The sequence below is a fragment of the Acetitomaculum ruminis DSM 5522 genome (genome assembly GCF_900112085.1).
GTDB lineage: Bacteria > Bacillota > Clostridia > Lachnospirales > Lachnospiraceae > Acetitomaculum > Acetitomaculum ruminis.
The window spans coordinates 1-57,671 of the sequence record NZ_FOJY01000003.1 but is presented as its reverse complement, the minus strand read 5'-3'; the positions used below and the strand labels follow the sequence as shown (position 1 = coordinate 57,671).

The window sequence follows — 57,671 nt, the reverse complement described above, 5'->3', positions numbered from 1 at the left end:
TTCACATATCCCAGATGTCGGAAAAATTTATAAAACATCCTTTGGAGGCTGTTAGTATAGGAGATATTGTGGAAGTAAAAATCTTAGGTGTTGATGTTAAAAAACACAGAATTCAGCTTACCATGAAGATGTAAAAAAGTATAAAAACTAATAAATAACAGGAGAAAACAATGAAAATAGTAATAATTCACGGACAAAATCACAAAGGTTCCACCTGCCATATTGCAAGAATGCTTGCAGACAAGGTTGGAGGGGAGATTTCGGAGTTTTTTCTTCCGAAGGATTTTCATGAATTTTGTAAAGGCTGTACCGTTTGCTTTGAAAAAGATGAGAAAAAATGTCCTGATTATGAAAAACTATTACCTATTACAAGGGCTTTAAAGGAGGCTGATTTAATAATTCTTGCAAGTCCGGTATATGTATTTCATGCTACCGGAGCCATGAAGGCGTTTTTAGACCATTATGGTTATATGTGGATGGTTCACAGACCTTTGGAGTGTATGTTTAAAAAGCAGGCGGTTTGCATTACCACGGCAGCAGGTGCTGGCATGAAATCCACCTTAAAAGATATGGAAGACAGTCTGTTTTTCTGGGGAGTGGCAAAAATTTATAAATTTGGTCTGGCTGTAAGGGCTGTTTCCTGGGAGCAAATCAGCCACAAGAACAAAAAAATAATTGATAAAAAAACTCAAAAAATTGCAGCTAAAATTCTTAAAAATCAAGGAAAAGCAAAGCCGGGATTAAAGACTAAAGGATTTTTTAATATTATGCGTCTTTTACAAAAAAACGGTTGGAATAAGGCAGATGTTGCTTATTGGAAAGAAAAGGGCTGGATTGGAAAGAAGCGTCCCTGGAAGAAATAGCTTAACTAATGAGATTATTTTTAAACGAAGTGATAATAGGAGATTATAGAAGAAAATGACTAATTTTGATAATCGAATCAAGGCGAAAATCCCATTTTTGATTCTTACCTTGATAATGTGCTTTTTAGCTTGTTTTACCCTTGGAAATAAGGTGGAGGCAGCTAATAAAAAGGGACTAGATAAAACCCTGGTTACCATGTATGTGGGGGAAAGTCTTACTTTAAAAATATCTGGAACCAAGGCTGTAAGCTGGACAAGTTCTGATAGCAAAATCGTTCTGGTAAAAAAAGGAAAGCTTACGGCAAAAAAGGCCGGAAAAGCTGTTATAAGTTGTAAGGCAAAGGATAAAAAAGTATATAAATGCAAGGTTACAGTTAAAAATCCCTGCTTAAATGTCAAAAGCAAAAAAATTCATCAGGGAAAAAGCTTTACCCTAAAACTAACAGGGGCAAAGGCAAAAAGCTTTAAAGTAAATAATAACAATGTAACTGTGGATAAAAATGGAAAGGTTAGTTCAAAAAAATCCGGCAGCAGCATTATTACTGTTTTAGATACAAAAAAGCGAAAATATACCTGCAAAATCACCGTGGAAGGACATAAAAGCATAACTGTTGGAAAATATTTTGCAACCTGTCAAATGGAAGGTTTTACAGGTGATGAATATTGCACAATCTGTAATAAACTTATAAAAAAGGGAAGTAAAATTCCAAGAACCGACCATCAATTAGGAAAAACTCCCTGGTTTGTAAATGAAGCAACTTGCGAATCTGCCAGACTAGAGGGCTATAATTGTACATATTGTGGCATGAATGTGACAAAAACAGTGGGAAAGCCCCTGGGACATCTTATGGAGGCTACTCCATCTGAACATGAAAATCCTACCTGCACGGATGAAGGATATAATTTTTACTATTGTACAAGAGAAGGCTGCTATCATGGTAAAAAGGAAGAAATACCGGCTTTGGGTCATGATTTAAACTTGAAGGAAACCATCCCGGCAACCTGTAAATATGGAAAAACAGATATATATGTTTGCAATAGATGTCATGAAGAAATAAGAAAAGATGACACTAAATTGGGAAATCATGTCCTGGAGGACGAATCTATCCCGGCAACTTGCATTAATGATGGAAGAAATGCAAAATACTGTACTGTATGTAGGGAGTTTATTACAGATGAAGTCATTTTGGCAAAGGGGCATCATTCAACTTTAAAAACAGATGCCAAGGGAGAAAAATACATTACCTGTGAGGATTGCGGAATTATATTCAGTTATTCTACACAGTTAGGAAGTGAAGATACCTGGAGAGCCTTAAATAAAAATCATGAATTATTCTTAAAACAGGGGCATGGAGGTAAAGGAGGCTTTGGAAGTATAAAACTTTCCTTGGCAAACAAGTCCTGGCAGCAGTTGTATGAGGAAGATTACAATCAATATGAAAAAGTTCAGGCGGACTTTTGGAAACGCGTGAAATTTGAGATTTCAGATGAAAATGTTGTAAAACGCCTTATTGATAATGGTGCATTTACCTATGATGGCAAAAATGAGACCTATAACAAATCGGCAATGGCCATCGGTTTAAAACATGGTACATCACAGGTTAAGGTTTATTGGGATGATGTTTTATACGACTCATTTACCGTAAATGTAGGCGGTTCCCTTATGGAAATGATAAAAGAACTTTTAAAGGACAATCCGGATGAAACCATGTTATATGGCTGTGATAATGAGATTACCGAAGAAACCATACGGGATATTGCCAAATTGCTAAAAACAATAATCACAGATGACATGACAGACTACCAAAAAGTTTTGGCAATAAAAAACTGGTATGATAAAAACATTACTTATGAGGACCCGGGAAATGATGCCATTTCTTTTATTGAAATATTTGGAAATCACAGAGGAAAATGCCATGACTATGCTATTTCATTTTCCCTTTTAATGAGCGTTCTTGATATAGACTGCTACTATGTAAGAGGCCCTTCAGATAATGGAGATGGAAATTTGGAATATCATGCCTGGAATATGGTTTATCTTGATGCCGGAAACGGAAAAGGAAAGCAATGGTATTACGCAGATACTACCTGGCATGAATTTGACACTACCAAAACTGTAAAGGAATTAAATGAAAAAGACGGTTATGGCAGATATAATACTGTTGATGGAAAAAAAGGATATAGAATTTCCGAAGCCTATAAAAAATGTACCGAAGATGATTTTTACGGAAACAGTCAAGAAGTCACAAATGATGGTGAGGCATTTACAGATTTTAAGGACTTTGAGTTTTAGGAACTTAAAAATTCTGATTATTAAAGATTTAAAAAGGGCGGTAGTATATTGATAAAGGAGGGGGACTAATATGAAAAACGATAAGAAAGGAACAAAAATAATTAACTTAATCATGTGCATTCTTGCAATATTTGGCTTTTCTCATAAGCAGATGCTGATTCGAAATCTTCGGAAAAATGCTTCAAAAAAGAAAGAATAGCACATTAACAGCCTGGTATCTAAATCAGGCTGTTTTTTCATGTAAAAAAGGGTAAAATATATTTAAAAAAGAGAAAAAATAAATTGGTAGAAAAGCAGGAATAATATGAAAAAATTATACACAAACAACTTGTAAAATTGCTTTTTCCACTTTTGGTGGAGCAGCTTTTGATGGTTCTTGTGGGGATGGTGGATGTTCTTATGGTGGCTACCCTGGGTGAAACCTCTATTTCCGCAGTATCACTGGTGGACTCACTAAATTACCTTTTTTTAATGATTCTTTCTGCCCTTGCGGCAGGGGGAACGGTAATATGTGCCCGTTTTGTAGGAATGAAGGAGGATGAAAATGCTGCTAAAGCAGGGGGACAGTTTTTTTTTATAACAATTATACTATTGACCCTTATTATGATTTTTATTTTGATTTTTAACAGGTCGATTTTAAGATTTATGTTTGGAAAAGTGGAAAAAGCTGTAATAGATGAGGGTGTGCTATATCTGATAATCACATCTTTTTCCCTCCCTTTTTTAGCTATTTATCATTCCACAGCAGCGGTTTTTCGGGCAAAAGGAAAAACTCGAATATCAATGCTTATGTCAATTTTTATGAATGTTATAAATATAGCAGGAAATGCCTTAGGAGCAGGTTTACTTATAATAATAGGTCAGTGCTATGGAGCAAAAGAATTTGGCCAGGCAAGATATTACTTGAAAAAGCTCCTTATTGTTAATTATGTAATAATAGCAATTATAGGAAGTGCCATGTATGTCTTTTTAGGGAGCCTTATTGGTTGGTATAGTCTGGTGGGAACCTCTGCAGCCCTGGCGAAAGGGCTTATCATCTCACATTCTGGCAATGATAATTTGGCCGTTGGCTTTTTTATATCCTTATTATTTTCGCGCCATAGGAAAAGCCTTGTTTACAACGATTGTGGCAGTTATTACCATGTGGATTTTCAGAATCGGTCTCGCATGGGTCTTTGTTAAAATGGCAAGACTTGGAATCATGGGGGTATGGTATGCCATGTATTGTGACTGGATTTGCAGGGTCATTGTATATTTCACAGCTTTTAACAAAGATAATAGAAGATAAAAAGATTTATATAATAAAGTCAAATAAGTAAAAAGGTAAAAAAATATTTAACAAATACCATGAGTAGATTTTAAAAGGAAGGGGAAATAATTAATGGAATACACATTAGAAAAGCTGACTCCAAAAGATGATTTGGCTTTGGCAACGCTAATCCGGGAAAATTTAAAAAAATTTGAACTGGATATTCCGGGAACAGTTTATTTTGATTCGGGGCTTGATCGGCTTAGTGAATTTTATAATAGTGACAAATGCCAATATTATGTTGCAAAAGTAGATGGAAAGGTAATCGGGGGAATCGGATTTGCTCCTCTTTCTTTTATGGAGGATACTGCAGAACTTCAAAAACTGTACCTGGCAGATGAAGCAAAAGGGGAGGGGAAAGGCTACAAACTGATAAGTTTCATAGAAAAAAAGATGAAAGAATCCGGTTTTAAGAGGTCATATTTAGAAACTCACGATAATTTAAAGGCTGCAATTCACATCTATGAAAAAAGTGGTTATGAAGAGATAGAACGCCCTAAAGAAGTGGTGCATGGCACCATGAACAGATTTTTTATGAAATCACTGGGGGACTAATGTGTTGGAAAAGCTTTTAGAAAATATATGATATGAAAAATGTAAAATATACTTGACAAAACCCTGGATGAGTTGTTCTGGGAAGAATACAAAAGATATTATAGAAAATCCTCCACCAAAATTTACAGGTGGAGGATTTATTAAACTATATTATTTTAGTAATATATTAAAAAAACATGGAAATATGGGAATTTGCCGAGGAAAAATACAGGTAAAGTCATGGAAAAATAAAGAAAATTAAAAAAAATTAAATAAATTATGCTAATATATTTGACTAAAAGCGTAGAAACAAGATATAATAGCAATAAAATAGTTGTAAAATCAAGTATATTTTTGTGGAGATAAAAGGAAATGAAAAAAGTAAAACAAATGGAAGTAGTATTGGAGTATATCCTGGAGCACATTGACGAGGATAGGATTGACTTTGAAAAAATGGCTGCGCAGTTCAAATACAATCCAAGTTATCTTGCCCTGGCATTCAGGGATCATTTTGAAATATCCTTTCACAAGTATGTAAATAAACTGCAGATGAGAAAAGCTGCAAGACTTATTTATAACACAAAACAGACTTCAAGAGCTGTTAAAGAAAGCAGATATGTTTTGTCCATGGGATTTTCCAATGCATTTAAAAACGAAATAGGAGTATCACCAAGAGCCTTCTTAAACAGAAATGTGGAAGTGCCGGATATGCCTTTAAAGAAAGAAATATTAGGCTTGCCTTTAAGTATGGAGTATAAGATTACCGACAGCTTTAATATTGCAGGTTTTTCAATTACACCTAAACAAAAAGACGAGGCCGATTTACTGGATAATACTGCCTATGCATATGGTTATCCAAGAATGACCAAAAGACTTACCAATAAAAAAGAATGGTATGGACTTTGGTGGAACAATGAAAAAGACCATCTGATATATGTTCTGGCTCAAAAAGCAACTGAGGATGAAAATTATGCCAATGGTAAAAAATTCATTCATATACCTCAGGCCAGATATGCCATTTTCTCATTCCCGAAACTGGATGATGTGAGAAAAACGGTTAAAGCGCAAAGATATCTTGCCCATTATATTTTTAAAGAATGGATGGTAATTAATGAAAAAACCGTCGATCCAAAGGGAATAACCTATGAATTCTATAATGAGGACTCATTTGGTATAGCTGTGCCTCTTGCAAAAGGAATGTATGGTTACGATTCTTTGGAAAATTCCGGAAGAGGATGCGAAAACTGGACTAAATATATTGACGAACATTACAAGGAAGAAGATTTTAATGTTTCCATTGCAGCCAGATATTTTGAATATGACAAGGATTTATTTGAAAAAATCTTTTGGCTTAGATACGGTGTATCAGTAGATGAATACCTTAAAAACAAGAGAGTGTTCGGAGAAGGATATAATGCTGTCAACTTATTCGAATTCTACAAAAAAAACAAAGAAAAAATTAAAATAAGCTATATGAGAATCAGAAAATTCTATGTCAGCTCAAAACCTGTAGAAAAATTTGGCGATGGCAAAATTGATGAAAGAAATATAGTGGATCTGGTTAAAGTGGCCTTTGAAGAAGATGCAAAAAAATACATTGGAAAGACTGATAAGGATAATAAAGAATTAACCACTTGCGGTGCTTTGTGGCATGAATATGAAGATGCTGACGGTGAAACTCACTATGATTATGTGGAAGGCCCGACCTTTACCAGAAAAGCTGCCCTTCCTACAGATAAACGCAGGGAGAAAATAGAAGTTAAAGGCGGATATTATGCCGTTATTGAAACACTTAATGAAAATGATACTGATAACTTTAAGGAAAACTATGAGTTACTTGATAAATGCGGTTTTCATGGCTGGGTAAAAGAAAGAAGATATCATTTTGACCAGTCAAGAATTTCTTTTGTAAGTTTTAGAAATAATAAACTGTATTTTTATGTACCGGTAATTGCAAATAAATCAACCGAAAATGCAGCAAAAAAGGATTAACATATGGACAGACGCCAAAAAAAGACCAGAGAGGCTATTTATCTGGCTGTTGCGAAGCTTTTGACAAAAAAACATTTTAACAGCATAACGGTTCAGGAGATAATAGATGTTGCCAACATTGGAAGAAGCACTTTTTATGCCCATTTTGAAACTAAAGAGATGCTTTTAAAAGAAATGTGCAATGACATCTTTGAACATATTTTTAATCTCCATCCCATCTCGGAGGACACCCATGACTTTTCTCTTGAAGGGAGAAATATGCAGGTGGTTTTAACCCATATTCTTTATCATGTAAGGGAGGATAAGAATGGCTGCATCCGGGTTTTGTGCACCGACAGCGGAGAATTATTTATGGGATTTTTTAAAGTTCTTTTGAAGGATATATTTAAAAAATTCATAGATTATTTTCCAGGGGATATTCCGGATGATTTTTTGATAAATTATTTTACGGAAAGTTTTGGGGGTACTGTAGTATGGTGGATTAGGAATGATATGACTGAATCTCCGGAAAAGGTTGTAAAGTATTATCTGGAGCTTTTGGCTGTTGAGTCTGTTTATTAAAAGAAAAAAAGGGGTACATATCAATGATATGTACCCTATTTATATTCTAAGGCATATTTCTTATTTGTTCCCTTAATTTTAAAATTTTATAAGGCTCCACGGAAAGTTCATCTACTCCCATTTCCATAAAGGTCTGGGTAAGGGATGAATCGGCAGCCATTTCACCGCAGATGCCAACTCGACAACCGTTTAAATGTCCATTGTCTATGGTCATCTTAATAAGCTTTAAAATTGCAGGGCTGTGAGCATTTAAATAAGGCATCATTTCCTCATTTTGCCTGTCTGCGGCCAAGGTATACTGAATAAGGTCGTTGGTTCCAATGGATAAAAAGTCAACCTCCTGGGCAATAGCATCACTTATCAAGGCGGCGGCAGGAGTTTCAATCATAACTCCAATCTCCGGTATTCTGAAAGGAAAATTTTCTTCAATAAGCTCATTTGCGGCATTTCTAATCATTTTTTTTGCCCTGCTGATTTCTGATATAGACGAAATCATAGGGAAAAGAATGGCTATATTTCCAAAATAACTGGCCCTAAGGAGTGCTCTTAGCTGGGTATTAAAAATCTCAGGATATTTGAAGGACATTCGAATTCCTCTTATACCTAAAGCCGGGTTTTCTTCCTTGACAGAATGAAAATATTTTTCTGTTTTATCAGCACCTATATCCAAAGTTCTTATAACTACGATTTTTGTATGCATGTTTTCAGCAGCTTCTTTATAGGCGTTAAACTGTTCTTCTTCTCCCGGAAATCTGTCCTTTCCCAAAAACAAAAATTCTGTTCTGAAAAGACCAATACCGCCTGCGTCGTTGTAAATGGCGGAGGAAACATCAGAGGAATCCTTTATATTGGCATAAATTTCTATGCTTTTGCCACTTAAAGTAAGGTTTTTCTTACCACGAAGTTCAATAAGATGAGCATTTTGTTCATCCACTTTACTTTTAAAATCTTTTGCCTTTTTAATCAGCATTTCATCCGGGTTAATGGTCATTGTGGAGTTAAAACCGTCCACTATAGCCATTTTTCCATTGGAATCCTCTGGAAAATTAATACCCAAAACAGCCGGAATGGAAAGACTTCTTGCCAGAATGGCGGTATGGGAAATAATAGACCCCTTTTTGGTAACCAGAGCAAGCACCTTGGATTTATCCAAAAGCATGGTTTGGCTTGGTGTAAGTTTATCTGCCAGTAAAATAACAGGCTCATCAAAGGTAATATTAGTATTTTTATCCCCTGCTAAAATACTTAGCATTCTGTTTGATACATCTTCTATATCAATAGCTTTTTTCTTAAAATAGGCATCATCAATAGCTGAAAAAATATTAAAATAATTATTTCTGGTTTTGACAATGGCATATTCTGCACTGGACCTGGAAGAAATTAAATCTGTAATTGAGGAAATATATTCCTCATCTAAAAGAGTCATCTTCTGATTATTAAAGATTTCAGCCTCGCTGCCGATTTCTTTGGCAACATTTTCGTAAACAGTGTCTAATTGTTCCATGGCCCGGGTTTTGGCATCTTCAAATCTTTTTAATTCAGCATCAATATCTTCAACCTTTTTTGATTTAATATTCTCTTTTGCGGTATTAAAAACAAAGATTTTTCCTATGGCAATGCCACCATTGACGCTGGTACCTTTAAATATGTCGTTCAAGTTACTATCCCCCTGCGTAATAATAGTTTATTTGTTTTCTTTAATGACACAATAAATTTATCGGATTGGAGATTAACCTGACTTTATAGTATTTGGAAACCATTTTTGGAATAAAACCCCACCAATCAGGATAAATTTATATATTAATTTTTTGTAAATCAAGGACAATATTCTGCTTTTTCTCTATGCTAAAAAATATCAGGATTTGATATAAAAATCAGCAAAAATTTAAATAAAAAGTTCAGTTTATAGAAAAATTATACGATACATTTATAGAAAATACTATACAATTATATGTTTTTTTGTCAAAACTTTGTAAATAAGATGACTAGAACTAAATTTTTTATATTAAGGATAGTAGTTAAATTTTATGAAACAATGCAGTTTTGCGTTTTCTTTTAGTGTAGGAGGGATTATTATGGATAAGACAGAGCAGTCCGAAATGGATGAAGCAAAAAAGACAAGAAAACCTAAGAAAAACAAAAAGAGTATAAGAAGAAATCTTATAGTAGTAATTTTACTTATGAGTCTTATACCACTTATAGTGGTAGCTTTAGTAACTGCTGTTATAAGTTTTAACAATGCAATGAATCTTGAAAAAGAAGTTGCCTTGCAAAGACTGGAAACGGTAAAATCAGAGTCTCAAAAACTTATAAATTCCACTAAAGATTGTCTGAAAGTGTTGGCGGAAAATAAATCAGTAATAGAGTGTCTTAAATCTCCAACCAAGGAAAATACTAAAGATGCAGAGGCGGCACTTGTATCAGCTATTGATGGATTTAGTGATGATGCACCAATGTTTATTTTTGATAAAAGCGGAATGCAGCTTGCAAGAAGTGATGGTGGAGAGTTAAATGATATTTCGGAAAGGGCTTATACAAAACCTACTCTTTCAGGTGAAAGTGTTACATCTGATGTTGTTATAAGTAAATCTACCAATTCAAAAGTAACAATTATTACAGCCCCTGTTAAAGATGATAGTGGAAATATTGTGGGTGGTATTGCCAAAAACGCCTACGTGGCAGATTTGGATAACAAAATGCAGGAGCTTGTAAACAGCTATACAAATATTATTGTTCTTGACACATCAGGGGCATTGGTAGCTACATCTTTAGATGTTGATGAGGAAACTTTTGACATTTCTTCAGAAAGTTATGTAAAGGATGCACAAAGCGGAGACTCAGCTGTTAAAACCATGAATTTTATGGGTACTAAGGTTCTTATGGCTTATGAAATGGATGCAGATAGCTCCTGGGTATTTCTTTGTACAACAGATTATGCTACTGCCAGCAGATCCACTATGATAATGGTATATATTTCAGGAGGCATTCTTTTACTAAATACTATACTTATAATTGTTATTGGATACATGTATGCATCTTCAATAGCAAAACCAATTATGCGTATTGCAGATATGACAGATAGAATTGCTTCCGGAGATTTAAATGTTGATAAGATGAATATTAAGCGTCAGGACGAAGTGGGAAGCATGGTAGATTCTGAAAATATCCTCTTAGATGAGCTTGGAAAAGTAATACATCATGCAAAAGAGGTTACGGTTAAACTTAGCGATGAAAGTGATTCGTTAGCTGAGTCAACCCAGGATGCAACAGATGCTTCAGGACAGATTACCAGCGCTGTAGATGATATCTCCAACGGAGCAGTATCACAGGCTGAAAGTGTTTTAACTGCAAAACAGAATACGGAAAATATTGCAGACTGTATAGAAGATATTACTCAGGGTGCAGATTCTCTTGATAGCTATTCCAAGGAAATGCGTACTGCCTGCGACAAGGCTATGGAAACCCTTGATTCTTTAATAAATCAGAGTAAATATGTTAATTCCTCGGCTTCCACAATTTCGGAAACCATAAATCAGACCAATACTTCTGTACAGACAATTAGTGATTTTACTGCGCAGATTTCAAATATTGCTACCCAGACCAATCTTCTTTCTCTTAATGCATCAATAGAGGCGGCAAGAGCCGGTGAGGCAGGAAAGGGATTTGCGGTAGTTGCAGATGAAATATCAAAACTTGCTGCCCAAAGTGGTGACAGTGCAAGTCAGATAGGTGCTATTGTAGATGAGCTCCTTAGAAATTCTGACGAATCAGTAAGAGCTATGAATGAGCTTAACAGTAGCGTTGAGACCCAGGCAGAACAGCTTAAGTCAACCCAGGAAAATATGGAACAAATGGCAGACGATGTTGAAAAAGTTACCCATGGTTCGGTGGATATTCTTGAAAAGACCCAGACTCTTACAGATGCCAAGAATAATCTTCAAGAGGTTATCGAAGATCTTGCGGCAATTTCAGAAGAAAACGCGGCATCTGCTCAGGAAACCAATGCCTCAATGCAGCAGCTTGATACAACATTTGACAATATTTCAAAATCTGCCCATAATCTGCAAAGCATTGCAAAACAGCTTGAAGAAACCATTAGTTACTTCCAGTAAAAGAAAACATAATATAAATAGTAAAACCCTCCGGAATATATTTCAGGAGGGTTTTTAATATCTTAAACCTTTAAAAACAGCTCATTTTCAGGCTTTATGGAAAAACTCATAGTTTTATTTGTAACAGGATGTTTAAAGCTTAAAGAAACAGCGCACAAAGCCGGAAAATGGTAATTATCCTCAGATAAGGTATTATATTTTTTATCTCCCAGTAAGGGGTGGGAAATATTTGCAAACTGTACTCTGATTTGGTGATGTCTTCCTGTTATAAGTTTTATTTTAACAAGACTTGCATCAAATAAATCTTTGTTAAAATTATCAAATTCTTTTAAAACCTCATATTTTAGAAGGGCTTTTTTGGCATTTTTATTGTTTTTATCACTGACAAAGGAAGTGTTGTTTTTTCCATCCTTTACAAGATAGTTTTCCAGTTCTCCTTTTTTATTTTCAAATTTTCCCAAACATAAAGCAAGATATTCCTTGGAAAAGTTTCCTTTTTGAAGCTCATTTGATAGAAAGGAAGCTGCCCTTTTGTTTTTTGCAAATAAAACAATACCCTCCACCGGCTGGTCTAAACGGTTAATTGGAGATAAAAAACAAAGGCTTTTATCCCTGCTTTTTAACATAGATTCCAGATCTATTTGAGTAATTTTTTTAGTGGATACAGCAATACCGGCTTTTTTATGAACAAGAATAATAGAATCGTCTTCAAATAAAATATCAGATATCATTTTTTCTCCTTTAAAACAATAAAATAATACCAGGCAACTCCTTAAAAGAAGAAAATTGCCTGATATAATTCTTAGAAAACACGTAGTATCATTAGAATAAATTTCTTTCAAAAACTTCCCTTATACTTTAAATCTGTATCCTACGCCCCAGATTGTTTCGATATATTGTGGCTTGGAAGTATTGAATTCAATTTTTTCACGAATTTTTTTGATATGAACAGTAACTGTGGCAATGTCACCTACTGATTCCATATCCCAAATTTTGTTGAAAAGTTCTTCTTTGGTAAATACGTGATTTGGGTTTTCTGCCAGGAAAGAAAGAAGGTCGAATTCTTTTGTGGTAAAATTCTTTTCTTCTCCATTAATCCATACTCTACGGGCAGTTTTGTCAATTTTGATTCCTCTGATTTCGATAATGTCATTTTCTTGTTTAGCACTGCCGATAAGACGGTCATAACGAGCCAAATGTGCTTTTACTCTGGCAACTAATTCGCTTGGACTAAAAGGCTTAGTCATGTAGTCGTCAGCTCCAAGACCAAGGCCATGGATTTTATCAATGTCATCTTTTTTAGCAGAAACCATAATAACCGGAGTATTTTTATGTTTTCTGATTTCACGACAAATATCAAATCCGTCTGTGCCCGGGAGCATAAGATCCAGAATAAATAGATCAAAGTCCTCTTTGATTGCACGCTCAAGTCCCACTGTTCCGGAATTTTCAACATCAACTTCAAATCCGCTCAATTCCAGATAGTCTTTTTCCAAATCTGCAATGCTTTCTTCATCTTCAACTATCAATATCTTGCTCATCTGTTGGTACCTCCTGGTATTTTTTTAGGACGAAGCACATAACGGTGCCAATTCCCTCTTTGCTGGTAGCCCATATCTTGCCACCGTGATCTTCAACTATTTTTCGGACAATTGAAAGGCCTATGCCGCTTCCTCCCTGTGTAGAATTACGAGCCTTATCTGTACGGTAAAAGCGATCAAAAATGTATTTAATATCTTTTTGGGCAATGCCCTTTCCGTTGTCTTCAATTTCTACCTGAATAAATTCGCCCACATCTTTAAGGCGTATATTTATATATCCTTTCGGCTTATCTATGTATTTTACTGAGTTTCCAATAATATTATTTATTACACGAGCCAATTGTTCAATATCTGCTACAATAATAGTATCGGTATCTACGTAGTTAAAATAAGCTAAATCGATGTTTTTTGACTCTAAATCTATGGAAGTTTCTTCAACAAAATCCTCGAAATACTGGGCAACATTAATTTTTGTAAAAGTATATGGTATGCGGTTTGTATCGATTTTTGAATAAAAAGTCAATTCATTAATTAATGCATCCATTTCGTTTGCCTTATTATAGACAGTTCTGATATATTTTTCCATTTTTTCAGGAGTATCCGCAACACCGTCCATGATTCCTTCCATATAGCCTTTAACAGCGGTAATGGGAGTTTTTAGATCATGGGAAATATTACTGATAAGCTCCTTACTTTCTTTGTCATAAGTGATTTTTTCTTCGCTGGAGGTTTTTAATCTCTGGCGCATGTCTTCAAAGGAATTAAACAGTTCACCAAATTCATCGTTACTTTTATATTCCACTGAAAAATCCAGATTCCCATCTCGAATATTTCCGGCAGCATCCATAAGCTTTCTAAGAGGATTAAGAATACCTTTGTAAATCCACATAGTAAGAGAGAATGCCGTAACAATAAGTCCTAAAACCGAAACACATACTATATGTATGATTGCAACGGTGGATTCCCTGGAAAAATTACTCATATCCGTAATTATATATACAGCTCCCTCTTTAGAATCAATTGTAAAAGGTATGTTTTTTATGAGAATAAAATATGGATCTCCTATATATGAAGAATAACCGTTGCTGTCAACACTGTTGATTGAAGAAATAGCTTTCTTGGTATTTACTGACAATTCTTCATCTTTTCCGGTATAAACATAATTGCCGTTATGGATAATAAAAAGATAAGAATATCTTTTACTTAATTTAGAATTATATTTAGCCATAACATTTTTATCCAAAAAATCTGCTGGAGATTCTTTGGAAATTTTTTTAAGCTCTTCATACATTTTATCCGTATATTTTTCAGCTAAATTAACGGAATTTCCTACAAGATCGGCAGGTGTACAAGTTATGTCATATTTCCTTGAAAGAGTTGCAGAATGTATTAAAATAAAGCCCCAAAAAGAGGCACTGGTTACAATAATAGGCATTATAATTGTCAAAATAAATGAAATTAAAAGACGCTTTTTTAAATTCATAATAAGTTACCCCTAAATTCGAATATATTGTGTGAATATAAAGAAAAATTGCACTAATAACCTATTCACAACCTGATATGTGAAATTATATCACATACTTTAATTTGATATAATTGAAATAATCTAAAAAAATAGTAAATTTTTGATGAATAAAGATTAAAGAACGCTTAGATAAATTGTAAAAAGCAGAAGCTTCTAAAATGAAGTCTTCTGCTTTTTATGGGTTTAATGATGAATTTATATATTATAGTTTATTGATTATAAGTATTTTTTTAAGTCATCTACTTTATCAAGAGCTTCCCATGGAAGATTTAAATCATTGCGTCCAAAGTGTCCGTAGGAAGAAGTCTGTTTGTAAATAGGGCGTCTAAGGTCAAGCATTTTAATAATACCAGCTGGACGAAGGTCAAAATTCTCACGAATAATCTCAACAAGCTTGCTGTTACTTAACTTACCTGTTCCAAAGGTATCAACCATAATGGAAGTAGGATGTGCAACACCAATGGCATAAGAAAGCTGGATTTCACATTTTTCAGCAAGTCCTGCAGCAACAATGTTTTTAGCAACATAACGGGCAGCATAGCAAGCTGAACGGTCAACCTTTGTGCAGTCCTTTCCTGAGAAAGCTCCACCACCGTGACGGGCATATCCACCGTAGGTATCTACAATGATTTTTCTTCCTGTAAGACCGCTGTCTCCGTTTGGACCTCCGATTACAAAGCGTCCTGTAGGATTAATGAAGAACTTGGTATTTTCATCAACTAACTCTTTTGGAAGCACTTCATCAAATACATATTTTTTGATGTCTTCGTGAATCTGCTCCTGGGTAACGCTATCAGAATGCTGTGTTGAAAGAACTACTGCATCAAGGCGTAACGGTTTTCCATCTTCTCCGTATTCTACAGTAACCTGTGCCTTTCCGTCAGGTCTTAAATAGGATAATGTTCCGTCTTTTCTTACCTTTGTAAGCTGTTTTGTAAGTTTGTGAGCAAGACTTATCGGGTATGGCATATATTCTTCGGTTTCGTTTGTAGCAAAACCAAACATCATACCCTGGTCTCCTGCACCGATGCTGTCTAATTCTTCATCGGTCATGTTGTTTTCTCTGGTTTCAAGGGCTTTATCAACACCCATTGCAATATCTGCTGACTGTTCGTCTAAGGCTACGATAACAGCACATGTGTCGGCATCAAATCCCTGACTTGAATGAGTATAACCGATTTCTCTGATGGTATCTCTTGCGATTTTTTGAATATCAACATAAGCAGATGTAGTAACCTCACCCATAACAAGAACAAGTCCTGTAGTAGTACAGGTTTCGCAGGCTACACGGCTCATTGGATCTTGTTTTAATAATTCATCTAATACGGCATCGGAGATGGCATCGCAGATTTTATCAGGATGTCCCTCTGTAACAGATTCAGAAGTAAATAATCGTTTTTCCATTTTTATAATCCTCCTAAAAAATGAAATTTAAAGAATTTAGCGGAAATTTTCCGCCTGTAAACAAATAAAAAAACCCGCCATAAGCGGATTTGTTAATAAAATGCTACCAAATCCTCTTATTGTTCGAAATATCGCTCAGGTTGGCACCTTCCTATAGAGGGGTTGCCGTGGCTTCATAGATCCTATGTATCTCCACCACTCTGAATAAGAGAAATTTTCATATTTATCTGTAACCAACATGACAAAAACGGTCACGTCCGTATAAATAATACACCCATTTTTATAAATAGTCAATAGTTAAAAAACAGTCTACAAAAGCAAGTTTATAAATGCTATAATTAATTATTACGAATATAATTAAAAAGAATAAATGGGGTATAGTTAATTATGAAGGTTGAATTACCGGAAAATGTCAGCTTTATCATAAAAGAAATTAAAAAAAGAGGCTATGATGCCTATGCTGTAGGCGGATGTGTAAGAGATACTATTTTAAACAAGAAACCGGGAGACTGGGACATTACCACATCTGCCAAACCGGAAAAAATTAAAGAAATCTTTAAAAGAACCATTGATACGGGATTACAGCATGGTACGGTTACTGTCATGATAGGAAAGGAAGGCTACGAAGTCACTACCTACAGGATAGATGGCAGTTATTCTGATGGCAGACATCCTGATTATGTGGATTTTACCACGGATTTAACAGAAGACTTAAAACGCAGGGATTTTACCATTAATGCCATGGCTTATAATGATGAGAGCGGTATTGTGGATTGTTTTGAGGGTGAAAAAGATTTAGAAAAGAAAATTATCAGATGTGTTGGAAATCCTGATGACAGATTTAAAGAAGATGCCCTAAGGATGTTAAGGGCGATTAGATTTGCAGGGGTTTTAGGCTTTGAAATTGATGAGGCAACCAGATTGTCCATTAAAAACAACGCAAAATCACTCTCGGCAGTATCTCCTGAAAGAATCCAGGTGGAATTTGTCAAATTATTATGTTCAGACCATCCTGAAAAAATCAGGCAGGCCTATGAACTGGGGATTACAAAAGTCTTTATTCCTGAGTTTGATATAGCCATGGAATCTGAACAAAACAATATAAACCACATGTATAGCGTTGGTGAACATATAATTCATGTTCTAATGAATGTTTCAAAGGATAAATGTTTAAGGCTTGCGGCACTTTTTCACGATATAGGAAAGCCTGCCATGAAAACCACCGATGAAAATGGCATTGACCACTTTAAAGGACATCCTCAAAAGGGTGAGGAAATTGCAAAAAAGGTTATGAAGCGGTTGAAGTTTGATAATGCCACCATAAAAAAGGTATGCAGACTGGTATTGTGGCATGATGCCCGTCCTAAAGCAACTGACAGGTCTGTCAGAGAATTTTTATACAATACCGGGGAAGATATCTTTGAAGATTTAATGAAATTAAAAGATGCGGATATGCTTTCCCAAAGTACCTATAAGCGTGAAGAAAAACTGGCACTTATAAGGGATTATCGCACTATTCATAAGGGAATCATTGAAAGGGGAGAATGTTTTTCTTTAAAACAGTTGAAAATAAGTGGAAACGACCTTATGGAATGCGGACTAAAACAGGGAGCCCTAATTGGCGATACATTAAAGGAACTGTTAAAAATGGTCATTGATGATCCATCATTAAATGACAGAGCAATACTTTTGGATATAGTTAAAAATAAAAAGTAGGTGAGGGTTATGAAAAGGCATTTTTATGTTAATTTATTATTATTTCTTTTAAGTTTCACACTGTGGGGATGTACTCTGGATGAACCGGCTGTCAATGTAAATAATGAATCTGATATTGCCATTTCTGAAATGGTTTCAAACAAAAACAATGCAGATGTAAAGGATGGCATTGTTACGGACATTGACAAAACAAAGCAAAAAATATCAGTTTACAGTTTGTCCTCAGGCACAGGAAAATCCTATGTTTATAATAATGCAACATTTTTTAAAAATGCTGAAGAAGAAATAATTCCCATTGAAAATATAACCCTGGGGATGGTGGTGGATGTAAGTTATCGGTTAAGGGATTCCACCATTAAGGTTTTACAGATTTCAAAAGATGCCTGGAAGATGGAAAGCAGTGATTCTTTTGAACTGGATACTTCAAAATATGCTGTGAAAATCAATGGAAGTAATTACCGCTATATGGATGAAAGCCAGATATTTTCAGCAGACCAGAAAATTTCCATAGACCAGATAAACAAAATAGACGAACTTTGTATAAGAGGGGTGGGAAAGAGAATCTATTCCATCGTTGTTACAAGGGGACACGGCCTGTTAAAAATTGTAAATCAGGATAAGCTTTTAGGAGGCTGGCTGCAGATAAATGATGATATTATTCAGACAATTACGGCGGATATGTCCTTTGTATTATTAGAGGGAAGCTATACTGTCAACATGAGCAAAGACGGAGTAGGAGGAACCCAGGAGATTAATATTGAAAGGGATAAGGAATTGGATCTTGATGCCTCCACTTTTAATATCGACACCAACGATTATGGAAAAGTAACCTTTGTAATATCGCCTCAGGAAGCCAAAGATGGTGCCAAATTGACTGTAGATGATACAGAATACAAAGTTGATGACATAGTTAAGTTAAAATACGGCTATCATAAGGTTGTTGTGGAATCATCAGGATACAAGAAAAGAGAAATGGTAATCCGTGTGGAAAAGGAAAGTTTATCTCTTGGTATAAACTTAGAATCCGACGGTTCTTCAAATTCCGGAGATAATAATAACAACAATAATAACCAGAATTCCGGAAATAACAACAATAATTCTTCTAACAATACAAATAATAACAATAATAATACAAACAATAATTCAAATAATAATAATAACAATAACAAAAATAATGATTCGGAGCAAAAGGAAAGTAAATACAAGATAACCATAGCTGCACCGGAAGATGCCAAGGTATATCTTGATGGAGTATATAAGGGAATGATACCTGTAAGTTTTGAAAAAGTTACAGGATCTCATACAATTACCTTAAGAAAAGACGGATGTAAGAGTAAGACATATTCTCTTGATGTTAAAGAAGAAGATTCCAACTCCACCTATTCGTTCCCGGAACTTGAAAAGGACTCTTAAATTGTAGACAGTACAGCTATTCGTAAGGACGGGATAGACTGTATTAAAATAATAAATCTGCAGCATGAAAAAAAGCTGCCGGAAAGGAAGGATAAAATGGGCTATAAAGAGGTATATGAAAGCTGGCTCAAAGATGATTATTTCGATGAAAAAACCCGTAAAGAGCTGGAAAGCATAGCAAATGACGAAAATGAGATAAAAGAAAGGTTTTATACCAATTTAAGTTTTGGTACAGCCGGTCTTAGGGGGATAATAGGAGCCGGTACAAACAGAATGAATGTTTATACTGTTAGAAAGGCAACCCAGGGACTTGCCAATTATATAAAAAAAGTAGGCAAAGAAGAAAGAGGAGTGGCAATCGCTTTTGACTCAAGAATAATGTCTATAGAATTTTCCATGGAATCAGCTTTATGTCTTTGCGCCAATGGAATTAAGGCATATCTTTTTGAAAGTTTAAGACCAACTCCTATGCTTTCATTTGCAGTTAGACATCTAAATTGTATTGCCGGAATAAATATTACAGCAAGTCATAACCCAAGCGAATATAATGGATATAAAGTATATTGGGAAGATGGTGCCCAGATCACACCGCCACACGATACAGGAATCATGGAAGAGGTTTTAAAGGTAGAAGATTTTTCAACTGTTAAAACTATGAGCCAGGATGAGGCAAAAGCCAAGGGTCTTTTAACAATTATTGGAAAAGATGTGGATGATGCCTATGACAATGAGATTAGAAAACTTGTTTTAGAACAGGATGCAATTACAAAAAATCAAAAAGATATTAAAATTGTTTATACACCTTTGCATGGTACGGGAAATATACCGGTCAGAAGGGTGTTAAAGGAATTGGGCTTTGAAAATGTATATGTTGTTAAAGAGCAGGAATTACCTGATGGAAAGTTTCCTACTGTAGGATATCCTAATCCTGAGACTCCAAAGGCTTTTGAACTGGGAGAAAAGCTTGGAAAAGAAATAGATGCAGATTTAATTCTTGCCACGGACCCTGATGCAGACAGACTTGGAGTACATGTAAAAGATTCCAAAACCGGAGAATATCATGCCCTCACAGGAAATATGTCAGGTTGTTTGATTTGTGAATACGAATTAAACAGAAGACAGGAAAAATACGGCCTTCCAAAAGATGGAGCTGTTATTAAAAGTATTGTTTCATCAAATCTTTCAAGAGCTATTGCTGATTATTACAAGGTGGACTTTTTCGAGGTGCTCACAGGATTTAAATATATTGGTCAGAAAATTCTGGAATTTGAACACAATAATAAGGGTACATATCTTTTTGGCTTTGAAGAAAGCTATGGTTGTCTTATAGGAGATTATGCAAGAGATAAGGATGCAGTTTCAGCTTCAATGGCACTTTGTGAGGCCGCAGCCTACTATAAGGGACAGGGAAAGACCTTGTGGGATGTAATGCTTGATATCTATAATAAATACGGTTACTACCTTGAGGATGTTAAATCCATTACTCTTTCAGGAATCGAAGGCCTTGAGAAAATTAAGAAAATTATGGAGCATTTAAGAAATAATCCTCCAAAGGAAATTGCCGGAAAAGAAGTAATCGCAGTAAGAGATTATCAATTACAGACAATTGTAAATACAAAAACAGGTCAAAAGACTGAAACGGGACTTCCAACTTCAAATGTTTTGTATTACGATTTACCGGATAATGGCTGGGTATGCGTTCGTCCATCCGGCACCGAACCTAAGATTAAGGTATATGTAGGTGTTAATGAAAAAGATATGGATACAGCTAAAGTAGTACTTGATAAAGTAATTGAATGTGCATTGAAACTTACGGAAATATAGTCTAAATTAAGAAAACTTGGACAAATTATGTCTAAAATTGGCTAAAATGCATACAAAATCTTGACAAACACTATTGAAAAGTTTATAAATAACAATATAGGTAAAAGAGGAAACGACATTTGCCTTTTATCGAAAATGGTATATTTTTGATTTTAATTGAATATTTCAAAATCAGAGGAGGAAGAAAATGAACAAAGCAGAATTAGTTGCCGCAATTGCCCAGAAAGCAGAATTAAAGAAGGCAGATGCTCAGAAAGCATTAGAAGCATTCACAGACGTTGTTGCTGAAGAGTTACAGAAAGGTGAAAAGATTCAATTAGTAGGATTTGGAACATTTGAAGTTTCTGAAAGAGCTGAAAGAAAAGGAAGAAATCCACAGACAAAAAAAGAAATAACAATACCAGCATCAAAAGCACCTAAATTCAAAGCTGGAAAACAGTTAAAAGATAAAGTTAATAACTAATTTTCATAAATTTTATGCTACAGGGTTATTAAATTCACTCTGTAGCTTTTTTTTGCTAAATGTCTAGGATAATGGTACGATAGATATTATGAAGGCTTTACCGGAATTTAACAAAAAATTCAAAAAATTGTTTTAATATTTATTTGTGCCGGGAGGAAAGAAATGAGACTTGATAAATATTTAAAGGTTTCAAGACTGATAAAGAGGCGTACAGTGGCCAATGAAGCCTGTGATGCCGGAAGAGTAAGTGTGAATGGAAAGGTTGCAAAGGCTTCTTTGGATATTAAGCCGGGGGACATAATTGAAATCACCTTTGGAACAAAGCCGGTTAAGGTTGAAGTTATAAGTATAAATGAAGTAATTAGAAAAGAAGAAGCCAAGGATATGTTTAAATATTTGTAGTGAAGTGATTATTGATATTGTGAGGTTTACAATATGAGAAAAAAGGGGCTTACAAAAAAACATCGAAAAAATACAAAAATCAGAGTCAAAAAACCTGCCATGAGGCTTATTTCCCTATTAAGTCTTATGCTTGTTATTGCCACCTTGATTATAGGGTTTAAAACCTACAGTGAAAATGAGGCTTATGCCAAGAGCCTTAAAAGCCAGCAGAAAAAACTCCAGGAAGAACAGGCCCGTACCAAGGAAATAGAAGATTTTGAAGCCTATGTAAAGACCAAAGAATTTTTTGAGGAAATAGCAAAAAACAGATTTGGACTTGTATATAAAGATGAGATAATATATAAAAAATCAGAGTAATTGTTGTGAAAAGTTCATGATGATTACTCTTTTTGATTTTTGTGGAAAATAAATCTACAATATAAGAAAAAAAGAAAAAGGATTTAAAGATGTTAGATAAAGTTTATAAATATATTATTGAAAATAAAATGATAAATAATGGTGATTCAATTATTTTAGGAGTTTCCGGAGGTGCAGATTCCATGTGCCTTTTGGTTATTTTAAATGAATTAAAAAAATATATAGACATGGATTTACATGTGGTTCATATCGAACATGGAATAAGGGGACAAGAAAGCCTTGAGGATGCTTTATTTGTTAAAGAAAATTGTGAAAAATTAGGGGTAAGTTTCAAACAATATTCCTATGATGTAATAAAGTTGGCAAAAAAAGAAGGCTTAACTACAGAGGAAATGGGAAGAAAATTAAGATACGAAGCCTTTTATGAAGCATTAAAAGAATACAAGGCAGAAAAAATAGCCGTAGCCCACAATATGAATGATAATTGTGAAACAGTTTTTCTTAATATGACCAGGGGAAGCGGATTAAAGGGTATTCATGGCATTGTACCAAAAAGAGATAATATAATAAGACCCCTTCTTTGTCTTGAAAGAAGTGATATAGAAAAATATCTTAAAGAAAAAAATATTGATTATAGAACGGATTCTACAAATCTATCAGAAGATTATAGCAGAAATAAAATCAGGCTTAATGTAATACCTGAGTTAAATAAAGTAAACGAAAAGCTTTGCCGGCATGTGTTTGACTTATCTGAAACTGTAAGGAAACAGGAAGCCTTTATAGAAAAAAACATGATGGAAATTGTAGCAGATTGTGTGAAATTTGAAAAAAATGCTGCAATTATTGATTTGAAAAAAACTCCGGGACTGGATGAATTTATTTTTAGTGAGATGATTTTGTATTTAATCGGAGAAGTGGCAAAAAGCAGGAAGGATATTTCAAGAAAACATGTTGAAATAGTAATGGATTTGTGCCTTAAAAAAACGGGAAAAAGTGTAGAACTTCCATATGGTATTTCTGCCAGAAAAGAGTACGATTATTTAATTATTGAAAAGAAAATAAAGGAATTAAAAAATTTAATAAAAAATGTTGAAATAGAGTTGGAAATAAAAGAAAATCAACCGAAAATGCTTTTGAACGGTGCCTTTAAATGGGAGATTATTAAAAAAACTTCCGATTATGTTATTTCCAAAGAAAAATACATTAAAGATTTTGATGCAGATAAAATTCAGGGAAAGCTGGTATTAAGAAACAGAAAATCCGGAGATTTTATTTACATTGATGACAAGGGTCATAAAAAGAAGCTGAAAGATTATTTTATTAATGAGAAGGTTCCAAGAACTCAAAGGGATGAAATATTACTTTTAGCAAGGGGGAATGAAATTATCTGGATAATAGGTATGAGAAGCACGGCAAATATGAAGGTGGGGGAGGATACAAAAAACATTCTTCGTATAAGCTATAGAAAAAAAGATATCTGATTGGGGATAAGGAGGAGATAGGTATGAAAAAAGAAAAGTGGCTTGCAATAGCTATTGCATTTATTATAATTGCAGGAATATCTGTATTATGGTACTTCACCATGTATTCGAATCATAAAGAAAATGAAATAGTGGAGCTTGAAAGCTATACCTATCAGGAGTTTTTAAAAGATCTTGATGAGGAAAAAATAACTTATGTTGAGATTATTCAGGGCAGTCAACCCCCTACAGGAAGTATAAAAGTTATTTTAGAAGGGGAAAAGCAGGGAAGATTCAATGTTACGGATGTAAGCACTATTGAAGAAATGGTTATCTCCCATAAAAAAGTAGAACTAGTGGTAGATCCGGTGGCACAAAGCCGTGTAACAGTTTATATGGGAGCTATGGTGCTAGTTGTTACCCTGGTGTTTTTGCTGGCAATATTTGGCAGGATAAAATCAGGCGCTGCAAACCATGGTGCCGGAAACAAGTATTCTTCCTTTGGAAAAAGCAATGCAAAGCAAATGAAGGAAAGTGAAAATAATATTACCTTTAATGCAGTGGCTGGACTGGCGGAAGAAAAAGAAGATTTGCAGGAAATTGTGGATTTTTTGAAAGAACCGGGAAAATTTACAAAGGTTGGTGCAAAAATACCGAAAGGAGTACTTCTTGCAGGCCCTCCGGGAACAGGAAAAACCCTTCTTGCAAAGGCTATTGCCGGTGAAGCAGGAGTTCCTTTTTTCAGTATTTCAGGTTCTGATTTTGTAGAAATGTTTGTGGGAGTCGGTGCTTCAAGAGTAAGAGATTTATTTCAAACTGCAAAGAAGCAGGCACCATGTATTATATTTATAGATGAAATTGATGCCGTGGCAAAAAAGCGTGGTGTCGGCATGGGCGGAGGTCATGATGAAAGAGAACAGACTTTAAATCAGATGCTTGTTGAAATGGATGGTTTCGGAGTAAATGAAGGAATCATAGTTTTAGCAGCTACCAACAGGATTGATACCCTGGATTCTGCCATATTAAGGCCGGGGCGTTTTGACAGGAAAATTGGTGTAGGAAGACCTGATATCAGAGGCAGGGAAGAAATATTAAAGGTTCATGCCAAGGATAAACCACTTGCAGAGGATGTAAAGCTTAGGGATGTGGCAAAGACCACTGCCGGATTTACCGGGGCGGAGCTTGCCAACTTAATGAATGAAGCTGCCATCAGAGCTGCTAAGGAAAACAGAGGTTTTATTACCCAGGAGGATATAAACAAATCTTTTATAAAGGTTGGAATCGGGGAAGAGAGAAAAAGCCGGGTAATCAGCGAAAAAGAAAAGAAAATTACAGCTTTTCACGAGTCGGGTCATGCGATTTTGTTCCATGTTTTACCAAATGTAGGTCCTGTTTATACAGTATCAATAATTCCGACAGGAATGGGGGCAGCCGGTTATACAATGCCTTTGCCACAAAATGATGAGATGTTTAACAGCCGTGGGAAAATGATGGAAGAAATAATGGTAAGCTTCGGGGGAAGAATAGCAGAAGAATTAATATTTGATGATATTACCACAGGTGCATCCCAGGATATTAAGCAGGCCACTGCCATTGCCAGGGACATGGTTACAAAGTATGGAATGTCTAAAGCGGTAGGAGCCATTGATTTAGCCTTCGATAAGGGGGATATGATGAATTCCAAAGTTTATGGTGAAGAAACTACAGCCCTTATTGATGCAGAAGTAAAGAAAATCATCGATTACTGTTATGATAAAGCCACAAGCATAATCAACGAATATAAGGATGTTTTATATAAAAGTGCCAATCTTCTTATTGAAAAAGAAAAGATAGGCAGAAAAGAGTTTGAGGATTTATTTGAAGATGATCCCTCTGAGAATTCAGTTGTAATAGATATAGAAATGGATTTGAAGAAACAGACCAAGATGTTAGAATATAGTGAAGTGAGATTTTCCTTATAATAATATTGAAAATATGTCCTGACTGGAAGAGTATGGAGCATATTTTTATAAAGGCTTTCGTGTTTTTTGTACGAAAGGAAGAAATCACTAAGGGGGGCTTTCGTGCAAATTTGTGATAAAATGCTAAAAAATGCTGCTAAAAAAGATTAATTTTGTGCAGACTTATTTTATAAGGGATGCTATAATAGGGAATGTAAAAACTCCCCCCAATTTAATAGTTTTTACTACCCCCCATAAAATTAGAAATACCTTCTCCTTAAAGGACAACACTTAGTGTTGTCCTTTATGCATTTACGGGATATTTTTCAAACCCTGTTTAAAAATATTTCACATAAAGGACATTCCCTATTGGATTTTATAAATAAATATAGAAAATTTGCCGAATAGACATATAGAAAAATCGGGATTATAGTATCTAAAAGAGGAGGGCAAAAATGGAAAAAATTAACGCAATGAAAACAAAATTTGAAAATATTTCAACGAAAGATGAAATATTTAAGCCTGCTCTTTTTTCTGATGAGACTATAAACTTTAGAAAACCCTTGGAAGTTAAAGCTTTTGACCAGGTGGAGTTTATTTTTAGAACATTAAAAAATAATGTTACAGAGGTTTTTTTGTGTTGTGAAAATAAAAAACATCCTATGAAGCTGTTTAAAAATGACGATTATTTTGATTACTATCAATGTTTTATGGAAGTTGGAAAAGAAAGTCTTGACTATTATTTTCTTATTGAAAATTCTTTTGAAGCCTGCTTTTATAATAAAGAAGGTGCAGTCAAAGAAAGAAATCCGGACTATGATTTTACAGTGATTCCCGATTTTTATGTTCCAAAGTGGGCAAGGGGAGCTTTAATGTATCAAATATTTGTGGACAGATTTTATGATGGCTGTGCTAATAATAATGTTCATACCGGAGAATATGAATATTTAAACCATAAAGTAATTAAATATGATGATTGGGGAAAATCCCCTAAAACCCCCTGGGAATTTTTTGGAGGAGATTTGCAAGGAGTCATTGAAAAACTAGATTATTTAAAGGAATTGGGAGTAGAAGCCATTTACTTTAATCCTATATTTGTATCTCCTTCAAATCACAAATATGATACGGCAGACTATAATCATATAGATCCCCACATTGCAGTGGTAAATAATAATTCAAAAAATAAATCCTATTCGGATATTGTTACAGATGAAAAGAACCTTAAAGACTCTGATGCTTTGTTTGAAAAGCTTGTTAAAACAGCTCATGAAAAGGGAATAAGAGTAATACTTGACGGGGTTTTTAACCATTGTGGCTCTTTTAACTGCTGGCTTGACAAAGAAGGTATTTATTATAAGAAAAAGGGCTTTGAAGAGGGGGCTTATTTTTCAAAGGACAGTCCTTATGTGGATTATTTTGATTTTAGTAGTGAAAACTGGCCTTGCAATGAAGACTATGAAGGCTGGTGGGGACATAAAACACTTCCTAAATTAAACTATGAAAAGTCAAAAAAATTATTTAAAAGTATAATGGAAGTTGGGAAAAAATGGCTTAAAAAGCCTTATAATATTGATGGCTGGCGTCTTGATGTGGCAGCTGATTTAGGGCATAGTGAAGAGTTTAATCATCACTTTTGGAACAGTTTTAGAAAAGAAGTAAAAAGTGTAAATAATGAAGCCCTTATTTTAGCAGAGCATTATGGAGATGCAAAAAAATGGCTTAACGGGAAAGAATGGGATTCTGTAATGAATTATGATGCATTTATGGAACCTGTTTCCTGGTTTTTTACCGGAATGGAAAAGCATAGCGACAGAGATGCCATGGAACTATTAGGAAATGCAGGATTTTTTGTGGATGCCATGAAAGCCGGTATGAAAAGTTTTAGCATTATGTCTTTAATGACTGCCATGAATGAATTGTCAAATCACGATCATTCCAGATTTTTAACCAGAACCAATAAAATCGTGGGCAGGGTAGAAAATTTAGGGCCGAAAAAAGCTGAAGAAAATCTTGACAAAGCTATTTTTATGGAAGCTGTGGTTTTACAGGCTACCTGGATAGGATGCCCTACCATTTACTATGGAGATGAGGCGGGAGTTTGCGGATTTACCGACCCGGATGACAGGCGAACCTATCCCTGGGGTAAAGAGGATAAACTTTTATTGGCATTTCACAAAAGATTATTTAAAATCAGAAAAGAACATAAAAATGTAATTGCCCAGGGTTCTACAATTTTCTTAAATATCAGGGAAAATGTCTTATCTTATGGCAGATTTGATAATGAAGAAAAAATAGTGGTTTTATTTAATGTTTCAGAGGAGGCAAAAACCATTGAACTTCCACTTTGGAAAATGGGAGTAAAAAAGGCAAGGGCAAAACAGTTATTTTTTACAACAGAAGAAGGTTTTGATGATTCTTTGGTTGTATATGATGTGGAAAATGGAATGGCCAGAATTGATTTATGTGGAAAAGTATCCAAAATTCTCAAAATTGAAGATTTATGATAAAAAATAACTTGCAGTCAGGGTAAAAAGGTTTTAAGTTATTAGATAGTCAGTTTAATCCCCCATCTTTTAAAGGAGTATTGGGGGATTTCATATGTGATGGATAAATGATTATCCCAAAGGAGGATTTTTTGTGAAAACCATAGTGAAAAAAGTTGACCCTGATAATATTGATATGGATATAATCAGGCAGGCTTCAGATATAATAAAAAATGGCGGACTGGTGGTATTTCCAACGGAAACAGTCTATGGTCTTGGAGGTGACGGCATGCTTCCTTCGGCTTCTAAAAAAATCTATGAAGCAAAAGGAAGGCCAAGTGATAATCCCCTTATTATACACATTTCAAGCATAAGCGAACTGGAAAATTATGTAAAAGATATTCCTTGCAATGCAAAAATACTTATGGATAATTTCTGGCCGGGACCGATGACTCTTATATTTAATAAAAAAGAAGAGGTTCCTTATGAAACTACAGGTGGACTTGAAACAGTAGCCATAAGAATGCCAAGTCATCCCATAGCAAATGCCCTTATCAAGGAAAGCAAAACCGGAATAGCAGCGCCAAGTGCCAATCTTTCAGGTCGCCCAAGTCCTACTAAGGCCAGTCATTGCATAGAGGACCTTTCAGGAAGGGTTGATATGATAATTGACGGAGACAAGGGACATATTATCGGCTTAGAATCCACCATTATAGATGTTACTGGCGATGTTCCCATGATTTTAAGACCCGGATATATTACCAAAGCCATGATAAATGAAGCCATAGGAGAGGTTTTAATTGATAAGGTGGTTTTAACAAAAGAAAAGTCCCAACTTTTAAAAGGTGATTATAAGCCAAAGGCACCAGGGATGAAATATCGCCATTATGCCCCGAAGGCTGAGTTTGTAATGTTTGAAGGGGAAGAAAAAAGGGTTATAGAAGTTATAAATCAAAGGGCAAAAGAGGCAAAATTCCAGGGGAAAAAAGTCGGAATAATTGCCACAAAAGAAAGTTTTTCTCAATATGAAAATGCCAATGTTATATCCATTGGCTCAAGAAAAAATGACGAAAGCATTGCGGCCTCACTTTTTGATGTCCTTAGAAAATTTGATGAACTGGAAGTCGACATTATTTTTGGCGAAACATTTTTTGATGAAGGACTGGGAATGGCAATAATGAATCGTCTGATAAAGGCAGCAGGATACAACATTGAAAAGGTTGATTAGAATAATCTGAATTTTTCATATAAATCCAAATATTTTTTCTCAACCTCTTCAAAGGAAACAAAGTTATAATTGAGATGTATATTTATTTTTGGAGCAGTTCCCACCTCTTCATTTAGAAGATATTTTAAATCGTAATATAGCAAATCATCATCGATTTGTTTAATTAATATAGCTTCGTCTTTGGTTAGGGTACTTCCTAAATATTTAGTATAAATAACATTTAAAAGCTTATTTTCCATCGCATTATAGTCTTTTAGGAATTGTTTAAAAGGCCTTGGAACATCTGACATGTAGGCTTCGCTGGCATCATGTAAAAGACAGGCAAGGATTAGTTTTTTGTCGTATCCTCTTTCTTTGGCCTCTAAAGAACAGTTTATGCAGTGGGAAGCCACGGAAAAAAATGATTTTACATGACCGTTTCCCCTACAGCAAAGGGAAAGAGCGTGGGCGATGTCAATTATATCAATATGTTCGGCCTCAGGATTTAAAGGACGAAAATGTTTTCCTGTATATGTAGTTATATAATCCATGTTTATCCTCCGGATTTATAGTAAATCTTTTTAAAACAATTATAAAATAAAGCTTTATAAAAAGGCAATTGCTTATTCCGGGGCAAAATAAGTTGGAAATAATATCTATTTACGCAAGGATTTACATGGAAAGGAAAAGTTGTAACATAATAAAAAGCGAAAAATTATATTTATGACAATTAAAGGAGGATTTGTAAATGAGTAAACATTTAGATATAGCAAAAGAAGAAAGAACCAATGGGCCTGCTAATTGTTGTCAGGCAGTTATTTTAGCTTATGCTGACGAAATCGGACTTTCAAGAGAACAGGCTATGAAGCTTGGAAGCAATTTTGGAGCCGGTATGAAATGTGGAAGCGTCTGTGGTGCCATAACAGGAGGATTAATGGTTACAGGGATGCTTGGAAAAGATGGAAACGAATTTAGAAAAGCCATGAAGGATAGTCATGGTGGCTTTATTGATTGTAAAGATTTATTGAAAGCCAGTGCCGAAAAAGGTGAGGATAAAAAGACACATTGTGACGGCTTAATCTTTGATGCAGTAAAGCTTATTGAGGATTAATATAATTTGGTTTGTACAAATATTGAAAGTTTGATATAATAAAAAGAATGTTTAACTTAAATCAGGGTTCAAACTCTGATTTGAGTTAAACGCATTGTGTGAAACTGTTAATTATAAATCAGGATATGTTTACAAAATGTTAAATAAGTTAAGAATGGTTATTCTGGGACAGCTTGCGAAAATTATTGCCGGAAATAAAACGGATAACAAAAGCTGGATATTTTCCTCGACGGATAACATAAAATTTAATTATAATTCCCGTTTTTTGTTTTTACATGTGATAAATCACTATCCAAAAATAAATGCAAAATTTGTTATTAATGATGATGATGAAAGAAAACGTTTAACTAAAAAATATGGGGATTATTTTTGTGAAAGCAAAAGTTTAAAAGGAATGATTAATGTATGTAAAGCAGGAGTATGGTTTACATCAGCCGGACTTCCGGTATATGCAGCAGGCCTTGGAAAATCCCACAGGATAATAAATCTATGGCATGGTGTTCCCTTAAAAAAAATCGTACTTTCAGAGGAAAATTATTCTTTTTTTAAAAAACTGTATTTTAAAAATATTTTTTCCAATAACTATTCTGAAGTTTTAACTACTTCTAAGACCCTGGTACCTATCATGGCAAAAAGCTTTGGTATAGAAGAAAAACGGGTAAAAGTCCTAGGACAGCCTAGAAATGATGCTTTGTGTCAGGCAAGGATTGATAAAAGTAACAGTGGACTTTTAAAAACTTTGCTAAATGATTACAAAAAAGAAACAAAATATGTTTTATATGCCCCCACTCACAGAGATGGAGAAAGTGTTAAACTTTTTCCCTTTAAAGACTGGGACAAAGACAAAATGGAAAGATTTTTAGAAAAAGAGGATATTACCATTCTTCTTAGAACTCATCCTGAAGATAAAAGTTTCACCAAAAATTATCTTTCTAATCGTATAAAAAATTTTGGGGCTGATTTAATTGAGGATGCAACTGAGATTCTTCCGGAGATTTCTCTTTTAATAACAGATTATTCAAGTATTTATATTGATTATTTAATACTGAATAAGGCCATGATTTTTTTGCCGTATGATTTAAATGAATATTTATCTCAAAGGGGTATGAACTTTTCCTATGATGAAGTGACTCCCGGGGATAAACCTGCTACTATGCAAGAACTTTTTACATCCATTAAAAATGGTCTGACTATTGACCCCTACAAAAAAGACAGAATTAAAGTTAATAAGATTTTCAATGAAATAATGGTGCCCTGTGCAGATGATATTTGTCAGAGGGTGCTTTTTGGAGGAATAAATTAAAATGTCTATCGTTAATATAATTCGCAATATTATGCCAAAGATGTGGTTTCCTTTTTATAATTCTTTTTTTGCAAAATTAAAAGTAAAAGAAAACCTTGTTTTATTTGAATCAAGAGGTGCTTTGGCTTTAGAAGGAAATATTTTCAGGATAATTGAAGAACTTCAACAACCTTGCTACAGACATTTAAAATGCGTTCTTTCCGTTAGAAAACAGGCTTTTGATGATGTAGAAAAAAAGGTCAAAAATTATAATTTAAAAAATATCAGACTTGTAAAATACAGTTCTATCTTATATTATAAGTATTTGTCGACTGCTCATTACCTGGTAATCGATACATCATTTCCTGGAAGATTTGTGAAAAAAGAAGGCCAGATACTTTTTAATACCTGGCATGGAAGCCCTTTGAAAAAAATGGGCAGGGATATTGAAGATTGCAGAGAAATCTGCAGAATGGGAAATGTCCTTAGAAATCTTGTACAGGCGGATTATTTACTATTTCCTAGTTTATACATGGAAGAAAAAATGGCTGGGGCTTATATGCTTGAAAATCTCTATCAAGGGGAAGTATTTCACGAGGGTTATCCAAGGAATACAGTATTCTTTGATGAAGAAAAAACCCTTGAAATGAGAAAAAAACTAGATATTGGTCAAAAAAAATTATTTGTCTACATGCCTACATTTAGAGGAGAAATCGGTAATATTAGGGATGTGGAACAGGTAAATGATGCCAAAGACTTCCTTTATGAACTGGATAAACATTTAAAGGATGACCAGATTTTTATGGTGAAATTTCATCCTTTTGTTTCAAAAGCCATAGATTTTACGGGATTTGAGCACATTGTGGATTTTCCAAAAGATTATGATACATATGATGTATTAAGTGCCTGTCATGGTCTTGTTACGGATTTTTCCAGTGTATTTTATGATGTTGCGGTTTCAGATAAAAAAATAATTCTTTATACAAAAGATGAAGAAGAATATAAAAAAGAAAGAGGATTATACCCACAGGATAATCTTCCTTTCCCTAAGGTTACCTCAGTAGAGGAGTTGGCTAAAGAGCTTAATAACGAGGAAATTATCGATAGAAGTGAATATAGAAAAAGGTATGCAAGCTTTGAAAACAAGGATGCTACTTCAAAAATCTGCAGACATGTATTTTTAAATGAAAAGTGTTGTAACAGCGTTAAATATAAGGGGAACGGAAAGGATAATATCCTTATTTATTCCGGAGACCTTTGTAAAAACGGAATAACAACAGCACTTTTGGGAATGTTAAATTCCCTTGATTTAAATAAACATAATTATTATATTTCCTTTAGGCAAAGTATTATCTGGGATTATCCTGAAAGAATTTTGAAATTACCAAAAGAATGTGGGATTATTCCGATTTCCAGCGAAATGAATGCCAGCTTTTTGGACCTTGTTGCCCAGAAATTGTTTTTTAAATATGGTATGAAAAACATCTTTGTGAAAAAGAAATTTGATTCTCAATATAAAAGAGAACAAAGAAAGCATTTTCATGCCATGAAATTCAGTCAGGTTATTCATTACAATGGATATGAAAGATATGTCATTGCGATGTTTCAAAGGTTTGATTGTCCCCGTACTATCTGGGTACACAACGATATGGTGCAGGAGATAAAAAACAAGGGAAATCAGAATATTCATCTTTTAAGAGATGCCTATGCTTCCTATGACAGGGTAGTTGTGGTAAGCGATGACATAGTTGAGCCTACTGTAGAAATCAGTAACAGAAGGGATAATGTTGTGGTCCTGGAAAATCTTCATGACTACGAAAGAGTACTTGAAAAGGGTCAAAAAGAAATTATCTTTGATGAACCTACAGTAAGTAATGTGAGCAGACAAAGACTGTTAGAGATTTTGGATACAAACTATCCTAAATTTATAAATATAGGCAGATTTTCCGTGGAAAAGGGACATTTTCGCCTCATAGACGCCTTTGAAGACTTTTATGAGGATAATAAGAATGCTGCGCTTATAATTATTGGCGGAACAGGAAAATTATATGATAAAACCTTAGAAAAGGTAAATGAAAGTCCGGCAAAGGATAATATTGTTTTAATCAATTGTATTGATAATCCTATGCCGATTTTAAAAAGCTGTGATTTGTTTATATTATCTTCCCTTTATGAAGGCCTGGGACTAGTTATTCTTGAAGCAGACACACTGAATGTTCCGGTAGTGGCATGTGATGTAAACGGTCCGCGTGGTTTTATGAAAAAACACAATGGTACTTTAATAGAAAGCAGTAAAGAGGGGATTTACAAAGCCATGAATACCTTTGTTAAAGAAGGTATAGCCACTATGAATGTGGATTTTAAAGGCTATAACGAAAAGTGTGTGGAAAACTTCGAAAAATTCATGGATTGTAATTGGTAACTATTTAAAATTCTAATGTGAATATGGGGAGTATGGATTAATACAGCGTAAGTTATTTTGTATATCATCAAAAAATTTGGTGTTGAAGAGATAATCATAGTAAAGGAGTAAAAAATGAAACTAGCTAATTTGGTGAAGAAGTCCTGTAAAGTATTAAAAAAAAGTATGAAGAACTCTTATTATATAAGACATTTTTACAAAGATGCTTTAGATGACAGGCTTGTTGTTTTGGAGTCAAAAAATGGTGGAGATTTAGCTGGAAATATTTTTCAAATTTTAAAGGAATTGTCTAAAGAAGAGTATTCTTATTTAGATGTAATAGTTATTAATAATTCAAAAAGTTATGAAAAGATAAATAAAATTATAACCCATAATAATCTAAGAAGCGTAAGATATGCCACAATCGGATCTAATGCTTATTTTAAGGCTATGGCAAGGGCAAAATATATCTTTACAGACACATCCTTAGAAAGACTTATTATTAAAAAAGAAGGTCAGATTATTACTAATACCTGGCATGGAACCCCTTTAAAATACATGGGAAAACATGTTACAAACCGTATTTATGCCATGGGAAATGTACAAAGAAATCTTTTGATGTCAGATTATCTTATATATCCAAATGATTATATGAGAGAAATAATGGTAAATGATTATGAACTGGAAAATCTGTATCAGGGTACTATTCTTAGCGAGGGATATCCTAGAAATTCCGTGTTTTTTGATGAAAATACCGGAAAAAATATTAGAAAAGAACTTTCCATAGAAGATAAAAAAGTATTTGTCTATATGCCGACCTGGAGAGGTCTTCTTACAAAGAAAGAAACCAAAAAACAGATTTTTACCATACATTATTTTATGCAGCCATTAGATAAAATGATGAGTGATGACCAGATTTTATATGTTAAGCTTCATCCTTTTGCTGCCAATGAAATTGATTTTTCAGAATATAAGCATATTAAGGCTTATCCGGCTGAATATGATGTATATGAATTTTTGAATATTTCTGACGGACTGGTTACAGATTATTCAAGTATATTTTTTGACTTTGCAAATACCAGAAAAAAAATCATATTTTTCGCTTATGATGAGACTGAATATATGAATGAGCGAGGAACTTATGTAGCTCTTAATGATTTTCCGTTTCCGGTTACCAAAAGTGCCGAAGAACTTGCAAGAGAGCTTTCAACTCCTAAAAATTATGATGACGAAGAGTTTATCAAAAAATACTGTACTTATGATGCAGCAGGTGCTACTGAAAGAATCTGCAGGCACATTCTTAAAAATGAAAAAGTTTGCAAAGAGATTAAATTATCAGATAAAGAAGATAAAAAAGAAAATGTTGTTATGTATGTTTCTGCTCTTGCAAAAAATGGACTTACAAGTTCTTTAACAAATTTATTTGAAAATATAGATACAAGTAAGAGAAATTATTATGTTTCATTTATGGAGGATACTTTAAAAAGAAATCCAATGCGTGTTAAAAAAATTCCGGAAGAAGTGGGATTTTTACCTATTGCTGATCGTATAAACTCTACAGTATTGGAAAAGATAAGTGTCGTTTTATATGAAAGAAAAGACTGGCATAATCCTTTTATATTAAAACAGATTGATAAAATGTATAAAAGAGAAGCCTATAAATATTTTGGCCATTTACATATTGATACTGCTATCCAGTTTGCAGGTTATGAAAAGAGACTTATTCGTCTTTTCCAGGAGATTAATGCAAGACGCATCATTTATGTTCATAATGATATGGTTGAAGAAATTAAAAACAGAAACAATCAGCATTACCTTACTTTAAAAGATGCCTATGAAAAATATGATGATGTTGCAATTGTTACAAAGGATTTAATGGAAGCTACAAGAACTATCGGTGGCCCTAATGCCAATATTAGAGTTATAAACAATTGCCATGCTTATAAACAAATCAGAGAAAAAGCAAAAGAAGAAGTTCATTTTGATCCGGATACAAAATCCAATATTAAAGAGGATAAGCTTGTTGAAATACTAAACTCAGATGCCCTGAAAATGGTTACCGTAGGTAGATTTTCTGTAGAAAAAGGTCATATGATGCTTATGAAAGCCTTTGAAAAATTTTCAGAAAACCATCCGGATGCATATTTGATAATTATTGGGGGACATGGAAAGTTGTTTTCTCAAACCTTTAGGTATGCCAATAATTCTAAGGCAAATATCATTGTTATTCGCTCAATAGATAATCCTATTTCTATTTTAGCAAGATGTGATCTTTTTGTTCTTTCTTCCCTTTATGAGGGACTTGGACTTACTTTATTAGAAGCTGATACAGTAGGAATTCCTACATTTTCAACTAATGTACAAGGCCCAAGGGGCTTCGTTACAGAACATGGCGGAACTTTGGTAGAGCCAACACAAGAGGGTATTTATCAGGGAATGGTTGATTTTGTAAACGGAAAAATAAAAGCAATGAATGTTGACTATGAAGAATATAACAAAAAGGCAGTCGCTTCGTTCGAAGAAATGATGGCAGAGTAATGGGAGGAATAAGAGGATGAAAATAGGTATAATTACTTTTAATAGTGCCCATAATTACGGAGCGGTTTTCCAGGTTTGGGCTTTACAGGAAAAATTAAAAAGTCAGGGTCATGAAGTAGAGATTATTAATTATCGTTTTTCTGCAATTGACAATGTATATAGATTATTTAAACCGGAAAATAAATATAAAAATGAATTTTTAAATAAGTTACATAATAAAAATCTGTTTCGTCAGGCTTGTAAGGCTGATAAACATAAGGCTAAAAGATTTAAAGCCTTTGAAAAATTTATAAATGATGTGCTTCCTACTACGAAGCCTTACTATACTTATAACGAATTATTAAATGCGGATTTTGATTATGACATAATGATTGCCGGAAGTGATCAAATCTGGAATGGAGATATAACAAAGGGTCTCAAGGCATCTTATTTTTTAAATTTTGGAAGAAAAGAGACAAAGAGGATTTCTTATGCTGCAAGTATTGGAAAAGTAGCTTTTGATGAAGAAGAAAAAGAGATTGCAAGACAGTATTTAAAAGAACTCGACTATATCTCAGTTCGAGAGGAAAAGGCTAAAAAGGCTGTTACAGAACTTACGGATAAACCAGTAGATCTTGTACTTGATCCTACTCTTTTATTAGATAGAGATTCTTATGATAAGATAAAAACTGATGTCAAATATCCGGGAGAATATATTTTTGTACATAATGTTCACCTAGTAAGAATAGATGAAAGATTAAATGAAGTTGTAGAAAAAATGATACAACTTACAGGTCTTCCTGTAGTAAATAACAGGGTGGATTATGATTTTTCAAAAGAATGTGGTAAATTAAAGGTTAATGATGTGGGAGAATTTATAGGAACCATAGCAGGAGCAAAATATGTTATAACAAATTCCTTCCATGCCACGGTATTTTCTGTTATATACGAGAGGAATTTTATAACAGTTCCTCACCATACAAATCCGGATCGTATGAGACATCTTTTATCAATGTTTGGCCTGGTAAATCATCTTATAGATTCTGTAAAGAGGGTACCGGAAAACCTTGATAAGTTAAAAATTGATTATGGCAAAGTTGAAAAACTTAAGAAAAAATCCAGACTTGTTTCAGAGGAATTTTTGAAAAAGTCCCTTGAAGGAGAAAAGACTGTAAAAGAAATAAAAGATACTTCTTATAAAGAAGAGAAAAAGTTTACAGATGCCTTATGGACAGGAAGTCTTTATTTGAAAGATAACAAAGATTATAAAACTTATTCCGGTGGCGGTTTTGAAAAGGCACTAGCAAAGTATGTATTTGAAAATAATGGTGTGGTTTTCTCTACAACCTATGACAAAGAAATGATGCCTGTATATGCCATGGCTGACAAGATGGAGGATACAGAAGACTTTTTCAAAACCAAATATACTAAAGCTGATGATAAATCCTTAGAAGAAATACTTCCAATGATTAAAAATCAACTTGAAAGTGGCGCAAAAGTTTTATTCTTAAGTATTGATTCTCATATAAGAAGCTTATATAAATATCTTGAAAAAGATTATGATAATCTATATACTGTAGATGAATTCAGACCACTTTTAGCAGAAAGAGATGTTTATTATAAATATCTTCGCTCACTGGAAAAGACACTTCGTTCAAAGATAAAAAGTATCGACTGGGACAATAAAACAATGGGTGTTGATGATTTATATATGGTGGCTGAGCTTGAAGATAAAGAAACATATGCTTCTGCCAAGGGCAGAAATGTTTTATTAAGGGCGTTAAACAAGAAATTTATTCTTGATAAAGAGCTTTATGATTCCCTATATAATATGCATGATACGTCCAAAGCTGATTTTACAGTGGACTTAAGATATAATGATGAAGATGTTAATAAATACGGAGAAGATTTTCTTTTTGTTAACAGCAATAAAGGCAAGGAGCTCTTTGGAAAAATTTCTGATAGTTTTGAGTTAAATCAAAAAGAGCCAAAAGAAAACTTTATCGGCAGAAGAAATATTACATCCGGAAGGATGAAAACTTTAGAAGCAATAGAAAACAGTGAGGATATAAACGCAACTTTATTGAGTATTGTTAATAATAAAAAGATTAAGTAAGTTATACCAGCTATGAAATCTTTCAGGAATTATCCTTACCCGTTGGACAGGAGGACAAATGAAAAGAGTAATAACATATGGAACCTTTGATTTACTTCATTACGGTCATATCAATATTTTAAGAAGAGCAAAAGAATTAGGTGATTATCTGGTTGTAGCTCTTTCAACAGATGAATTTAACTGGAATATGAAGCAGAAAAAATGTTATTTCAGTTATGAACAAAGAAAGCAGCTCTTAGAAGCTATAAGATATGTGGATTTGGTAATTCCTGAGGAAAACTGGGAACAAAAAGTTAATGATGTAAAATTATATCAAATCGACACCTTTGTTATGGGTGATGATTGGGTAGGAAAATTTGATTTCTTAAAAGATGAGGGAGTTGATGTGGTTTACCTTCCAAGAACTCCTGAAATCAGTACAACGCAGATTAAAAATGATTTGAATAAAAATAATTAATAATAATAGCTGCCGGAAAGATAAAATCTTAAACCGGCAGCTTATATATTTTATTTGGAATCTTCTGATTTATTAGCTTCTTCATCATCAGGAAATGTAATTTTGTGTTTGGTATATTTTTCTATGCAATATTCAAATCCATTTTCTTTATAGTCTTTCCAGAATTCCTCATAAATTTCAGGATATTTTGTAGGATGTTTTAAATTATGATGTCTGAAAGGATAACCTGTAACATCTATCCATTCCAGATCTTTTTTTGCTTCCTCCCAGAGAAGCTGTCCCCTATAGGTGTTAATTAAAACCAGGGAAATTCCCTTATCATCATCCCATTTTCCGGGAATTGCCTTTTCATGTCCCCAGAAGTCGGCAATGGTAATGTCTCCCGGACGGTTTTTATTGGTATAGGCACATTTAAAGCAGGAAGGCCTTGACATAACAGATTTGGAAAACAAGGCTGCAAAAATTCGGGATGACTTGCTTTTTCCGTTAACTGTAAGAGTTTCTCGATGGGCTTTCCAGCCAAAGCGATTTTTATTTCTGAAATTTAGTGCTGTAACTTCTCCGCCTAATTCTTTTTCCCTAAGGTCAAGAAAATCTTTCCAGATTTGTGGGGAAGGCGTACTGTGACAAATAATATCAATAGTATATAAATCACTGTATTCTTTTCCAAGATATGAATGGAGTGCACCAATCTGACATCCAGTACCGCTAAATAAGACTTTTCGTCCTGCCTTAAGATTTTCCTTTACAGATAAAAAAGTATCACCTAAATCGCTTTGGACATATTTAGAACCGCAAAATTCATTTCTGTCATGTTTGGTCTCGGCACTTTTATGAATAATTCTTCTAAAGCGACTTCCTTCTTCATATCCTACGCCAAATACAATGCCTTTTTTCTCCAGTATTCTGCTGGAAATGGCAACAAAGGCTCCACCAGAACGGCTTTTTTTATAAACATGCTCTTTTTTATGACGGCATCCGTAAGCATAATAAGGCTGAAACTCCTTTCTTTTAGGATATCCGGATTGAAAAGCACATTTTTTAAGGCATAAACCACAGTCTACGCATTTTTTTTCATCAATATGAGGATATAAAAATCCTCCTTCATCTTCTATCATGGTAATTGCATTTTGTGGGCATACCTTTTCGCAGGTTCTGCAACCACAGCAATCAGCTTTATCTTTTAATAATTCCATTTTTCGTTCTCCAATTATTATATTAAAGTTATAAAAAACTTTTATAAATCATGCATCCTGCTTATTATAGCATAGAAAAAAATGTACAAAAATATTTTTATAACACATTAACAAAGAAGTTAGCGTTTTGCGTAAAAAATATTTATATCATCTATAAAAAAGTAGCATTTACAGTGGAATTTGATATAATTTGTATTGAGATTATCTTAGGATATAAAGTGACATTTCGTTCATTGGTAAGTTTAAAAATGTACGATTTGCCAGGTCATTAAAGAGGAGAAAAAATGTTTAGTGAATTAATAAAAAAGATATTTAAAAAAGAACAAGAGGACAATTTCCAGACATTAATGGATTGCAATATAGAAAAAGAATTTTTGTATGATTATTCAAATGAAGAAAAATTGGAAAAATATTCAGGAAATAAATACTTCTTTGGAAACGAAAAAAAGGATATGACTTCTGATTCAGCTATATTGATAAAAACAAGGATAAAGGCAGGAGAAACAATGTGCCTTTCTTTTAGGGGGAAAAATCTTTATAATAATAATTTTATAAATGCTTATCTTAAAGTGAATGATGAAAATCTTTACGATGAGGGAAATGACAGGTATCGTACAACCCACTGGTTTGAGGTAGATTCTTCAAGAAAATTTATTTATATGATTGGAGATGCTTTTAATAAAGCCATCTGGCAGTTTAAGGATGCAAACGATAAATTGATAAATATTTCTTCTCAATGGGAAAACAATAAATATAAAAGAAAAGATCTGCCACTTATAAACAAAGCCTGTGCAAAAACTTTTATACCTTTAGAGGCAGTAAAAGCAAGAATATATTTTGCTGATATCAAAGATGAAAACACTGCTAAAACAGGTGAGGTTTTACAGATTGCTTATGGGCTTATCCCGGAAAACTGCCAGGAATATTATGAAAGAAATATAGAAATTAATTCTGAAAATTCCGGAGATTTAATTAAAGTTTATCCTGATAAATGGCAGGTGATTTCTAATGAAGAGGTCGTAGCAAGGGGAGAATGTCATTTAGACTTTGATAAAATCTATAGTTTTCAAATAGATTCTAAAAATGATTTTAAGGTTGAAATAGAAAGTGAAGAAAAATTTGTAGATTCGGAAGATAAAGAGTATGGAATAAGATGGCCTATTGAAGCCGAAATACCAGTTTGCGAAAGAGTTGGCGACGCAAAAAATCTTCATTTTAACTATAAAATTGAAAATACCCATGCCGGATTATTTGAAAACGATTTTGATAATATTTATCCCTGGAGTGAAATGAAAACCTGTGCCTTAAAAGTAGATGCAGAAGGAAATGAAGAAATAATATATGAAGGACAGGAGGGATTTTCAAGAGATGGAAGTGTCGGGGAAGTAATGGTTGAAATTCCTTTGTTTTATTCTAAGAGGGAGCAAAAAGACGGATATGAGTATCTTTGGATAACAAAAAAGAAAAAAGAAGGATATAAGGTAGAACCTTCCTTTATAACAAGAAAAGGAATTTTGAAAAAAATATATATCGGGGCTTATCTGGCTTCAACGGATAAAAAACTTCACAGTGCCTCAGATACTTTTGTTTGTGTAAATGAAAATGTAAAAAGTTTAAGAAAAAAAATAAGAAAAACAGATGGATTTGACGGATACGACTTACTTGCCCATATGACAATGGAAAAGCTTTTTCTTATAGAAACAGGAATATTATCTTCCCAGTCAGTGTTTGAGGGAATTTGCAATTTACCATACATTGAAAACGAAATTTATCCTTCCTGTATCGCAATAGAAAAAGCTAAAAATTCAAATTCTATCAAGGTAAAAAATACTTTAGTAACAGGAAGAATAATGCCGGGGGATACAGTGGCAGTTCTCGAAAACCCGGAGGATATTAAAAATAATAAATATAGTCCAAGAACAGTAACAGACATAAAAAAAATCGACTCCAATAAACTGGAAATATATTTTGACGGACAAGCTATAAATATTACAAAGAAAAAAAGCTTTATTTTATGTCTTCCGACAAAAAATGGTGTTACGGATAAATTAAACTATCATACGGGAAAAACGGACAAAAACAATAAGTATGCCCTTGGACATGAGGCTTTTAAATACAGAGGAATAGAAAATCTTTGGGGAAATGCCAAAGTATATTTGGAAAATGCATATGTAGTAAATGATAAATTACATATCTGTTTTCCTAACGGACATGAGGAAACTTCAGCTTTTAAACTTTTAAGGCAGGAAAAAACAATTTCCCATAGAGATTTTGATGCCTGTAATGAAATTACCATAAAGAAAATGATTTACTCCAAAAAGCATCCCCGTATTCTCTTTCCTGAAGCCACAGGGGATGGGGCAGTAAGCAGTAATTATTATGGAGACGCCTATTATAACGCCACCGAAAAAAACAAGGGATACATTATCAGTTATGGTGGAGCCTTGGACAGTTTGGGCTCGGCAGGAATTTTTAATTTCAGTATTGACTCCACTATTGAGGACAAATCACCCTCTGCCACAATGAGGCTGATATACAGAAAAAATATATTCTATAAAGGATAAAAATAAGGAGAATGAAAGATATGAAAGAATCACCATCCATTGATTTATGGCTTAAAGAAGCTAAAAAAGACGAAAGTTCCAAAAAAATAGGCATGTATCTGACCCATAATGGAATAGTTAGAGAAAGTGCCAAGGCAAAGGTAAGAAAAGGGGATAATAATACAAAGCCGGTAAAGGCCATGAACTTTTCCTATGATGAAAAAAAAGTAGAGAAATTCATTGAAAAAACATACCGGTTGGAAGGAATATATTACATAAAAGTATGGCTAAATGAGGGAGTTTTATCTGTAGGAGATGACATAATGTATGTTTTAATAGGTGGAGATATAAGACCTCATATAGTAGATGCCCTGCAGTTTTTAGTAGGAAACATTAAAAATGAATGTGTTATTGAAGAAGAAATATATGAAGAGTAAAAAATAAGAAAATCCGGATGATTAGCAAAAGGCTGGTTATCCGGGCTTTTTTTATGCCTATAGAAATTTGGTGTATGTGTTTAAAAATAATGATGATAAAATCACGGCCATAAACAAATTATTTGTGATAATGAAATATGTAAAAAATTACATTTTAAACATAAAATATTACAAACAAAGATAAAGAAATATTACATAAACTGCAGGCATATTATAAAATAACACAAAATGATGAGTAAAACAGTGAAATTTTCAGTATAAAATTTTGGAAATGGCAACATTGTTTTTACAAATATTTTTGTTTAAAATTATGGTATTAGAAGCTTATAACTTCTAATGTTTAAACAATATGCTTAAAATTTATAATGCTTGTTTGATGCATATCGGTAAAGATGTATAGCTGACAGGGGGAAGCGTTATAAGTTTTATATACATAAAATAAGAGATTACTAAAGAAGATGGAGGTATTACAATGTACAAATTTAGACCTATCAGTGAACGAATGGACAGGCTACATAAAAGAGTGCGTGACAGGGTTATTCAAACAGACTCTGAAAGAGCAATGATTATGACAGAAAGTTATAAAAAGTATGGAAATGCAGTTCCAGCTATTAGATTGCCTAAAGCGCTTTATGATATTTGTGCAAACATGACATTAAGGGTAGAGGATGAAGATGTTCTTGTTTGTAATATGGCTAAAAATTTCTGCGGAACTGCAGTAAATCCAAACTATTCAGGTATTGGATGGATTCCTTATCAGATAAGATCAGGAGCATGGACATTAAGAGAAGATGGACTTTATCATAATCCTGATACTGAAGAGATTAGAATGACTATGGCACCAGAAGATTATGAGGCATTTTGCTCTATTGAAGAATTCTGGAAGGGAAAGACCTTTACGGATATTGCAAATTCCTGGACACCTGACGGATATGATGAACTTGCAAGACTTCGCTGTACTCATGCAGTACCGGGACCTTTCTTTGTACATCTTCCTGCAGGTCATATGACTCCGTGATATAGAAAAATTGTTGATACAGGATATGCAGCTATAAGAAAAGAAGCTCAGGACTGGTTAGATGAACACAGAAACAACATTATCGGTGACGATATGGAAAAATATCTTTTCTATACTGCCGTTACAATTTGTTGTGATGCTGCTCATGTTCTTGCAAATAGATACGCTGATGAGTGCCTTAAAAAAGCGGAAACCGTAGATGATGAGGCAAGAAAGAAAGAATTAGAGGAAATGGCAGATGGCCTTAGATGGATTGCTGATAATCCTGCAAGAGGCTTTAGAGAAGCCTGCCAGGCAGAGTTATTATATATTCAAATGGTATTAATGGCAGGAACCGGAGATGTAGGATCTTGCGGAAGATTTGATCAGATTACCGGAAAATATCTTGAAAAAGACCTGGCAGAAGGAAAAATCACCGAAGATCAGGCTCAGGAAATCGTTGATAACTTCTTCCTTAATATCAGTAGAAACTGGGGCGGAGGACTTCCAGAGCTGGTAAAAATTATTGGAATCGGAAATACCTACATGCATACTACTATAGGTGGTACAGACCCACAAACCGGAAAAGATGCCACAAACAAGGTTACCTATATGGTTCTTGAAGCCGTTGGTCGTATGGGACTTCATGACCCTACAGTATCATTAAGAATGACTAAAGATACTCCAAAAGAACTTATTGAATGCGCTGTTGAAACAACAAAATTAGTTGGTGGACTTCCTCTTTATTACAATGATGATGTTCTTATACCAGCTATGCAAAAGGAATTGGGATTCACCCTTGAAGAAGCAAGAGATTACGCCCTTATCGGATGTCAGGAACTCACCGGCTCTGGAATCGAATATTCTTGCTGTAACGGTATAGCGCCTCCTCATGGAAGTGTTTACTATAGCGTAGTTTTAGACATGGCTATAAACAATGGTAAAAACCCTATGAATGGCGAGCAGGCTTCTATAGAAACCGGATATCTTTATGATATGAAAAATATTGAAGAAGTAAAAGAAGCTTTCATAAAGATGGCAAGGTATGTATTAAGAGCCCATATCTCAATTAATAACTTTATGGAATATGTGTTTGCTTATAATCTGCCACAGGCCATTATTTCCATGTCCGTGGAAGGTTGTATGGAAAAGGGAAAAGATGTAATAAATGGTGGAGCTAAATATACTTCATTTGGTGGTACCGCAACAGGACTTGCTACGGTAGCTGATTCCTTATCAACTATTGAATATGCCTGCTTTGATAAAAAAATCTGTACCACTAAAGAATTATATGATGCCGTAATGGCAAACTGGAAAGGTTATGAGGAATTACAGCAAAAACTTATAGCTAAAGTACCTCATTTCGGAAACAATGACCCATATGCAGACAAGTGGATGACCTGGGTAACAGAGACCTATTACAGCCTTTGTCAGGAAATGTCTTCACATTATGCAAAATACTACAGAGCAGGTCTTTATGGCGCTGCCGATCATGTTGGTCAGGGTTATGTAACCTGGGCTACTCCTGACGGTCGTGAAGCGGGAAAGCCTATAGCTGATGCGGCTTCACCGGCTCAGGGAAGAGATAAGAACGGCCCTACTTCAGTACTAAATTCATCCTGTTGCTATGATCATGGCAAATTTATGGATGGTGTGTGCTTAAACATTAGAATTCATCCAAGTGCTCTTTCAAGAGAAGATGGAAATCAAAAACTTGGAAGTATGATTAGAGCATATATGGATCAAGGAGGAGCAGAAGTTCAATTTAATGTAGTTTCCTCAGAAACAATGAGGGCTGCTCAGGAAAATCCTGAAGAATACAAAGACCTGGTAGTTAGAATAGCAGGATATTCAGCTTATTTTGTGGAATTAAGCAAAGACTGCCAGAATGACCTTATCACAAGAAGTGAAAATGTGATTTAACTTAAATAAAAAAATAGGGATTATATAGAATTTAGACAAAACCATGCAATGAAAATAAGACTTCATTGCATGGTAAAATGCAAAATTTTAAGGAGGGGTATCCAAATGATAAAAGAAGTAGCTATTTCACCTAGAGTAGCAAGAGTTCGTGAAAAGTTTCGTAGTACAAGACCACAATTAGACATAGCCCGTTACAAGCTTGTAACAGAGTTTTATATGGAAAATCCAAACATAACAGGTATTTTAAAAAGGGCTTATAATTTAAAAAATCTCTTTGAAAACATGCCAACACCGGTATTTGATGATGAAGTAATAGTTGGTTATCCGGCAAATACCTACAGAGGATGCGTAATTTTCCCGGAAAATTCCTTCTCATATTTTTATACCGACAATCCAACAATAGACAATATCAGAAATCGTTCAGTTGATCCTATGGACATAGATGAAGATGATTATAAATATCTTATGGATACAGCTCATTTCTGGGATAAAAACAGTATGAGTGCCATTGTAGACCAGTATCTTCCGGAGTCCTATAAAAAGCTTGCAGGAGCAGGAGTATTAAATTTCAGACCTTCAGGAAATTGTGGAAGTCCTATTGGACACTTTATAGGAAACTTCTGGACAGTATGTGACAAAGGCTTTGGAGCTATTGTAAAAGAAGCAAAAGAAAAAATGGAAATCCTTGAAGAAAAAGGAATCCAGGGTGATGAAGCAAGACATTATATCTTCTACAGAGCTGTTGTAATAGTTTCAGAAGGACTTATCACCTACACAAAAAGATATGCAAAAGAATGTAAACGCTTAGCAGATGAGTGTAAAGATGAGAAAAGAAAGGAAGAACTTCTTTCCATGGCAGAAAGCCTTGAATGGATTATAGAAAATCCTTGCCGTACTTATCGTGAATCTTTACAGGCTTGCTACTTATATCAGATGGGACACATACTTGACGCACAGCTTCATGGAATAAGCTATGGAAGACTTGATCAGTATTGTGGAAAATATCTTGAAAAAGATTTAAAAGAAGGAAGAATAACAGAAGATGAAGCTCAGGAAATAACAGATTTATTCATGTTAAAAGTAGCTGAAATCAACCGTTTGTGGTCAGAAGCAGCTACTCATTCAGGCCCTGGTTATACAACAGGACAGCTTGTAACAATCGGTGGTACTGATAAAGATGGTAATGATGCAACAAATCTTGTTACATATATGATTCTTCGTTCATCAAGAAGACTGAAAATTCATCAGCCACCAGTAGCTATAAGAATACATGACAATACTCCTGATGAATTATGGGAAGAGGCTATTGCCACAAACTCAGCAGTAGGTGGAGTACCAAGTTTTGAGTATGACAATGTAATTGTTAAATCCATGGTAGAGCAAAGGGGTATTTCCTTGGAAGATGCCAGAAATTATGCTCTTGTTGGATGCGTAGAACCTGCAGTATGCGGTTGCGACTTTGCTAATTCCGGTGGAGATGGAAATGCAGCATATACTATTCTTCCGGCAGCTTTATGGCTTGCCATAAATAATGGAGTAAATCCATTCAGATTCCCGGGAGCACCGGAACCTACGGTTTCAGGACCTCAAACCGGATATTTGTATGAGATGAAAAGCATGGGAGAAGTCCTTAAAGCTTACAAAACACAGATGGACTATTTCACAAAATGGCAGGTAAATATGGTTAACTGTTATGAATATATATACAGTTTCCATACACCACTTCCACTTCTTTCCGCAACTATGACCGGATGTATGGAAAGTGGACTTGATGTACTTTGGGGCGGTGCAAAATATAATGGAGCAGGAAACTCAAGTATCGGTCACGGAACCGTTGCAGACAGCTTAAATATAATTAACCAGATTTGCTTTGTTGAGAAAAAAGCAACTACAAGAGAACTTTATGATGCTCTTATTGCAAACTGGGAAGGCTATGAAGACCTTCATCAATATATCTTAGGAAAAGCAAAACACTTTGGAAATAATGATCCTGAAGCAGATCAGTTTATTAGTTTTGTAGCTGATACTTATGCAGACGGAATCAAGAGAGGTGTAAGTCCTAGAGGATGTAACTGGTCTGCCGGATGTTGGCCTGTAACCTTAAATGTTGTAATGGGTATGTTTAATCATGCAACACCTGACGGAAGATACACAGGACAGCCATTGTCAGACGGTATTTCACCGGTGCAGGCAATGGATAAAAACGGCCCGTTCTCAACTATTAATTCAATACTTAAATTTGATGAATCAAAATATCCAAACGGAACACTTTGTAATATGAAATTCCATCCGACAGTTCTTCAGGGAGCAGACGGGTACAAGAAACTTCGTGCTGTTATGGAAGCATTCTTCAAAGGTGGCGGAATGGAATTACAGTTAAATATTGTATCTGCTGATACCTTAAGAGATGCACAGGAACATCCGGAAAACTACAAAGATTTAGTAGTTCGTATCGCAGGATTTTCAGCATATTTTGTGGAAGTATTTAAAGAATCACAGGATGATCTTATCAGAAGAACGGAAATGAGCATCTGATTTTAATAGGGAATATTTAAAAATTATTTATAGGTATTAAAAAGTGCCTGCTTTGTCAGGTGGGGCAAAGCAGGCAAAATAGACTTATTTATGATAGGAGAAAAGCGAAAATGGCAAAAACTTATAACATTATATGTCCGGTAATTTTTGGCTCAGGAGCAATTAAGGAAATACCGGAAAAAGTAAAAGAATTACAGGGAAAAAAAGCATTTTTAGTTTACGACCAGGGAGTAAAGGCAGCAGGAATATCAGATAAAATAACAGCATTATTAAAAGAAAACAATATAGAATATGCTGCTTATGAAGACATTACGGCAGATCCGAAAGATACAATAATTGATGATGCTGCAAAAGCAGGAAAAGATGCAGGCGTTGACATTGTAATCGGTATTGGTGGCGGAAGTAGTCTTGACGCTGCAAAAGCAATAGCAGTAATGCTTAAAAATCCTGGAAATATCGGTGATTATTATGCAGGAATCGGAAAAGAATTTACTGAAAAAGCTCCTGTAGTTTTAGTGCCGACAGCTTCAGGTACAGGTAGTGAAAGTACACCTATTGCAGTCATTACAGATACTAAAAATACTGTAAAACAGACCATATTAAATCCTGGAGATATTGCAATAGTTGACCCAGATCTTACTCTTACAGTGCCGGATTTTGTAACAGCAAATACAGGTTTTGATGCATTGGCACATGCCATTGAAGGATATACGGTAAATGAAAACTTCCAGAATCCACTTTCAGATGTATTGTCATTAAAGGCAATAAGCCTTATCTGGAAAAATCTTGAAAAAGCATATCTTGACGGAAAAAATTTAGAAGCAAGAACAAACCTTAGTCTTGGAAGTAACTTTGCAGGAATAAGCTTTGCAGGTTCATGCGTACATTTTGGACATTGTGCAGCTCATGAGCTTGGTGCTCAGTATCACATTGCCCACGGAGCCCTTTGCGCACTGGCGATTCCGGAGGTAATAGAATTTTCGGCAGAGGTACTTCCTGAAAGAATAACAAGTATGGCTCATGCCATGGGAGTTACACTTCCTGATACAGATGCATTGGGAAGAGGAAAAGCCCTTGCAGAGGAAGTAAGAAAATACATGAAACGAGTAGGCATTAAAGCTTTAAAGGATTATGAAATAACAAGAGAACAGGCAGTGGCTTGTGCAAAAGGAGCAGTTGAAAACAACTGGTTCGTAGTGTCAACACCAAAGCCTGTTGATATAGCAGTTATGGAAGAACTTATCGGAAAAATGTATGATAATTACCAATAAAAAATGCAGTTAATAAATCCTAATTAATTCTTAGAAGGCTCATAACCTTCTCGGCTATCATTAGGGAAAACACATACTCATAATTCTCAAAATTGATGTCAGTCAGCTCAATGATCTGAGTAATCCTATACTTCATGGTATTGTAATGCAGATGCATTTTGCTGGCTGAATCAGTTATATTCTGAGATGAATGTATATAAACAAACAATGTGTCCAAAAGATTTGTTCCATGAGTTTCATCATATTTTTTTAAAATAAAAACTGACTCAGGGATTAGGTCTTTTAAATCACAAGAAGAAGCAAAACTGGTTAAAAGATGGGTGAACTTCCAGTCATTGTAATATAAAACAGCCTCTTTTTTGTCAAATTGTGAACTAAAATCCAAACATGCCAGAGCCTGATTGTAATACATAAAAAGCTTTGAGTATGAATTAAAAGGCAGACTGACACCGGCAATAAGCTCATTTTGAGTCAGAAAAGCCGAAAAATTCTTGGACTTTTCTTTAAAAACATCAGCAGGAACTACCATAACCAGCAGATGTTCATATATGGTAATAGTGGTAATATCAAATAATTTATGTAAATGATTTTTGATATGGTAAAGCCTTTTTGTAGCAGAGCGAGAAAGGCTGTATTTTACAACTACCGCATAAAGTTCGGATTTTTCTTCAAGCTTAAGAATACTTGTCCTGCCTGAAATAGCTTCATTACCGGTTATTTTTAGAGAAAGAATATCCGTAAGAAAATCTTCGATCTCAACATTCACATCATAGGAATAAAGTGAATTATTATTAATCGAAATAGAAGCGAAGCCACAGATAATTATTAAAAGATTTTTTTCAACAAAAGTGATTTCGTGGCTGGATTCAATTAATTTAATATAACCTAAAAGATGACGGCCTCTGGTAACAGGACAGGAAATAATGTGGGATATTTTACCGTCCATAGTGATTTCCTCATGACAAAGAGAATCAGGAAACATCTTATCAGGCTGGGACTTAAAGGAAGTATCAGGGGATTTTATGTAATTTTCAGGAAGAGATTTGTTTTTCAGGGCATAATTAATCACCGGATCGGTGATACTTTTGTAAATGCCGGAGGATGAGATTAAAACATAGGATGAATCCACTAAAAGCAAAGGATTATGTAAAAATCTTTGGGCAATTTTTAATAATTCATCAATTCCGGCGTTATTGTGACATAAAAGCATTAGTTCACCTGCACAGTTATTAATAACAGCCTGCTCATCAAAAAGAGTTTGAATTTCGTCTTTTAACTGATTAAAAGAGTCCACATCTTTGGTAACAATGAGATTTAAGCCAGGGATCTGATAATATTCAGCTGTAAGCTCAACATTTTCGTAAACCAGGATACTCATGTTTTCAAGATGTTTATTCTTTTTCAGGGTAGAGGCTTTGGTAGCGTAAAAATAATCTGAGGAAAGAACCTGTCTAGGCTCCATCGTAACAAAATTCAGAAGAATTTTTGATGGATTAGATGAAATTGTAAGTTCTCTCTCATTAACTAATTTTGAAATTGTATAAAAATCAATACTCATGTTTACTCCTGAAATAATATATTAATTAAAATGTACAATAATCCGTTTACAGTATACAATAAATTTATAAAAAAAGTAAATAAATTAGGAGAAAATACCACTTATTATTCTTATATTTTCAATAAAAGAACCAAAGCAGACCTTGAAGAAAAAGTGTGAACGCAGTGTAAGCAATCCCCCGCTTCAAAAGCGTAAGCTTTAAGCGGGGGTATAAGCTTACTAGTGTCAGAAGGGGTTAAAGCCCCTTCTGACAGGTGGCACAAAGTGCCACTGCGTTCATGAGGAAGTAGAGAAGCGGATTCCGAATGTCCGCTTTACAAAAAGTAATTTATAAATAATAGGATGAAAGGAAATAAGGAATGGATAATAAACAATTAACAGGCAGACTTTATGATATACAGGGATTTTCCGTACAAGACGGCCCAGGAGTAAGAACCACAGCCTTTTTAAAGGGATGTCCCCTTAGATGTCCATGGTGTCACTCCCCGGAATCCCAGTCATTTAAAAAACAGTTAAGCTGGATGTCTATGCGTTGCCTTGGTACAAAGGCCTGTAATGAGCGTTGTATAAAGGCCTGTCCAAAAGGTGCAATCGAATTAGGTTCAACAAGAATGGATCCTCTTAACAATACAGAATTGCAGTTAGTACATGTAAAAAGAGATCTTTGTGATGATTGTGGAATATGTACAGAAAGCTGTTATGCTGAGGCTTTATATCTTTGCGGAAAAGACTATACGGTAGATGAGTTGGTAGACAGATTATTACAGGATAGACATTTTTACGAAACCTCTGACGGTGGGGTAACTATATCAGGTGGAGAGGCACTTTGTCAGGTGGATTTTGTAGTAGAAGTATTAAAAAGACTTAAAGAAGAAGGTATTCATACAGCCCTTGATACTACAGGTTATGCAGACTGGGAGGTTGTTGAAAAAACTCTTCCTTATGTAGATATCTATCTTTATGATTTAAAGCATATGGATTCCGAAAAACACAAAGCTGTTGTAAAAGTTCCTAATGAAAAAATAAAGGCAAATGCCATAAAACTGGCAGAACACGGTAAGAAACTTCAAATAAGAATACCGGTAATTCCGTTATTTAATCATGATGAAGAAAATATCAGAGAAACAGCAGAATTCTGCCAAAAATTAGGAGATGCGGTGGAAGTTATACAGTTACTTCCATATCACAATCTTGGAGTAATGAAATACTTAAGAATAAGTGATGAACCTGTAGCAGAAGCCACACCGCCATCAGAGGAATACATGGAAAAATTAAAAGGTATAATGGAAAGCTATGGCCTTCCGGTAACCATACATTAAAAATAAAAAAATACCCGAAAACTATCAGACACAACGTCTGGTAGTTTTTTTCGTTGTAATAGTTTGTTTCTACGAATATAATATAAACTAGTAATCCTTGAAACAGAAAGGAGAGATTACTGAAATGAGCAGAAATAATTTTATGACTTCCAAGTCCCCTTTTGATAAAAACAGCATTTCGATGATAAATAATGTTTTGGTAAACGGGGCTATAAATTCCGGGAATCTTATGTCTTTAAATACAAGACGAAGAAGTTCCGGAATATTGGAAACCGCAGCCCTTATAGGGGCAGCAAAGGTGATATCTGATATAAATAATACTAATCAGAACAATACATCGGTAAATGTAAGAAATACTCAAAATACTGTTCAAAACAGGAGCCTGGCTTCAAACAGTGACTATTACAGCACAAATGCTCAAAACAGCTCTTATAATAATGTAACACAGGCATACTCCACAAATTATAATAATGACAGAAACAATTCAATTTGGACAAATACTGCCACAAACCAGCCACTGACCGGAAGTGCCCCTAATGAAATAAATAACATCAATCCGGAAAAAATTAAGTTTAAAAACATTCCTAACCTTATAAATCCTATTTTAAAAGGTCAAAAAATACCTCTAAATTCTGGGATTGATAGGGTTAAAGTTGGCTTTGGCTGGAATGTTACAAATAACAAATGTGATGTGGATGTCTCAGCCTTTATGCTAAATGAGTCACAAAAGGCATTAGGAGAGGACTGGTTTGTTTTTTATGGACAGCCTAAAAGCCCCGATACAAGCATCAGCTTTAGGGAGGATAATGCTACAGATAGAGAAATAATAGATATTGATTTTACCAAAATAAATCCTCAGGTGACAAAAATAGTCTTTGTTCTTACCATAAATGATGCATTGACAGACAATTTGAATTTCGGAATGTTAAAAGATGCCTATGCAAGGATATTAGACAGTAATAATAATGAGATAGTAAGCTTTAAAATGACAGATTATTATACAAATGTCATATCAATGATGATAGGAGAAATATATCTTTACAAGGGTAATTGGAAATTTAGTGCCGTAGGAAATGGTGTATCCCGTGATTTGGCAGGATTATGCCAGATGTACGGTCTTGAAGTATTATAAAATAAGATGAATAGGAGAAAAAAATGCTAACTTTTGAAACAATAAATGAACTAACTTTAAAAATAACCTGCAGCGGAAGCGATACTCTTTTTGCAAAAGCAGGTTCCTTTATAGCAGGGGAAAGTCATAATGGAAAAAATTACAATTTTGAAAAAGTGCTTTTAGGCCCTCAAAACAACCTTGCCCAGGCAGCTTTAGGCTCGCTTTTAAGAAGGGCGACTGGAGAAAATCTTCCTTTAATGAAAGTGAATTTTCACGGAGATTCCGTTACCTACTATGCAAATAACGGGCAACATATAATAGTCTACAAACTTGCCTATGGTGAAACAATCTCCGTAGAATCAGAGAATATACTGGCATTTACCAATGATTGCGACTACAGTGTACGATTTGTAGGTAGTGGAGTTCTTTCTCAAAAAGGCCTTGCCACCTCCACCTTAACCGGTAGAGGAGGAGAAGCTTATGTAGCCATTCTTTCAAATGGAAATCCAATAGTTCTTAGTAATGTAAATTCCCAAACAACATTGTCAGTTGACCCGGATGCACTGATTTGTTGGATAGGTGATGGCTATTCAGAACCTCAGGTAAAAGCTGATATTTCCTGGAAAACCTTTATTGGACAGGCTTCAGGAGAGTCCTATGCCTTTGAATGGGATCCAAGAACCCCCGTAACCGTTATAGTTCAACCTTCAGAAAGAGGCGGTGGAATAAGAGTGGGAATGGATTAATAATCAATAAAATCTAGTAAACGCGTCTTGCCTTGGTTTAGGGCAGGACGCTTTTTTTTAAAGTAAACAGATTCATGAACCGTAAAGCAAAACACTTATTAATCATCATTTCCCCTTTTTATTTGCTATCAGCGGTTTAACAGCTTTGTATACTTCACTAGCCTTTTTGCTATCCTTATAGTACTTTGATAAAGCATTATTAACACCTGACTTTGTCTTGTAGTAATTTATGCATTTAACCACAAATGAAACATCGTCCTTATCTTTTAATAGCTTTTCAACTTCAGCTATCACCGAATCTTGTTTAGTAGATTTTGTTCCATTTGTCTTTTTTTCTTGCTTGTTATTCGCTGTTACTTTTTTATCATCAGTTGCACTATTCTTTTTATCAGATGTCACTTCACAATTCCCGGCAACATCTGTAACTTGATATACCTTGGCTTTCATCATATGCCAAAAATTCTTTAAGCACAAAAAGCCTTGATCTTTTGTAACAATGTAATATAAGCAATTAGTTATCCCGTTAAAACAATTCTGCGATATCACATAACCTGGGTATGAAGACAATTGAAAATCTAATGCATTCTTGTAGCCTGCTTCAACATTATGATACTGTATGTTAGCCTTTGTCTCCATTAATTTTCTGTGAAGCTCAAATGTCATGCTATCCGCATTCTCACTATAAAAAATATAAACAGTATCGTTCTCAGTTAGCTTCCCAATTTCATTTAACCCTTGAGTTTTAACATTTTCATAATCAACCAGAAATATTCTGGTTTGATTATCTTGAAGAGAAATATCTTCCTTGTTTTTTTGTAAGATATTATTTTCGGTTTCTAATTTCTTTTTCTAGAGTAGTTGTGATTCACAATCTAATTTGTAAGAAGAGTTTTTATTATAAAACTGTTCCTTTTCTATTTGGAAATCGTTTTTTCTCATAAGAAACTTTTTCTTAGTTTCTTCCAGTTCAATTTCTTGCTTTGATATTCTTTTTTGGTTTAAATCGCTGGATTGCTCGCTGCTATCTAAAAAATTAACAAGAGCTCTTTCAATAGCTTCAGTTTTGTTAATCTGTACTTATTTGATATATTTTTCTAACGAATCAGAAATCTCCTTGGTTATTGAAGAATCTAATCTAGTAAATTTTGAAGTTTCACTTTCTATATTGTCGAATTTAAACTCGTGATATTTATTTTCTATTTGGGGTTCAGATTTATTCTCTCCATCAAACCTTACCGATACGATATTCATATCTTTATCTATTTCACCTTTGGTAGAATTATTATAAATTAATTCAAAAAGGGCATTTTCAAGAACCTTCCTCTTGGTTAAACCTGTGACCTTAACATATTCATTAAGTCTTTCTATGGTTTGTTTACTGATATTGCAGCCTATTCTGACTTTTTTCATATTCTCCATATTCTTCTTCTCTACTATCTTTATGGAATTCTACAGGTGTATCTGTATGTTCTTCCATATACATTTTAAAGATTATAATCATTATAATATATTGATTTATATAAGTGAACAAAAAATGTAAAAACTTATCAATTTTTTTATACAAAATAACACATATATGTGATTTTAACTATACATTTAAAGAGTACTATACCATTTATTTTTATACAAAATAACACACACGTGTGGTTTTAGGTATACATTTAAAAAGTGCTATATTAATTTTTTATATAAAAATAACATATAGGTGTGATTTTAGCTATACAATAAAAATCTAGAAATAGAAAGCGAAAAAATACAATTAGATATTTTTTGTTGTTTAGAAAAAAACCCATTTAAAGATACTGAGGTGACCCCAAAAAGTTAGACCAAAAATCTAACGATTGGAGGTCGGTTTTTTATGGCCAAATATAGCTATAAGTTTAAGAAAAAAGTTGTTGATGCTTATTTAAATGGTGAGGGTGGGTATAGATATCTTTCATCTACCTATGGACCAGATACTAAAAATATAAGAACTTGGGTTAATAATTACCGTTCTTTTGGTGATGAAGGCTTAATGCGTTCTCGTCAAAAAACAAAGTATTCTTTCGAAAAGAAACTTTCTGTGGTAGAGTTTTATCTATCAAATGAGGTTTCATATCAGGAGTTGGCCATTCAAGAAGGTATAAGCAATCCTAGTATGATTGCTACATGGGTTAATCGTTTCCGCATTGTCGGTCCTGATGCATTGAGACCACACAAGAAAGGTCGGAAGAAGATATTGAATAACCCCAAGATAGGTAATAAATCTAAAGAAACCGAAGAAAGAATAATCGATACAAGTGCTGAACATGTAAAAGAATTAGAGGATGAGCTCCTCAAGCTAAAAATAGAGAATGCATTTTTAAAAGAACTGAGGAGACTGCGTTTAGAGGACGAGGCAAAAATGAGAGAACGGCGCTCGTCATCAACAGTCTCCGAGGAGAGTTCAAACTAAAAGACCTTCTCTCTTACACTGGTATGCCCAAAGGCACTTACATGTATTGGCAAAAAAGATTTGACCGCGAAAATCCAGACAAAGAAATCGAAGAAAAAATTCTTAAGATTCGCAATGCTAATAAGGACTATGGCTACCGCAGAATATTAGGAGAATTAAAAAATCAAGGGTACTGTATAAATGATGCTGTATCATAATTGTTGACACTTTATACTCGTATATGATGATATATAGTACGAGGAAAAGGAGGTGCTTTTAATGGCACGAAATCAGAAACACTATGATACAGATTATAAGGTTCAGTCTGTAAATTTA

General features: G+C 34.3%; 44 protein-coding genes, 1 pseudogene and 1 riboswitch (1 of these 46 running past the window's edge). Of the genes and pseudogenes, 35 read left to right on the top strand and 10 right to left on the bottom strand.

Annotated elements, in window-relative coordinates:
- From BM153_RS02545 to BM153_RS02515, 8 genes are all read left to right on the top strand, one after another.
- Window positions 1-134, top strand: partial view of a Tex family protein gene (locus BM153_RS02545; RefSeq protein ID WP_092870455.1) — the 3' end only. It extends 2,008 nt beyond the left edge of the window; the window shows 134 of its 2,142 coding nt (coding positions 2,009-2,142); the start codon falls outside the window, past its left edge; it ends in the stop codon at window positions 132-134.
- A gap of 36 nt (window positions 135-170) precedes the next feature.
- A complete protein-coding gene (locus tag BM153_RS02540; protein ID WP_092870453.1) occupies window positions 171-863 on the top strand; it encodes a flavodoxin family protein in 693 nt (230 codons plus the stop codon).
- Window positions 864-918: 55 nt separating this feature from the next.
- The gene (locus BM153_RS02535) at window positions 919-3,156 is read left to right on the top strand and encodes an Ig-like domain-containing protein (RefSeq protein ID WP_092870451.1); all 2,238 of its coding nucleotides are present in this window, start codon (window positions 919-921) and stop codon (window positions 3,154-3,156) included.
- 70 nt (window positions 3,157-3,226) lie between these two features.
- Window positions 3,227-3,355: a hypothetical protein gene (locus tag BM153_RS14110; RefSeq protein WP_278278320.1), complete on the top strand. Its 129-nt coding sequence runs from the start codon at window positions 3,227-3,229 to the stop codon at window positions 3,353-3,355.
- A gap of 155 nt (window positions 3,356-3,510) precedes the next feature.
- Window positions 3,511-4,338 (top strand): MATE family efflux transporter, encoded by an 828-nt coding sequence (locus BM153_RS02530; protein ID WP_330392002.1) that lies wholly within the window; start codon window positions 3,511-3,513, stop codon window positions 4,336-4,338.
- Between the two features lie 199 nt (window positions 4,339-4,537).
- Window positions 4,538-5,020: a GNAT family N-acetyltransferase gene (locus BM153_RS02525; RefSeq protein WP_092870449.1), complete on the top strand. Its 483-nt coding sequence runs from the start codon at window positions 4,538-4,540 to the stop codon at window positions 5,018-5,020.
- 351 nt (window positions 5,021-5,371) lie between these two features.
- Window positions 5,372-6,991, top strand: coding sequence for an AraC family transcriptional regulator (locus BM153_RS02520; protein WP_092870447.1), 1,620 nt, complete (start codon window positions 5,372-5,374; stop codon window positions 6,989-6,991).
- A 3-nt stretch (window positions 6,992-6,994) separates the two neighbouring features.
- Entirely contained in the window at window positions 6,995-7,552 is a 558-nt protein-coding gene (locus tag BM153_RS02515; protein WP_092870445.1) for a TetR/AcrR family transcriptional regulator, read from the top strand.
- 46 nt (window positions 7,553-7,598) lie between these two features.
- Here the strand turns inward: BM153_RS02515 and ptsP are convergent, their stop codons facing one another.
- Entirely contained in the window at window positions 7,599-9,209 is a 1,611-nt protein-coding gene (gene ptsP, locus BM153_RS02510) for a phosphoenolpyruvate--protein phosphotransferase (protein WP_092870443.1), read from the bottom strand.
- Window positions 9,210-9,627: 418 nt separating this feature from the next.
- Between ptsP and BM153_RS02505 the strand changes: the two genes are divergently transcribed.
- On the top strand, window positions 9,628-11,664 hold the full coding sequence (locus tag BM153_RS02505) for a methyl-accepting chemotaxis protein (protein WP_177205542.1): 2,037 nt from the start codon (window positions 9,628-9,630) through the stop codon (window positions 11,662-11,664).
- 62 nt (window positions 11,665-11,726) lie between these two features.
- On the opposite strand, the gene BM153_RS02500 is transcribed toward BM153_RS02505, so the two are convergent.
- From BM153_RS02500 to metK, 4 genes are all read right to left on the bottom strand, one after another.
- Entirely contained in the window at window positions 11,727-12,395 is a 669-nt protein-coding gene (locus BM153_RS02500; protein WP_092870439.1) for an RluA family pseudouridine synthase, read from the bottom strand.
- A 120-nt stretch (window positions 12,396-12,515) separates the two neighbouring features.
- Entirely contained in the window at window positions 12,516-13,205 is a 690-nt protein-coding gene (locus BM153_RS02495; RefSeq protein WP_092870437.1) for a response regulator transcription factor, read from the bottom strand.
- On the bottom strand, window positions 13,183-14,688 hold the full coding sequence (locus BM153_RS02490; RefSeq protein WP_092870435.1) for a sensor histidine kinase: 1,506 nt from the start codon (window positions 14,686-14,688) through the stop codon (window positions 13,183-13,185). Before BM153_RS02490 ends, BM153_RS02495 begins: the two co-directional genes overlap by 23 nt.
- Window positions 14,689-14,946: 258 nt before the next feature.
- Window positions 14,947-16,134, bottom strand: a complete 1,188-nt coding sequence (gene metK, locus BM153_RS02485; RefSeq protein ID WP_092870433.1) for a methionine adenosyltransferase — start codon at window positions 16,132-16,134, stop codon at window positions 14,947-14,949.
- A 113-nt stretch (window positions 16,135-16,247) separates the two neighbouring features.
- A riboswitch (SAM riboswitch) is annotated at window positions 16,248-16,345 on the bottom strand.
- Window positions 16,346-16,521: 176 nt separating this feature from the next.
- Between metK and BM153_RS02480 the strand changes: the two genes are divergently transcribed.
- The 10 genes from BM153_RS02480 to BM153_RS02435 all read left to right on the top strand — a co-directional run bounded on the left by BM153_RS02480 (window position 16,522) and on the right by BM153_RS02435 (window position 29,420).
- Complete coding sequence (locus tag BM153_RS02480) at window positions 16,522-17,850, top strand: CCA tRNA nucleotidyltransferase (RefSeq protein ID WP_092870431.1); 1,329 nt, start codon at window positions 16,522-16,524, stop codon at window positions 17,848-17,850.
- A gap of 9 nt (window positions 17,851-17,859) precedes the next feature.
- Window positions 17,860-19,263 (top strand): PEGA domain-containing protein, encoded by a 1,404-nt coding sequence (locus BM153_RS02475; protein ID WP_092870429.1) that lies wholly within the window; start codon window positions 17,860-17,862, stop codon window positions 19,261-19,263.
- A 96-nt stretch (window positions 19,264-19,359) separates the two neighbouring features.
- Window positions 19,360-21,087, top strand: a complete 1,728-nt coding sequence (locus BM153_RS02470) for a phospho-sugar mutase (protein ID WP_092870427.1) — start codon at window positions 19,360-19,362, stop codon at window positions 21,085-21,087.
- Window positions 21,088-21,247: 160 nt separating this feature from the next.
- On the top strand, window positions 21,248-21,550 hold the full coding sequence (locus tag BM153_RS02465; protein ID WP_278278323.1) for an HU family DNA-binding protein: 303 nt from the start codon (window positions 21,248-21,250) through the stop codon (window positions 21,548-21,550).
- A 162-nt stretch (window positions 21,551-21,712) separates the two neighbouring features.
- Complete coding sequence (locus BM153_RS02460; RefSeq protein WP_092870423.1) at window positions 21,713-21,952, top strand: RNA-binding S4 domain-containing protein; 240 nt, start codon at window positions 21,713-21,715, stop codon at window positions 21,950-21,952.
- Between the two features lie 33 nt (window positions 21,953-21,985).
- Complete coding sequence (locus tag BM153_RS02455) at window positions 21,986-22,309, top strand: FtsB family cell division protein (RefSeq protein WP_092870421.1); 324 nt, start codon at window positions 21,986-21,988, stop codon at window positions 22,307-22,309.
- Window positions 22,310-22,398: 89 nt separating this feature from the next.
- Window positions 22,399-23,790, top strand: a complete 1,392-nt coding sequence (tilS, locus tag BM153_RS02450) for a tRNA lysidine(34) synthetase TilS (RefSeq protein ID WP_092870419.1) — start codon at window positions 22,399-22,401, stop codon at window positions 23,788-23,790.
- 23 nt (window positions 23,791-23,813) lie between these two features.
- On the top strand, window positions 23,814-25,730 hold the full coding sequence (gene ftsH / locus BM153_RS02445) for an ATP-dependent zinc metalloprotease FtsH (protein ID WP_092870417.1): 1,917 nt from the start codon (window positions 23,814-23,816) through the stop codon (window positions 25,728-25,730).
- Between the two features lie 434 nt (window positions 25,731-26,164).
- Window positions 26,165-28,213, top strand: a complete 2,049-nt coding sequence (locus tag BM153_RS02440) for a glycoside hydrolase family 13 protein (protein WP_092870415.1) — start codon at window positions 26,165-26,167, stop codon at window positions 28,211-28,213.
- A 133-nt stretch (window positions 28,214-28,346) separates the two neighbouring features.
- On the top strand, window positions 28,347-29,420 hold the full coding sequence (locus tag BM153_RS02435) for an L-threonylcarbamoyladenylate synthase (RefSeq protein ID WP_092870413.1): 1,074 nt from the start codon (window positions 28,347-28,349) through the stop codon (window positions 29,418-29,420).
- Here BM153_RS02435 and BM153_RS02430 read toward each other — a convergent pair.
- The gene (locus tag BM153_RS02430) at window positions 29,417-29,950 is read right to left on the bottom strand and encodes a hypothetical protein (protein ID WP_092870411.1); all 534 of its coding nucleotides are present in this window, start codon (window positions 29,948-29,950) and stop codon (window positions 29,417-29,419) included. The two genes, BM153_RS02435 and BM153_RS02430, sit on opposite strands and share 4 nt — an antisense overlap.
- Window positions 29,951-30,147: 197 nt before the next feature.
- Here BM153_RS02430 and BM153_RS02425 point away from each other — a divergent pair, with 197 nt between their 5' ends.
- The 6 genes from BM153_RS02425 to tagD all read left to right on the top strand — a co-directional run bounded on the left by BM153_RS02425 (window position 30,148) and on the right by tagD (window position 39,283).
- On the top strand, window positions 30,148-30,510 hold the full coding sequence (locus tag BM153_RS02425) for a C-GCAxxG-C-C family protein (RefSeq protein ID WP_092870409.1): 363 nt from the start codon (window positions 30,148-30,150) through the stop codon (window positions 30,508-30,510).
- Between the two features lie 136 nt (window positions 30,511-30,646).
- A complete protein-coding gene (locus BM153_RS02420; protein ID WP_092870407.1) occupies window positions 30,647-31,813 on the top strand; it encodes a CDP-glycerol glycerophosphotransferase family protein in 1,167 nt (388 codons plus the stop codon).
- 1 nt (window position 31,814) lies between these two features.
- Window positions 31,815-34,214, top strand: a complete 2,400-nt coding sequence (locus BM153_RS02415) for a glycosyltransferase (RefSeq protein ID WP_092870405.1) — start codon at window positions 31,815-31,817, stop codon at window positions 34,212-34,214.
- A 114-nt stretch (window positions 34,215-34,328) separates the two neighbouring features.
- Window positions 34,329-36,731 carry a CDP-glycerol glycerophosphotransferase family protein gene (locus BM153_RS02410; protein ID WP_092870403.1) on the top strand — a complete coding sequence of 801 codons (2,403 nt, stop codon included), beginning with the start codon at window positions 34,329-34,331 and terminating at the stop codon, window positions 36,729-36,731.
- Between the two features lie 16 nt (window positions 36,732-36,747).
- Entirely contained in the window at window positions 36,748-38,826 is a 2,079-nt protein-coding gene (locus BM153_RS02405) for a polysaccharide pyruvyl transferase family protein (RefSeq protein ID WP_092870401.1), read from the top strand.
- Between the two features lie 58 nt (window positions 38,827-38,884).
- Complete coding sequence (tagD, locus tag BM153_RS02400) at window positions 38,885-39,283, top strand: glycerol-3-phosphate cytidylyltransferase (protein WP_092870399.1); 399 nt, start codon at window positions 38,885-38,887, stop codon at window positions 39,281-39,283.
- Between the two features lie 50 nt (window positions 39,284-39,333).
- Here the strand turns inward: tagD and BM153_RS02395 are convergent, their stop codons facing one another.
- Window positions 39,334-40,479, bottom strand: a complete 1,146-nt coding sequence (locus BM153_RS02395) for a Coenzyme F420 hydrogenase/dehydrogenase, beta subunit C-terminal domain (RefSeq protein ID WP_092870397.1) — start codon at window positions 40,477-40,479, stop codon at window positions 39,334-39,336.
- Window positions 40,480-40,763: 284 nt separating this feature from the next.
- On the opposite strand from BM153_RS02395, the gene BM153_RS02390 reads away from it, so the two are divergent.
- From BM153_RS02390 to BM153_RS02365, 6 genes and pseudogenes are all read left to right on the top strand, one after another.
- Complete coding sequence (locus BM153_RS02390; RefSeq protein WP_092870395.1) at window positions 40,764-43,043, top strand: hypothetical protein; 2,280 nt, start codon at window positions 40,764-40,766, stop codon at window positions 43,041-43,043.
- A 20-nt stretch (window positions 43,044-43,063) separates the two neighbouring features.
- The gene (locus tag BM153_RS02385) at window positions 43,064-43,459 is read left to right on the top strand and encodes a molybdenum cofactor biosynthesis protein MoaE (protein WP_330391985.1); all 396 of its coding nucleotides are present in this window, start codon (window positions 43,064-43,066) and stop codon (window positions 43,457-43,459) included.
- A gap of 472 nt (window positions 43,460-43,931) precedes the next feature.
- A pseudogene (locus tag BM153_RS13895) lies at window positions 43,932-45,950 on the top strand (pyruvate formate lyase family protein); the annotation flags it as partial.
- Between the two features lie 57 nt (window positions 45,951-46,007).
- Window positions 46,008-46,379 (top strand): glycine radical domain-containing protein, encoded by a 372-nt coding sequence (locus BM153_RS13890; protein ID WP_278278322.1) that lies wholly within the window; start codon window positions 46,008-46,010, stop codon window positions 46,377-46,379.
- Window positions 46,380-46,484: 105 nt separating this feature from the next.
- Window positions 46,485-48,914, top strand: coding sequence for a glycyl radical protein (locus tag BM153_RS02370; RefSeq protein ID WP_177205540.1), 2,430 nt, complete (start codon window positions 46,485-46,487; stop codon window positions 48,912-48,914).
- Window positions 48,915-49,024: 110 nt separating this feature from the next.
- Window positions 49,025-50,185 carry an iron-containing alcohol dehydrogenase gene (locus BM153_RS02365; RefSeq protein ID WP_092870385.1) on the top strand — a complete coding sequence of 387 codons (1,161 nt, stop codon included), beginning with the start codon at window positions 49,025-49,027 and terminating at the stop codon, window positions 50,183-50,185.
- A gap of 19 nt (window positions 50,186-50,204) precedes the next feature.
- Here the strand turns inward: BM153_RS02365 and BM153_RS02360 are convergent, their stop codons facing one another.
- Complete coding sequence (locus BM153_RS02360) at window positions 50,205-51,743, bottom strand: PucR family transcriptional regulator (RefSeq protein WP_092870383.1); 1,539 nt, start codon at window positions 51,741-51,743, stop codon at window positions 50,205-50,207.
- A gap of 359 nt (window positions 51,744-52,102) precedes the next feature.
- Here BM153_RS02360 and BM153_RS02355 point away from each other — a divergent pair, with 359 nt between their 5' ends.
- The 3 genes from BM153_RS02355 (at window position 52,103) to BM153_RS02345 (ending at window position 54,922) form a co-directional block, all read left to right on the top strand.
- On the top strand, window positions 52,103-53,062 hold the full coding sequence (locus tag BM153_RS02355) for a glycyl-radical enzyme activating protein (RefSeq protein WP_092870381.1): 960 nt from the start codon (window positions 52,103-52,105) through the stop codon (window positions 53,060-53,062).
- Between the two features lie 124 nt (window positions 53,063-53,186).
- Complete coding sequence (locus BM153_RS02350) at window positions 53,187-54,194, top strand: TerD family protein (protein WP_242949053.1); 1,008 nt, start codon at window positions 53,187-53,189, stop codon at window positions 54,192-54,194.
- A gap of 23 nt (window positions 54,195-54,217) precedes the next feature.
- Window positions 54,218-54,922, top strand: a complete 705-nt coding sequence (locus BM153_RS02345; protein WP_092870379.1) for an AIM24 family protein — start codon at window positions 54,218-54,220, stop codon at window positions 54,920-54,922.
- 105 nt (window positions 54,923-55,027) lie between these two features.
- Here BM153_RS02345 and BM153_RS02340 read toward each other — a convergent pair whose 3' ends face one another.
- Both BM153_RS02340 and BM153_RS02335 read right to left on the bottom strand, forming a co-directional pair.
- Entirely contained in the window at window positions 55,028-55,687 is a 660-nt protein-coding gene (locus BM153_RS02340) for a PIN domain-containing protein (protein ID WP_278278321.1), read from the bottom strand.
- 312 nt (window positions 55,688-55,999) lie between these two features.
- Window positions 56,000-56,341 (bottom strand): hypothetical protein, encoded by a 342-nt coding sequence (locus BM153_RS02335; protein ID WP_092870375.1) that lies wholly within the window; start codon window positions 56,339-56,341, stop codon window positions 56,000-56,002.
- A gap of 439 nt (window positions 56,342-56,780) precedes the next feature.
- Between BM153_RS02335 and BM153_RS02330 the strand changes: the two genes are divergently transcribed.
- The gene (locus tag BM153_RS02330) at window positions 56,781-57,356 is read left to right on the top strand and encodes a helix-turn-helix domain-containing protein (RefSeq protein WP_092870373.1); all 576 of its coding nucleotides are present in this window, start codon (window positions 56,781-56,783) and stop codon (window positions 57,354-57,356) included.
- The last annotated feature ends 315 nt before the right edge of the window (window positions 57,357-57,671 follow it).

Coding starts and splice junctions, on each gene's coding strand:
- BM153_RS02540 (WP_092870453.1), top strand. CDS start 171: ATGAAAATAGTAATAATTCACGGACAAAATCACAAAGGTTCCACCTGC.
- BM153_RS02535 (WP_092870451.1), top strand. CDS start 919: ATGACTAATTTTGATAATCGAATCAAGGCGAAAATCCCATTTTTGATT.
- BM153_RS14110 (WP_278278320.1), top strand. CDS start 3,227: ATGAAAAACGATAAGAAAGGAACAAAAATAATTAACTTAATCATGTGC.
- BM153_RS02525 (WP_092870449.1), top strand. CDS start 4,538: ATGGAATACACATTAGAAAAGCTGACTCCAAAAGATGATTTGGCTTTG.
- BM153_RS02520 (WP_092870447.1), top strand. CDS start 5,372: ATGAAAAAAGTAAAACAAATGGAAGTAGTATTGGAGTATATCCTGGAG.
- BM153_RS02515 (WP_092870445.1), top strand. CDS start 6,995: ATGGACAGACGCCAAAAAAAGACCAGAGAGGCTATTTATCTGGCTGTT.
- BM153_RS02505 (WP_177205542.1), top strand. CDS start 9,628: ATGGATAAGACAGAGCAGTCCGAAATGGATGAAGCAAAAAAGACAAGA.
- BM153_RS02500 (WP_092870439.1), bottom strand. CDS start 12,395: ATGATATCTGATATTTTATTTGAAGACGATTCTATTATTCTTGTTCAT.
- BM153_RS02495 (WP_092870437.1), bottom strand. CDS start 13,205: ATGAGCAAGATATTGATAGTTGAAGATGAAGAAAGCATTGCAGATTTG.
- BM153_RS02490 (WP_092870435.1), bottom strand. CDS start 14,688: ATGAATTTAAAAAAGCGTCTTTTAATTTCATTTATTTTGACAATTATA.
- metK (WP_092870433.1), bottom strand. CDS start 16,134: ATGGAAAAACGATTATTTACTTCTGAATCTGTTACAGAGGGACATCCT.
- BM153_RS02480 (WP_092870431.1), top strand. CDS start 16,522: ATGAAGGTTGAATTACCGGAAAATGTCAGCTTTATCATAAAAGAAATT.
- BM153_RS02475 (WP_092870429.1), top strand. CDS start 17,860: ATGAAAAGGCATTTTTATGTTAATTTATTATTATTTCTTTTAAGTTTC.
- BM153_RS02470 (WP_092870427.1), top strand. CDS start 19,360: ATGGGCTATAAAGAGGTATATGAAAGCTGGCTCAAAGATGATTATTTC.
- BM153_RS02460 (WP_092870423.1), top strand. CDS start 21,713: ATGAGACTTGATAAATATTTAAAGGTTTCAAGACTGATAAAGAGGCGT.
- BM153_RS02455 (WP_092870421.1), top strand. CDS start 21,986: ATGAGAAAAAAGGGGCTTACAAAAAAACATCGAAAAAATACAAAAATC.
- tilS (WP_092870419.1), top strand. CDS start 22,399: ATGTTAGATAAAGTTTATAAATATATTATTGAAAATAAAATGATAAAT.
- ftsH (WP_092870417.1), top strand. CDS start 23,814: ATGAAAAAAGAAAAGTGGCTTGCAATAGCTATTGCATTTATTATAATT.
- BM153_RS02440 (WP_092870415.1), top strand. CDS start 26,165: ATGGAAAAAATTAACGCAATGAAAACAAAATTTGAAAATATTTCAACG.
- BM153_RS02430 (WP_092870411.1), bottom strand. CDS start 29,950: ATGGATTATATAACTACATATACAGGAAAACATTTTCGTCCTTTAAAT.
- BM153_RS02425 (WP_092870409.1), top strand. CDS start 30,148: ATGAGTAAACATTTAGATATAGCAAAAGAAGAAAGAACCAATGGGCCT.
- BM153_RS02420 (WP_092870407.1), top strand. CDS start 30,647: ATGTTAAATAAGTTAAGAATGGTTATTCTGGGACAGCTTGCGAAAATT.
- BM153_RS02415 (WP_092870405.1), top strand. CDS start 31,815: ATGTCTATCGTTAATATAATTCGCAATATTATGCCAAAGATGTGGTTT.
- BM153_RS02410 (WP_092870403.1), top strand. CDS start 34,329: ATGAAACTAGCTAATTTGGTGAAGAAGTCCTGTAAAGTATTAAAAAAA.
- BM153_RS02405 (WP_092870401.1), top strand. CDS start 36,748: ATGAAAATAGGTATAATTACTTTTAATAGTGCCCATAATTACGGAGCG.
- tagD (WP_092870399.1), top strand. CDS start 38,885: ATGAAAAGAGTAATAACATATGGAACCTTTGATTTACTTCATTACGGT.
- BM153_RS02395 (WP_092870397.1), bottom strand. CDS start 40,479: ATGGAATTATTAAAAGATAAAGCTGATTGCTGTGGTTGCAGAACCTGC.
- BM153_RS02390 (WP_092870395.1), top strand. CDS start 40,764: ATGTTTAGTGAATTAATAAAAAAGATATTTAAAAAAGAACAAGAGGAC.
- BM153_RS02385 (WP_330391985.1), top strand. CDS start 43,064: ATGAAAGAATCACCATCCATTGATTTATGGCTTAAAGAAGCTAAAAAA.
- BM153_RS02370 (WP_177205540.1), top strand. CDS start 46,485: ATGATAAAAGAAGTAGCTATTTCACCTAGAGTAGCAAGAGTTCGTGAA.
- BM153_RS02365 (WP_092870385.1), top strand. CDS start 49,025: ATGGCAAAAACTTATAACATTATATGTCCGGTAATTTTTGGCTCAGGA.
- BM153_RS02360 (WP_092870383.1), bottom strand. CDS start 51,743: ATGAGTATTGATTTTTATACAATTTCAAAATTAGTTAATGAGAGAGAA.
- BM153_RS02355 (WP_092870381.1), top strand. CDS start 52,103: ATGGATAATAAACAATTAACAGGCAGACTTTATGATATACAGGGATTT.
- BM153_RS02350 (WP_242949053.1), top strand. CDS start 53,187: ATGAGCAGAAATAATTTTATGACTTCCAAGTCCCCTTTTGATAAAAAC.
- BM153_RS02345 (WP_092870379.1), top strand. CDS start 54,218: ATGCTAACTTTTGAAACAATAAATGAACTAACTTTAAAAATAACCTGC.
- BM153_RS02335 (WP_092870375.1), bottom strand. CDS start 56,341: ATGGAGAATATGAAAAAAGTCAGAATAGGCTGCAATATCAGTAAACAA.
- BM153_RS02330 (WP_092870373.1), top strand. CDS start 56,781: ATGGCCAAATATAGCTATAAGTTTAAGAAAAAAGTTGTTGATGCTTAT.